Origin of the sequence: Nostoc sp. (assembly GCF_036917615.1) — a bacterium.
Lineage (GTDB): Bacteria > Cyanobacteriota > Cyanobacteriia > Cyanobacteriales > Nostocaceae > Nostoc.
The window spans coordinates 1-57,671 of the sequence record NZ_JBALCZ010000031.1; the positions used below are offsets into that span (position 1 = coordinate 1).

Sequence of the window (57,671 nt, forward strand, 5' to 3'; positions counted from 1 at the left end):
AATAGCGATCGCAGCAAAGCGTCCACTGCTCTTAAGGCATTAATGCCTGTAATCATTATGGAGTATAGGTTAGAGCTTTTCTTAGTGCCATTCGGCTATAATCATTGTGCAGTGAGGATTATAGCCTTCAGTATTCCGATGACATTAATTTGTTAAGACGATATTTAATTAGTTAACCGACATGTTGTGTTGAAGAAATAATTATTTGTCGTATTTAACACATTAGTGTCGTTATCAACGAATTATTTGTTGTATTAACAAATTAGTTCAGTGAATCATCTTTAGTCTACAAGGGGCGATGTCTAAGGGCGGGCTGTTCGGTGACACTTTTCTTACTTAGCGTTGTGTGAAATAAGTCTCAAGATAGTGTCTACCTCACCAAAGAAGAACTTAAGCTTCTTTTCTTACTTAGCGTTGTGTGAAATAAGTCTCAAGATAGTGTCTACCTCACCAAAGAAGAACTTAAGCTTGGTTTATAAGTTTGGGGAAATAGTGATGAATAAGGAAACAGTTCCTAGTCAAGCAGAAAAGTCGAATCCAGAAGGTGATCCATTGCAACTAAGTCCAGAGGTACTCGACAAAATCAAACACCCTGCGAGAATAGACGATGTTATCCGGGAGCAATCACCAGAAGAACGTAGGAGTAACCCAGCTTTAGTACCGGAAATGATTGATGACCCAAATGAGGAATTGAGCGGATTCACGAAAGAGTAATCGAAAGGTTGAGATTCCCGATTTTTCTAAAAAGTTGGGAATCTTGTTATTTATGAATCATTAAGTAGAGCGATCTAGATAGCTTGCTAATTGTAAAATATAAGTATCTAGGATAATTGTTATCTGCTCTAAAATGCATTTAGAATCTCCTCAGGCAAAGGTGCATCAAAATCATCAGGCAGTATGAATTCTCCAGCACATAAACAAAATGGGCGTTGCTGTTTGTTGATGGTTGAAATTGGTTTTAATTCAGCAATTGGCTTATCTGCCTGGACAATGAGAAAGCATTCACCTGCCTCAAGTTGATTAAGATACTTCAAAAAATCTCGTTGGATATCATCAACTGTGACTCTCTGCATTTGAGTGTTTCGGCATAGGGGTATGGTGATAGTAGATTACTTGACTCAATTGTAGTGCGATCGCCTCTCATCTAGGTTGGGTGAAGCTATTGCAGAACCAAACAATTGATTATATTGGTTTCGCTACTTTTCACCCAACCTACGAATCACTATTTAGTCTAGTTTGATCCAGCCTTTGATGATTGCTTTACCAATGTTGATATAGGAATTATCCAAAAACTCTTCAATTGCAGCTTCAGTAAGTCACTGGAATGCGCCAATAAGGTGACGCTTCCAGCTAGGAGTAGTTTCATCATTTACATAAGCAATCTTCTCAGTTTCATTAGCAGTAGGATTATTTTGCTCTAACTGTTTTATAAGCCGTTGTATTTCAGTTGATGCATCAACAAGAGTTTGTTTTTGTTCAGATGTGTAGATGTTTTGGTTTGCTTGTTGCCGTACATTATCTTTAATTTTGTTAGCAAAATTGCTAATCTTTGGTTTATGGAAATTATTGTTATATGTGTCTGACATAATCTTCTCCACATTAATAGGTCTTGTTGCTTACAGGTCAGTGCGATTGCATAGAATGCGCGATTTCCAATCTAAAATTACTGACTATCGTCATCTATAGCAATCCTAAATCATTCGTGAAAAGTTAGATCCCCGACTTCTTTGAAAAGTGGTTTGCCGCAAAGTTCTTGCGTAAGGCCTAATATTGTGAAACGATAGCTTGTAACTTGCTGATACAGCTGCGACTAGCCTGTCTCTAGGCTCACTCCAGAAAAAAGTACTGGTAACGATAACGATAATGACGCACTCTCCAAATTCAGAAAATAACCAGAAACCATCTAATCGTCGTTTATGGCTCCTTATCTTAGGACGTACCAGTTTGGCTCTCGGTGGGGTTTTGCTGGTTGGAATTGCAGTCGGTGCCTGGTGGGCTAGGAACTATGTATATAAAGATTTAGCGCCATTAGTGCAGCAAAATCTCCAGCAATTGCTTGGGCGTCCAGTAAAAGTAGGGAATGTTGAACGTTTTTCGCTTTCTAGTCTGAGATTTAGCTCTCTATCGATACCAGCAGCTCCCAATGATCAAGATCAGGTGGTAGCAAAAGCTTTGGAGGTGCAGTTCTCGCTGTTGCAACTTCTCCTCACGCGAAAACTGGTATTAAATGTCATATTAGTTCAGCCCAATGTCTACATTCAACAGGATCAGGATGGTCGTTGGGTGACAGCCCAAGTTAAGGCTGGGGAAGGACAAGGCTTTATTCAAACTGAGTTGCAGACACTTCAAATTCAAGATGGCGATGTAGAGTTGATGCCATTCGCCGCACCAACTAAACCGAAAGGCTCAGTAATATTAGATCAAGTTGGTGGTGTTGCCCGATTTTCAGATCGAAATCAAAGAATCGCTTATGACATCAATGCTCAACTCACTAGGGGAGGCGGTGTTAAAATCGTTGGCGAAACACAACTGAAAGCTCAACAAACTAACCTCAAGCTGCAAGCACAAAATTTACAAGTATCAGAGGTCAGTCGATTAATTCAGTTGCCAATTGCCTTGCAAGCAGGGTATTTAAATGCTGACTTAGAGGTTCAAATTCCACCCAAACTGTCAGAAATAGCGATTACCGGAACAGCTACAGCTAATCAAATCGCTGCTAAAATTCAAAATATTCCTCAGCAGGTTTCTAATTTGAATGGGAGATTTATATTTCAAGGTCAGACAGTTGCTTTAGAAAATCTGAATACGAACTTTGGCAAAGTTCCGATTCTGGCAAATGGAACAATTAATACTCAAACTGGTTTTAATGTCGCAGCTCAGATAAAACCAGTTAGTGCGAAAAATATCTTAGACACCCTGAAAGTAAAATCGTCAGTCCCAGCTGCTGGCGAAATTCAAGCAAATATTCAGGTACTAGGGTCACTTCAGGAGCCAATCCTTAGCGGTACAGTAAGCAATACTAAACCTATTCAAGTTGATCGTGTTCAATTCCAAACCGTCAATACTGACTTCCGCTTAAATGTATCTAAAACTGCATCTCAAATTGCCGTCTCTAATCTGAAAATAGTCCCCGCAGCAGGCGGTCAAATCACTGGAGGCGGTCAAGCTAAACTTGGCCTGAAAAGCTCGGCAAGATTTAATGCTCAAGTTGATGGTGTATCAGGGGATATACTAGCACGCGGCTATGGCGTGACTCTACCGATCGCAGTTGGAAATGTTTCAGCAAAAGCACAAATTTCTGGCTCACTTAGCAAACAACCCTTAAAACTTGATATTACTAATGTTCAGGTAACGCCGCCAGCCGGGGGAAAAATCACAGCCAATGGTCAAATTCAACTGGCTCCCCAAGGTCAAGTAGGCGTAAATATTCAAGCTCAAGGTATCCCAGGAAATGCGATCGCTCAAGGTTATGGTATTTCAACTCCGATTAAGGTTGGTGGTATATCTGCGAACGCCAAAGTTTCTGGTTCTCTAGGTAGACCGTTAAACGTCAACGTTACTCGCGTTCAGGCAAATCCAGAGGTAGGAGGGCAAGTCACAGCCAGTGGTCAACTTCAGCTTGCACCCCAGGGCAGGGTGGCGTTGAATGTACAAGCAAAAAATTTACCAGGGGATGCGATCGCCCGAGCATACAACTCCTCACCCTCCATTACCATTGGGAATGTATCGGCAAATGCCAATATTTCCGGCACTCTGAGCAACCTGCAAACAGTAGCACGGGTGCAAGCGCCTACAGCCACCTATCCGATTACGGGACGAGTTGTTGTTGCTAAACAAGGAGAGAATATTCTTTTTCCGGATGCAGTTTTGAACGTGGCAGGCGGGACAATCAGGGCTAGAGGTCAAGTTGTACAACAACGCTGGCAAGCTTTTGTGAATACCCAACAACTGCAATTGAGCCGTTTTGGACAGATACCACCCCAGTTCCAGGGAGTTTTAAACAATGTCGCCTTGAATTTGTCAGGAAGCACTGCTTCTTTCCAACCCTCAACCATTCAAGGCACAGGACAAGCAAGGCTGAATGTAGCAGGAGGTACGGTTAATCTCAGAAATGTTAGCTTTAATCGTGGTCGCTGGCAAGTGCTTGCCAACACTTCCCAAATTCAACTCAACCGTTTCTCACCACAATTGGGAGGACGGCTCAATAGTAATATCCAATTCGCAGGCACAGCAAAATCTTTCCAGCTTGCAGATATTCGAGCCGCCGGACAAATCCGCCTATCTCAAGGGTTAGCGCTGCTCGCACAACCGCTGACAGCGCAAGTGCAGTGGAATGGACAGCAGATTATAGTTGAAAACGCAACTACCTCAGGACTGAGTGCTAATGGTGCGATCGCTGTTCAAACTCCACCAACTGGCGCACCTCAAATTACGGGATTTAATTTAAATGTACTGGCGCAGAATTTCAACCTCAAAAATACAGGCTTTAAAGTTCCTGGTGACGTAGCACTAGCAGGGCTACTTGATTTTAAGGGAAAAGTTACAGGCACTCCACATGTACCTCAAGCTAATGGCAATATCCGGCTGCGGAATTTCCAGGTCAGTAACTTGGCGTTTGACCCAGTTTTAACTGGAAACGTGAATTTTCAAGGGGGACAGGGAGCAAGTCTGCAACTAGCCGGGAAGCAAGATAGGATAGCGCTTAACCTGGGTGCAGATTATCGCCCAACTTCATTTTTAGTCCAGCGCGATGAGGCAGTTACCACAGGTAGAACTGAAGGAGATAACTTGCTCATCAACGCCCAACAGTTTCCCATCGCTCTGATTGGCGGCTTTTTACCTAACAATCAGTTGAAACCTCTGGCGGGGCAATTATCGGTAAATTTAGTTGTCAATCTGAATAATTATGCAGTTGCGGGAGACGTGGCGATCGCTCGGCCTCGTGTTGCTAGAGTTGCAGCAGATGAATTTCGCGGAACTATAAATTATGCCGATGGTACTGCTAGCTTGGCTAATGGTCAATTGCGGATTGGAGATAGCAATATCGCCCTGAGTGGAAATGTGCAAACAGGGAATGACCCGCAATTTCAAGTTCAAGCTAATTTAAACCAAACCAGAATTGAGAAACTCTTACAAGCATTTAATATCTTTGACTTTAAAGACTTTGGTAGCGGGTTGCAACCTCCGAAATTAGCTGGAGCAGAGGTACTTAATACCAAGCCTGTCAGTTTGCCCAACGCAGATTTGAAAACACAGTTAGCATATTTCTCGAATATTGCAACATCGGTAGCAAAACAACAGCAGGTAGAAAGAAAAAAAGCCACGTCTTTGCCCACCCTTGCAGAATTAACGGGTGCTTTGAGCGGAGGAATTACAGCTAATGGCTCGTTGAAGTCTGGGTTAAATGTCGGCTTTAATTTTCAAGGTGCTAACTGGCAATGGGGTGAATACTCGATTAATCAAGTCGTTGCTCAAGGTACTTTTGCTGATGGGATCGTCACACTTTCGCCGTTGAGTGTTGGAATCAATCAAGGACTGGTGGCTTTTTCGGGACAGTTAGGAACTGAGCAACTATCTGGAAAGTTGAATGTCGCAAGTCTACCTCTATCACTTTTAGAGCCTTTTATCCAAAAATACCCCATAGATATTACTGGGAAAGTCAATGCTGATGCCACATTGGGAGGTAGTTTAAAAGACCCCAGAGTCCAAGGACAAGTGGCGCTGGCGAATGCAACTCTCAACAAGCAACCTGTGCAAACAGGACAGGTGAACTTTGACTACAACAAAGCTCGCTTGAATTTTGACAGTACTTTGCTAGTCACAGGAACACAGCCACTTGCAATTACAGGTAGTGTACCTGCTCCGTTACCTTCTGCCGCAGTGCAGCCAGATAGCAATCAAATTAGCATCAACGCCAATCTGCAAAATGAAGGATTGGCACTGTTAAACGTGTTTACCAATAATCAAGTCGCTTGGGTAGACGGTCAAGGAAAAGTAGATTTAAACGTTCAAGGGACTTTAAAGGAACCAATTATTAACGGCAATGCCACACTTAATAATGCAACTTTTCGCACTCAAGCCTTATCTGATCCCCTCACGAATGTCACAGGAACAGCGCGATTTAATGGTAATACGGTGAGTGTTGAAGGTATCCAAGGCACGTACAATAAAGGGCAAGTGACAGTATCAGGCATCCTGCCAATTTTTGATCCGCAGCAAGCCGCAGCGAATCCCCTAACAGTATCAATAGCAGATAAACTCAATTTTAAGCTTGCAGGACTGTATGAAGGCGGTGTTGGCGGCGATGTCGTAATTCGCGGAACAGCGTTAAAACCTGTAATTGGTGGAGAGATTAAACTGAGTAATGGTCAGGTGATTATTGGAAACTCGGCTGCTGCGAAGAAAAAATCAGCAGCGACAGCAGAGGCTAACGCTAACGTCATAAATAGAGAAGAGGTTAACGCTAACGTCACACCTACACCAGAGAATAGCACTAACCCAGTGATTACAGCAAAGAGTAGCACTAGCACAGTCACTCCACCCAATTTACCTATAGAGTTTGCAGATTTAAAGTTGACTTTAGACAAAGGTATTCGTGTTACCACTCAGTCTTTACTGAACTTTGTACCAGGAGGAGCCGCATTAAGTCAGCCCCTATTGAGCTTTGACGCCAAAGGCGACTTGACCATTAATGGTACATTCGCCAAGCCGCTTCCTGAAGGAGTCATTCGTTTGACAGGAGGACGACTGAGCGTATTTTCCACTCAGTTCACCTTGGCGCGGGGCTATGAACAAACTGCGAGCTTTACTGCTAGTCAAGGACTTGACCCGACCCTAGATGTGCGACTTACCGCAATTGTACCGGAAGCATCGACAAGGAACAGTCAAATTTTGGAATCACCATTGTCTTCTGAAGTCAGCGATGTTTCTGCAAACAATTTTGGGACTTTAAATAGCGTTACCGTTCAAGCCACCGTAAACGGGCCAGCTAGTGAATTGGGCGACAATCTAGAACTGACGAGTGAACCTAGCCGTAGTAAGGGAGAAATAGTTGCTCTGCTGGGTGGCTCGATTCTGAGTTCTTTCGGTCAAACAAATGCAGGACAAGGGCTGACTGGTTTCGCTAGTTCGACCATTTTAGGTGGTTTACAAGGAACTATCACTGCGATCGGACAGGCTATTGGTTTTAGTGAGTTTCGGGTATTTCCTACTCCATCTACTAATACTAATAAAGCAGCGAACGGTTCAGTTCTTAATTTATCAGCAGAAGGTGTGTTTGACATCAATAGAAACGCATCTGTTTCTTTATCACACGCTCTTTCTAACAATGATGAGTCTTTCCGTTACAATGTGCTCTATCGACTCAATGACGAAATTTTGATGCGAGGCTCAACTAATTTGGGGGATGAAAATCAATTCCAAGTTGAGTATGAAAGCCGATTTTAGATAAATACAGTTCAGTTAAGCATTTCTTCCTTCTCTTCCTTCTGTACGAGACGCTATGCGTAGCTTGCTTCTCCGTAGGAGTATGTGTCCTTAGAAGATGTCTGAGAAGTTAAAAATGTCATGCTGAATGAAGCGATAGCCAAGTGTTGCATCTCATCAACCCACGAAAAATTGCGATTCTTCTCTTCTCTACGAGAGGCTGCGCCAACGAGACGCTACGCGAACGCTCCACTTCGTTACGCTCAGAATGAAAAATTATACCTTTCGTACACTTTTCAGACATCCTCTTATACCATTTCTTTGTGAGGCTGCGCCAAACCCTTTTAACTTCTTTCTTTCTTTGTGTCCTTTGTGTCCTTTGCGGTTCGTTTTTCTTTCTTGCACTTAAATATGGTTTAGCGCATCTTCATACAGAATTGGTATTACTGGTAGCTTTCTTGAAAAGTGACGCTCTTACGATTAAGCCTTAACCCAAGCGTATCGCATTTTAGATTATTAGACATCTCCAGAAAAGAATGTAGAGACGCGAAATTTCGCGTCTCTACAAGGGTTTGAGTGAACGCATAATTATATTTATCACCAGATGTCTATTGCATTGCCATTGTCAGCCAATACAATGGCATTGTCAGCCAATACAATGGCATTGTCAGCCAATACAATGGCATTGTTAGTCAATACATTGGCATTGTCAGCTGATACAATGGCATTGCAGGTCAAGAGACTTGTGTGTACACCATAGCCCCGCAAGCGGGGAGGGTCCAAGCGCTTTATTACTGGTAAATACCCTAATTTTGCAACATCTTCAAAAGAACTTCTGGGCTGTCCATTTTGTCCATCACGACCTCAATGAAAGCAAGTTGGTCGCGGTTTTGCTCGGCTTTTTGCAATGCCGACTCTAACTCCGACTCGGTGCTTACTTTAATGCCCCAGCCATTACTAGCAAAAATTTCATGGAGCTTGTGATAATTCCACCGTTGAATGTCGTTATATGGCATGGTTGCACCGTGTATATCACGCTCTATGGTATATCCATCGTTGTTAATTAGAAAAATAATTGGCTTCAAGTCATTGCGTAATATTGTTGAGAGTTCTTGTGCTGTCATTTGAAAAGAACCGTCACCCACTAGTAGAATAGCTCGTCGTTGTGGCGCTGCGATGCAACAGCCAAGTAATGAGCCTACTGAATAGCCAATCGAACCCCAAAGGACTTGCCCAATGAAGGTGCTTCTCTTTGGCAAAGGAATTACTGAGGCTCCAAACAAACAAGTTCCAGTCTCGCTAACGATAATGTCATCTTCTTTGAGGAAATGAGCTAGCCTATACCAAAAACGCCGTTGTGTAATAACCCCATCCGTGTTGGGTTGGAAAGGAGTCGTGAAGCCAGCATCCAAATTCTCCATTGCAGACTTGAAGTCCAGCGTTTGAGCATCACGGCGCTGCAAGCGTTTGCTTAAAGCAGACAGCACATCCCGCATCGCCACATTATTGTACAGCGCACGTTTAATTTTTAGATACTGCCCATGCACTTCAATAGTTCGACCTGGGTCGAGTTTGGCAGAAAACTTTCCTGTGTTGAAATCAGTCATCAAAGCACCAATACTCAAGACACAATCTGCCTCTTCAATACGTTTTCGCACATAATCTTCACTGGCAGCACCATTATATATGCCGATAAATTGGGGGTGTGTTTCCTCCAGCAGTCCTTTTCCCATGTTCATGGTGGCATAAGGGTATCCGGTAGCTGCCAGCAACTCTCGCAATTCTTGATGTAGGCGATAGCGATCGACACCAACATCAGCAAGAATCACTGGTTTCTGGGCTTTCTCCAGTATAGTTACACAGGCATCAACTGCCTCAACTAAAGTAGCGATCGCGCTTTGGAATACACGAGGGGTCAAGAAATCAGACGGTATAGCCACTTCATGTTTAGCAACATCCATAGGTATGGAAATGTAAACAGGTAATTTATGCAGAAGACAAATACCTAAAACTCTGTCAATTTCTGCTGTTGCATTCTCTGTTGTCAAATATGCTTGAGTCACCGTTACCTTTTCATACATTCGGGCAAACATGGAGAAATCACCAGTACCAAGCGTATGATGGACAAGCGAACCAGATGCTTGAATGTTGGTGGCAGGAGATCCAGTAATCGTCACAACAGGAACGTGTTCGGCATAAGCGCCAGCAACACCATTAATAGCACTGAGTTCACCAACACCAAACGTAGTTACTAATGCTGCAACACCATTGATTCGACCATAGCCATCGGCAGCGTAGGATGCGTTAAGTTCGTTACAGGTTGTAATCAACTCAATTCCATCCTGGTTAACAATAGAGTCGAGAAACTCCATATTGTAGTCTCCAGCAACACCGAAGATCTGCTTGACGCCGATCTGCACCAGACGAAGCACTAGATAATCACCAACAGTAAAAGTTGTCATTGTTTTAGCCTTTTTTATCCGATCGCTACTTTTAACAGTAGTAGCAGTATTGTTGTAGGTAAAGCTTTTGAGGACTTGTCGGTAATTGGCAATGGTATCTGTGCCACTGAGGGTGAGAGTGGCTAGTGGTGGCGTTGTAGGTAGTGGTGATAGCGCTCATCTAGAGCCAATCCGTTAAAAGTCTTGTTATGGCTGGGCAGTGACAACCCGACTAAAGCAAAATCGCTATGAAATGCACAGCCACGCAAATAGCCAGCACAAAAAGCTAGTCGATCGCAATCCTCCACTGCCCAAACTTCGGCAACAGCTTCTTGATCACAATCTGCTTTCGCCGGATCATCCTCCCAGCATTCTACATTTTTACTTTGTTGCCGAGCCGCGATAAATTCGCTCCATTTGCTCTGGAGAAAGCACTGTCATTGGAAACCGTTGATGTGTAGGAATAGGGAGTTCCTCGGCCGATTGAAACGCGCGTTGTTGAATTTTAGTGAAATGTATTTCCCCATTGCTAGTTAAAGGTGCGCTAAGTAATGTCTCATCTACCTCCGATGGGAGAAGCTGATTTTGGGGTAAGACATAGGCGTGCTTTTGTGCATCGTATGCCAAAATTTCTCCTGTCTCGATTTGATAAATCCAAGCATAAATACTGATCTGCCCTTGGTGGAGCTTAGAGTGAATCACCGGATAAGTTCGTAAATTTTCGATTTGGGTGAGTACATTCTCAGCAATAATTATTTCTAAGAGTTCTTCCCCTTCGTAGTGGCTATAATTGTCTTTCACCAGTCGTCGGGTTGCCTCTGCATACTTGAGCCAGTCATGTACAAGCGGCATTTCTACCCGCAAGCTGTCTAACTTCATTAATCCTTTCATAGCACCACAATGCGAGTGACCACAGACAATAATTTGTTGAATATCTAATGCTTGAATAGCATATTCAATTGTTGCTCCTTCACCGCCATTAGTTGCACCATATGGTGGAATAATGTTGCCTGCATTGCGGATAACAAACAATTCGCCTAACCTAGCTTGTGTAATCAGGTTTGGATCGATACGCGAATCTGAACAAGTAATAAATAGGACTCTGGGCTTTTGACCATGAGAAAGTTGTTCAAACAGTTCTTCATTGGCGGAAAAATAACTACTTTGGAATTCGCGCAAACCTTTAATCAATCTTTTCATAGGAGTACCTAAATGAACAAGTAATACTTGTAATCTATCGTAAAAATTCTCAAATTAAGGAAGTAGGGACGCACAAAAGCAACAATTGGTTTATACCATTGAGCCTTGCTTATCACAAAGGTAAATCGAGGCAAAGCGGATGACCCCATTTAAGTAATTAAGTACTTCGCTGCCAAAGATAACCAAGATTTAAAATTTGTCAAAGCCCTGTAAAAACCAGTCTCCAAGCTGTTATATACCATTCACCGAAATTTTTGACTAAATGGATTAATAATATCTATAAACAGATTGACTCAATTGATCAACTTTTGCAATTGTACCATCGGCTTAGTCAAAGGCTGAAATTCGTTGTTGTATTGTTTAACCAGTCTTGCCAAACTACCCTCTCTAGTCGCAGTTTTAATGTTAAATAAATCTACAATTGGTGATAAATTTGGTATTTTTCTCCTTTTATTCATCTAATTTCCCATTCCCCATTCCCTATCTGCACAAGCAATCCCCGACTGCGGAAATTTTGCCAACAGCTTTTTAATGATCATCTGCTTTCGCCGGGTTATCCACCCAGCACGACAGCAAGTACTCGAAGCTTAGGTTTTCTCTCAAAATCTCAGCCATCTTGAGTTTTTCCAGTCTTCCAGTCCGCAATGCAGACCGGATAGCGATGCCTTCTCTGCGAGACGCTGCGCGAACGGCAGTAAACAACGCTTCACTTGACCATTTTTCCGGGTTTGGAACGGACGCGGCAGAACTTTTACCTTCATGATCCGCTTTCACTTCTTCTCTACGAAACGCTCCGCGAACACCCGAACTGAGTTTTCATTCCTTGGAGCTATTGACAAAAGGTACACACTTTTGATTTTTATAGTATTTATGTACTAATATGCATATCCAGCATTAGTTTCATTGAAAACTTACCTCACTTTACCTTCATCACTCTTATAAGTCATGGGTCTGGGTTTTCTTTTCTTGAGAGGAACTACTGATTTCTTAGGAGATTGAGGAGCGCGGCATCTCTCACAGTAGAGCGGTCGGGGTCCAAAGGTTTCTCTTTGGGTGGGTTGTTCACACTGCTTGCATACGAAATTGAAGACGCGCGTGTGAATTTCCCGCTTGTGCGCTCTGACTGTGTACTCTTTGACTTGAATAATTTTGCTCGGCATTGCTAATCTTTGTGGTTCTACTTCTTAAATATAAATTCTTTACTATCCATCAAAATCCATGATTAACTTGAATCTCTAATATTATTGAGAATTTACTAACATTAGGGTTAGCGATGAAAAAGAAGATTCTGCTGCATCTAACCCTACTGTTAGGGTTAAAGCTGAAAGATCCCAAAGGACTATTGCGATCGCCCTTTACACGAGTATTGCACCAAAGTCAAATCCAGTAAGCTTTTCGCGCCTTTTATCCCCAATTTGGTAGAGAATTTCAATTAGTTTGCGAATCAGGTCGGGAATTTTTCACATACTCCGCGACAAATTTTCATTTGGTCTGCGACATGACGAGCCAGAACCGAATGGCACTCTTGTAAAGCTGAAACACTTGTAGTTTAAGCAGTTTGCAATTGCTTTCGTAATTCATGCCGGAGTTTAGGTAATTGCTGATTTAGTTGCTACTCGCCAAATATTTACCAAATTTCACCTATGTCTGCGACATCCCGTCAATCCTCAACTAGGATTTGCAGAGTTAACTTGACTTGAATTTTGGGAATCATCATAGTAACTACGAAAATCTATTAGAAAACAATATTCAGCCAAGTAATAATGCTTAGATTCATTGCTCGCATCCCGGACTATAGTATTACAAGTTTAATTTATGAAGCTACTGCCACAGTACTTTGTCGAGCATACTCCAACGCTAATGGACACTCAGTTGTCATCAAACTGCTCAGAGCAGAGTATCCGACTGTCAAAGAGATTGCTCAGATAAAGCACGAATACGAAATTATCCAAAACTTGAACATTGCAGGTGTAATCAAACCTTATGAATTAATTAATTACGACAACGGCTATAGTAATGGTCTAGCACTGGTTTTAGAAGACTTTGGTGGAGAATCTTTAAAACATCAGATATCTACTACAGGGTTTGAAATTACAGAATTTCTCAACATTGCCCGTCAAATTGCTGAAACTTTGGGAGAGTTACATACCCAGCACATTATTCATAAGGATCTTCAGCCGGAAAACATTCTTTATAACCCCAATACCGAAAAAATAAAACTGATTGACTTCAGCATCGCTTCGCTGTTGTCAAAAGAAAGCCCAGAAATTAGTAGCCTCAACCTTCTAGAAGGAACGCTGGCTTATATGTCGCCAGAGCAAACTGGACGCATCAACCGAACCTTAGATTATCGTACAGATTTTTACTCATTAGGTGTCAGTTTCTACGAAATGCTGACAGGTCAGCTCCCCTTCCACAATGCTCAAGATTCAATGGAGTTGGTGCATTGTCACATTGCGAAAATCCCAATAGCTCCTCACGAGATTAATCAAAATGTACCACTAGCAATCTCTGCGATCGCTATGAAACTTCTGAGCAAAACTGCTGAAGACCGTTACCAAAGTGCTTACGGGTTAAAGGCTGACCTAGAGCAAGCAGCGATACAACTGCAAACAAAAGGAAGCATTGACCTTTTTAGCTTAGGTCAGCAAGATTTTTCGCATCAATTCCAAATAGCTCAAAAACTTTATGGTCGGGAAGTAGAAGTGGCGGCTCTTATGGCTGCCTTCGATAAAGTTAGCCTTGGTTCGAGTGAAGTTGTATTAGTAGGAGGATACTCAGGTATCGGCAAATCCTCACTGGTTAACGAAGTTCATAAACCGATTGTGCGGCAACGAGGTTACTTCATTGGTGGCAAATTTGACCAACTCAAGCGAGATATTCCTTATGCTTCTTTGATTCAGGCATTTCGAGAATTGATGCGGCAACTGTTAGCTGAAAGCCAAGCCAGAGTTGAGGTTTGGAAAAATAAATTGCTACAAGCATTGGGAGTTAACGGTCAGGTGATTATTGATGTTATCCCAGAAGTAGAACTGATTATCGGGCAGCAAGCGCCTGTACCGCAGTTGGGGGTTGCTGAGTCTCAAAACCGTTTTAATCGGGTGTTTAAGCAATTTATCCATGCCTTTACTGCTGCTGATCATCCCTTAGTACTGTTTTTAGATGACCTCCAATGGGCAGATGCTGCCTCTGTGAAGCTGGTCGAGAATTTAATGATTGACCTAGAAAGCCAGTATTTATTGCTGATTGGGGCTTATCGAGATAACGAAGTTAGTCCCACCCATCCACTGATATTAATGCTAGAGGCAATTCGAGCATCTGGGGCAACCGTTAAAGAGTTGCTCTTGAAGCCATTAGCAGCACATCATATTACTCAACTGCTTAGTGACACGTTCAATTGCGAATCATCTCAGGCAGAACCTTTAGCCGATTTGCTGTTTCAAAAAACCCAAGGTAATCCCTTTTTCTTGACTCAGTTACTAAAACTACTGCATCAAGATAATCTCTTGACGTTTGATTATCGTTCGGGTTTCTGGCAGTGGAATCTTAACAAAATTCAGGAACAAGCCATTACCGATAACGTAGTCGATTTAATGGTGAATAAAATTCAAAGACTCTCAGAACAAACGCAGCAAGTTTTACAATTAGCTGCTTGTGTTGGGAACCGTTTTAATTTAGAAATTCTAGCTGTAGTAAACGAAAAATCTGTATCGGCAACAGCAGTTGATTTATGGGAAGCTTTGCGGGCAGGATTAATTCTTCCTTTGAGCGATACTTACAAAATTCCTCAGTTGTTGAATCAGTCTGAATTGTCAATATACTGCAATACTGCTGTACAAGTTGACTATAAGTTTTTGCACGATCGCGTTCAGCAAGCTGCCTATTCTTTAATTCCAACCGACCAGCAACAACAAGTACATTTGAAGGTTGGAAAATTACTATTACATAATACTGCAAAAGCCCAGTTGGAAGAACATCTTTTTGATATTGTCAACCATCTCAATGCTGGTAGTTCATTGATTGTAGAACCAGCAGAAAGATATGAACTGGCAGAATTAAATCTGAAAGCAGGTCAACGGGCAAAATCATCTTCGGCGTTTGTAACTGCACTCAAGTTGCTAGAAACAGGAATGAGTTATCTACCTGAAAATAGCTGGCAAGATAATTATTTACTTACCTTAAATTTATATTTACAAGTCGGAGAGGCAGAGTTTTTAAATGGTAAATATGAAGAAGCTTTGCTGATTTTTGAGCAGACTTTCAGCCAGGTTAGAACTACTCTTGATATGTGTCGGGTGAATGAATATCGAATTATGTGTTATCGGATGGAGAATGATTTAAACTCCGCATATAAAATTGGGTTAAACACCTTGGAACTTTTAGGCTTGCAGTTTACAGCTTATCCTGATGATATATATCTGTTAGAAAAACTTAATCAAACCAAAAAAGTTATTGGGGATCGCTCAACCTTTAGTCTCGCAGAACTACCAAAAATGCAAGACGAAGAGAAGTTAATGGCTCAACGCATCTTAAAAGAAGTCTGGCCTATTGCCTACTTTTTAGGATCTAAAGCGTTGCATATCACATCGATGAATATAACTCAACTTTCAGTTCAGTATGGCAACTCACCAATTTCTGTATTTGGCTATATGCTTTATGCTTTTAATTTGGTGTTTCAATATGGTGAGGTAGATTCTGGTTATGAGTTTGGTGAGCTATCTTTGCGGTTGCATGAAGTTTTAAGAACGAAAGAATTAGAAGCAAATATTTTAAATATGTGGGGCGGTTTAGTTTGTCACTACAAAGACCATATTAGCGAGAGTAAACCTTATTTATTGAAGGGATTTAATAGTGGTTTAGAAACAGGTTCTTACCAGTGGTCTGGTTATTGTTCAGTTAATTTTTTGTGGCAATCATTATTTGGAAATGAATCTTTAGAAAAAACCGCAGAAATAGCCGAAGATTTTATTCCTAGCCTCCGCAAGATTGACAAAAATATGTTGAATTACCATCTGCTGGCTATGGAAGCGATCGCAAACCTGACTAAGCCAGCAGGTAAGATTGAAGAACTTGTTGGAACTTGGGCAGATGAACAGCAAGTGCTAGAGTTTGCGTTGGCATCTTCGGATATGTTGAGTGCATTTGTAGTTTACATCTATAAACTTGCGCTCTGTAACTGGTATGGAGAATTTATTAAAGCTGTTGAGTATGGAGAGAATGCCGAAAAATTTGTTGGGGGAGCGCGAGGGATTTTTATTAATCCTGTTTTCTATTTTCACCAAAGTATTGCCTTAGCAGGGGCTTATGCAAAGGTAGATACAGAAACTCAAGTGATTTATCTAAAAAAACTAAATGCCAACTTAGAAAAATTCCAGCAATGGGCAATACACTGCCCAACCAATTATCAACACAAGTTCCTGCTGATTCAAGCTGAAATTGCTCGGATTCACCAACAAGATTATCAGGCAATGGAACTGTATGATTTAGCGATCGCTTCTGCTGCCGAAAACGGTTATTTACAAAATGAAGCCTTAGCAAACGAAGTTGCATTTCGATTTTACTTAGCCAAGGATAGGAAAAACTTTGCCAAAATTTATTTAAAAGAAGCCCGGTATGGCTATTTAAAGTGGCAAGCTACGGGTAAAGTTCGGCAACTGGACGAACAATATTCGCAAATTTTTAGAGATACAGTCGAGCGGCGTACGGCTACAAGGCAGATTCAGGACATTTCTGAAGCTAAAACCCAAACTCTAGATATCAGCACAGCGATTAAAGCGTCCCAAGCACTTTCAAGTGAGATGGAGCTAAATCGGCTGCTGGAGAAGATGATGACGATCGCGATCGAGAATGCTGGGGCCCAAATGGGTTATCTACTTGTAAAACGGGAGAACCAGTGGGTAATTGAAGCCGAAGGAAACATTGATCGAGATCAAGTGATAGTGCGATCTTCCAGCTTAGTTCAAGTAAAGCATAAACTACCAGTTTTGCTGATTAACTATGTTCAAAGAACAAAAGAAAATTTGGTTTTAGACGATGCCAGCCATACAGAGCGTTTTGCGAGTGACAGCTATATTGTTGCCAATCAACCCAAATCAGTTTTGTGTTCGCCTTTCGCTCATCAGGGTAAGCTAACCGGAGTTCTTTACCTGGAAAATAACCTCACCACCGGAGCCTTTACCGCAGACAGACTAGAGGTACTTAATTTATTGACTTCGCAAGTTTCTATCTCTATAGAAAATGCTCGGCTCTATACAAATTTGCAAATATACTCCCACGAGTTAGAAATTTCGGAAACACAAGCGCGTGAAAAAGCAGAGCAGCTAGAGCAGACGCTCGATGAGTTAAAGCTAACCCAGTCCCAGATGGTACAAAGCGAAAAAATGTCTAGCTTGGGGCAATTGGTAGCAGGTGTTGCTCACGAAATCAATAACCCAGTCAGCTTTATCTACGGCAACCTTACTTACGTCAATAATTATTTCAAAGACTTGATGAGTGTAGTACAACTTTATCAGCAGCAAAACCAAAATTTAGCACCTACAGTTCAAAATCAGATAGATGCGATTGATTTAGATTTTTTGATGGAAGATTTACCTAAGCTCTTGGCTTCAATGAAAGTAGGAACAGATCGCATTCGCCAAATTGTATTATCTTTACGAAACTTTTCCCGCTTAGACGAAGCTGAAGTCAAAGCCGTTGATATCCATGAGGGCATTGATAGTACCCTGATGATTTTGCAAAATCGGCTCAAACCCCTACCAGATTCTCCGGGAATTCAGGTAATACAGGAGTACGGGAACCTGCCACTTGTAGAGTGCTACCCTGGGCAACTGAATCAGGTATTTATGAACCTGTTCGCAAATGCGATTGACTCTTTGGAAGAATTTAACCAACATCGGACTTATGCCGATATCGCACGTCAGCCAGCCATCATTACAATTCGGACTAATGTTGAAGGCGATTTTGCCGTCATCTGCATTGCTGACAACGGTTCTGGAATCTCCGAAAATGTGCGGCGGCAACTCTTCACACCCTTTTTTACCACCAAACCCGTTGGGAAAGGCACTGGTTTAGGGCTATCTATTAGTTACCACATTGTGACTAATAAGCATCGAGGACAGTTGGAGTGTGTATCAGTTTTAGGACAAGGGGCTGAATTTATTATCTCTATCCCGCTTCAGGCAAGGCTAGAAGCAAGAAGTGTCTAATCATTAGACCTATCCTTAATAGACATCTCCAAAATAGTAATATTCTCTGGTAAAAAAACATCAGCAGAAGTTTGATGACACAAAAACATGAGGGTTGCGATCGCTTAACGAAAGAATGAACATTACAGCCCCGGCAGCGGCAAGATTATGGTTTTATCTGAATAGTTAACTTGATTTATGTTCAGATATTATGTCTACTCTCAAAGATATTGAAGTTCAAAATATAGTTCAGCCGTAACCACATGCTACAGGTTAGGGTGGGGAATGTGGGTTATATCGCTTATTCCAAAGGAGCTTTCTTCAGAAACAATTATTGTTCAATAACTTTTTTTCTTCTCCTGCCTCAAGAGCCTCAAGAGCAATATCCTTCATTCTTGACAAATACTAATTAGACAGTCAGGGTGCTAAACAACTTTGCTCAGACGACTAACGCGATACTGCTTGACTGCCTCTAAGAGTTGGTTATCCCCTGAATTTCGAGATGTCATGACACAACCACTTACATCTACCCTAGCTTTGTAGGCGCTGTTTATACTGCCATCTATCGTACTGTAATCAATGCGAATATCAGCCCACTCCTGGTTCACTTCATCCATTGCTAGTACTTGACCAGCTTTGTGGTAGTTGAGCCAATCCCAACCTTCTTGTGTCCATATTTCCCGCTCTGCAATTTGCTCAAACTTTGATAAACCAGCCCAACCCCGGTAATATTGGTACAGTTCTGAGACAGAACCATGACGCTGGATTAGAGGAGCTAATATTTCTGGTTGCAAATGACCCCAATAATGTCCTGTGGGTAAATCAATTAAAGTGGGAGCAAACTGATGTCCTCCAAAGTGGCTGCATCGCCACACACGCAGTTTTCCACCTGAAGCAGGAGCAAATTCGGAACGTAACTGTTGATAGATGGGATACCCAAACCGACCACAGGCAACATCAACATTCCCATCGGTACAGATCATCAATTCACGAATATGATTGGATTCTTGTCGATACTGCTGCCAATTAGATAACTGCTCAGAAGATGGAAATAAAGTATTAAGTAATGCGATTACAAACGAACCAACCAAATGAGCGGGAATAATAAACTCCTGCTTTTCAAACTCTGCAAAAAGTTTTGCTGGACGGCGGTAATACAGTATGCGAGTATAACCTGGGTGGGAATATTCCTTATCTGGAACAATTAGCTGGGCTTGAATATTTACTCCATACTCTAGCATTAATTGATCAATGAGAGCGATCGCTGACTGTATTGTCGAATTTTCTAGAAAACGTTTTTCACTCCAAGGAAGTCCCATCTCCATTGCGAAAAAATGTTCGCAGGTCGCTGCTGAACCAATGGGGTCTTCGCCATTGGTTTGAGAAATTAGAGAACAAAAATGGCAATTCCTCAAGGAGTCTTGTGTGATCATATTAATTATTCTGTAAATTATTCCAACTACTTAATACTCGCATCATGGTCTGGCACAATGTCCTCTACATTACGCAACATAGGTAAGGTATAGACTGCATACCCAAGTAGTAATAAACATAACGCATTGATTTCGTACAAAAGTGCCATTCCTGCACCTTTACCGGTACCAAAGAAACCTCCAAAAATGGCTGCTAATTTACCTCCAGGTGCAAACGCTGGTTCAAAAATGTAATCAGCTAGTGGACCAGCTATCAAGTATGCTAATGCTGAAGTTGTTAAACCAAATACTCTTCGAGTGGCGAAAACTCGTCCCTGTAAGTTAGGAGCAACTTTCGTCAGCCATAAGGCTGTCTCAGAACTACCTAATAAAGGAAACGATAGAGATGAACAAAATTGAGCAATTACCCAAATCAACGGTATCTGACCTAGACCAAATACAGTTCTGCTCAAACTCACCCCTACAAGTCCGATTACAATTCCTTTAATTCGACGTTGAGGTCCGCCCCAAATACCGATAGCCACCGCACCAAAAACCCCACCGACGCCAGCAGCAGACGTTACATTACTAAATACAGCGCTATTACCACCTGTACGAGCTAAAATCATCGGTTCATATATGGCTGTTCCTAATTGATACATAAACCAAAATAAGGAAGTGGCAACTAATAATCCAGACAATCCTGGCTTTGTCAAGATGTAATTCAAACCAAAAATTACCTGTTGCCAAATTGTCTGATTGTGAGAGTTATCATCTGACTGGGATGGTTGAGGAATATTTACAAACAGTAGGGATGCGATCGCCACAGCAAAAGTCATCGTATCAATTGTGAGTATCCCTACTAAACCCGTGATCGGATAAAGTATTCCCACTAAGGCTGGTGAGAATACAAAGGGGCCGTACTCTACTAAAGAACCTATACTACTTGCACGAGCGTACTGGTGTTTAGGCACCATCATTGCGATCGAACTTGAGTAAGCTAACTCTTGAATTTGTACAAAGCCACCATTGATTAAACCAGTAAGATAAAGATGCCAGATTTGTAAATTCTCTGTGAGATACAGCAGTAAAAGCACAATAGTTAAGATAGCCGCAACACTATCACCTAGCATCATGAGGTACTTCCGGTTAAAGCGGTCTACAATTACTCCTGCAAATGGAGAAACTAGAATGCGAGATAATATGGTAAAGAAACCAACTAAGGCCAGTGCTGTTGCAGAGCCAGTGATTTGCCAAGCCCAGATGGTAATCGCCAAATAGGTCATATAGCTGCCAATATTGGAAACTATCTGACCCATCCAAACAATGATGAATTTACTCACTTATATGGTGGATGAAGGAATTTTGATTCAAAATTTATGGGTTGGATTTTCTAAGTTGATCTGAGTTACACAGAACTAAAAAACGCCAGAAGGCAGTGCAGGTAAATCTTTTAGGTGAATGTCAATCGAGGTTTTTTTGGGCAAATAGGTGTAAGCAGCCAAACCCACGAGCAGATTGACCAAAAAGTTAAACACACTACGACACGCTTGAGTGTTCTATTTGACAACTACCATGAAATGCTATGGATATTGTCATTACCTCTCTCTAATGCATCCTTGATTTACTGCGACGTTCTCCTGTTGTTGCTCTTAACTGTGGCACTTGTTGCCATAAGCTTTCCCATTGATTGCAGAAATCATCGACATCACAGAAGATTTGTGTGATGTCGAGCAAAGCCGGAGACGCTCCGCCTTCGGGCGAGATCCAATGGTAGACATAGCCGATAAGAAAGATTTTTCTGAGATATTTTTAGACTGGCGCGTTTTTTTGTAACTTTTTTACCGATTCTGAATCAATCTTTGCGTAGGCGTAGCCCGCACTTCGGCAAAGCTCAGTGACCACCGCAGGCATCGCAATACCTCCCCAGTTTCTCAAATTCATATCTAGCAAGCTTTTTGCCTTTTTATAACTGTCGAACTCCCGTTAAGTTAGCTGTGTTTATAGCTTACCGACGACTAGGAAATGATTAATTTATTTCCCAAAAACTAATGAACTGCCTGTCAAACTGATAATTCCTATTAACAGTCCTAATATCACACCAATGTCTTGATGTAATTTAATTGAAAGTTGGCGGAATTTCATAATTAATGCTCTCTTAACAGGAGACTTTTTCCAAGTATAAATAAAATATTCTCCTAAAAACTTAAGGGCAAATATTATTTTTTAAACTTGCAGTTTAGAGAAGACTAATACTTATTAAAATTCAACTGAAATTGTCCCTAATACAGTAAAAGGTAGACCGGGAATAACACGATTTCTCACCCCATTAGTGGATTCAATGTAATCGGTATCCAAGAGATTTTTGATGTTGATCCCAGCCCGCCAGTTGTCTCGACGATAAAAAACACTGGCATCTGTACGCACATAACTAGACACTTGAAAGGAGTTATCTAAATCTCCTTGGCGATCGCCAACAAAAAATAATCCTAATCCAAAACCTAATCCTTGTAAATTACCTCTTTGAATTTGATATGTCGTCCAAAAACTTGCTGCATTTCGTGGTGTGCCAAAGAGTTGATTTCCTTCTATTAGAGTGTTATCTTTAGTGACTTTGGCATCGGTGTAAGCATAGGAAGCAATCACATTCAAACCAGGAAGAATTTCTCCAGTTACATCTAATTCAATGCCCTGAGTTCTCTGTTCTCCAATGGCAATGCTAAAGTTGTCATTATCTGGGTCTAGTGTGGGAATATTACTTTTCGTCAAGTAATATGCAGCTAGGTTTGTAGAGAGTTTACTATCAAAAAATTCTCCTCGAATACCTACTTCGTATTGAGTCCCACGTTGTGGTTCTAAGAGGCTGCCACTAGAAGTGCTGCCAGAATTTGGTGCAAATGATTGGCTAAAACTGCCGTAGAGTGATAGGGGTTTGATGGGTTGATAAACAATACCGATACGTGGGGTAAATGCATCAACTTGTTGTCTGTTATCAAAATTGGAGTCTTCTACACCATTTACAATTTCATTACCAAAGTTTTTTTGATCAACAATGTCGTATCGTCCGCCTAATAGCAACTTTACATTATCAGCTAGGGTAATCTGATCTTGTAGGTACACACCCAAAATATCTGTTTTGTAGTTATCAAAAAATTTATCTCCTAGCTCATCCCGCCTCGGTCTGGAAACACCGTAATCAGGATTAAATATGTTAATACTAGGAGCAGAATCCTCGAAATTAGCGTTATCTTGAGTCTCACGGTTGAGATCAACCCCAACTAGAAGTGTGTGTTTGATAGAACCTGTACTAAATTTGCCAATTAAATTTGTTTGCAGACTATAGCTCTTGGTATTAACTCTGTTATCAGTCCATACTCTGCTCAGTTCACCAGTTGTTTCATCCAAGTCTCTAGGTGCTGCTGTAATAACAGCTTCATCCGTATTCGAGAATTGAAACGCACTTCGGAGTGTCAAGTTTTCGCTAAAACGATGTTCTAATTGGTAACTAGTGCTGAAGTCTTTGCTAGTATGTATATCGTCTGGCTGACCCAAAACTCGATCATAGGGAATGTTTGCAACCCCTCTACCGATCGCCACGATCCCCCGATCAAATGGTCGTGTATCATCTAAGTATTGTAAATCTAGGGTTAGGTCAGTGCGATCGCTAATTTTCCAAGACACTACAGGTGAGGTAAAGAAGCGATTAATGCCTTGGTCAAAGTTGCGAAATCCATCGGAGTTTTCATACGCTGCATTAAACCGATAGAGTAAGTTTTTCTCAGAATTTAACGGCCCAGTTAAGTCAATACTCGGTCGTACTAGACCAAAGCTTCCGGCTTCTAGTTCAGCTGAGTAAAGAGGCTCCGCTAGGGGGACCTTCGTTACTAAGTTTACCACTCCTCCAGGTTCCAGCGTGCCAAATAGTACTGAAGCAGGCCCTTTGAGGACTTCTATTCTTTCCAAATTGGCAGTATCTCTGATGATGCTGTTAGTATTACCTCTAAATCCATTGCGGAAAATATTACGCTGCTCAAAACCTCGAATATTAAAGGCATCTCTTGAACCCCCAAAAGTATTGCCTTCTGTAATACCGCTAACGTTACGCAGAGCATCTGTCAGGTTAGTGGATTTTTGGTCTTCTATGACCTGTCGTGGTACTACCTGAATTGATTGCGGAATATCTCGTAAGGGGGTATCGGTTTTAGTAGCAGTTGTAACATTAGTAGCATTGTATCCATCTTGCTCACCTGTCACTACTAGTTCAATTGGCTGATCAGTTGGGGCTGATGGTTGATCTGAAGGGGGTTTACTCGTTGGCGGATTTTCTTCTGGCTGTTGTTGAGTTTCTGGTTGCTGTGCAGAGACCGCAACTTTCGTAAAGGCAAATATTAAGCCTTGATCACTATCAAATAGCTCAACTGTTGGTAAACCTGTTTCACCCCTCACTGTGACTCGGATGGTATTAGCGTCAATATTGATGGCTGTAACTTCAGCAATCCCTTCTACTGGTTTTGGGGAGCTAAATGTATCGCCAGTTGATAGACGCAATTGAGCATTGGGAATATCAGCAATGTATGCATTACCTTCGTTCTTGGTTGAAATTTGCAACTTTTCGCCTTGAGTCGTTTCTAGAAGTACCTCCACACCTTTCTCTGTGGGATTAACTTTGATGCCTGTAACTTGTATGAGTCCTGATGAATCTGTATTGGCTGGTACTGGCGACTGCACTAACATTTGGGCATCGGTGATTAGACGCTTGACCTGACTCAGTTGCACAATTTCTTTGGTCAGTTCATCTGATTGCGTTGCAGTTAACAACCGTAACGCTTGATTAGAAACGGCCTTAGTGTCAGGGGATGGCAACGATTGTTGCACCTGTGTGGCAGTAACCTCTTGAGCATTTACAAGAATTATTGTCAACACAGCAGATGAGCCTGTGAGAAACAGGCTTAAAACTAATTTCTTGAATTTCACTATCTTAAGTTAGGCTCTATCTTACCTTTTTATGCGTGGTTAATCACACATTGGATTTAAAGTTATTGAAATTTATTTGCACTAATTTTGCAAGTTAAATATTAGTTTTCGTACAAAACTTTACAAACTTAATCTGGTGTACGCTCTGAAATATAAGTAATAATTGTTCTTTTTATATAATTAATTTAAGATTTACTATAAAAAATATGTTGCATAAGTCTTATATTTAAAAAAATAGTCAAAAAAGAGTACAATCAATACTTAGAATTTTTGCTAGCAATACCTATTATTACATCTACACGTAACAAATCTAGTGAAAATATATACAACATCACTAAATATTAAGCAAAATTTTGCTAGTGCTAACCATCTCAGAAAAGTAAATCTTCTTGAAATAACGAAAGTTAATGATAAAAAAAATACTGATAATTATTGTTTATAAAATAGCTATTGCAAAGAAGAATTATTCCTGTTAATCTAAGCTTACTGAATCAAAAATTACTTGTAATATAATAGTTAGTAAAATTTGTACTTTATGAGCAAGCTAATTGCTAACTATTCTCTCTAGTTTCTCTGGAGCTAGATTCAAGATTTTTCCCAGTTGAATGAGACTAAAGCGTCAGCAAGACAGTTTGACTCGGCAATAATTCAATGTGCCGGACGCAAAGTTCTATTCAACGCTTTTTGAGTGTGTGCATCCCTTGTCTGAGGCGTAAGATGACTCAACAAATTAACTACTTCAGAGAAGTTATTCAAGACTTTTCAACAGTTGTGGATATTCTGCGTTACAGAAGCTGGATACAGCCAGATACAAAGGCTTTTACATTTTTAGAAGATGGAGAAACTGAAGAACGAACGCTGACTTATCAACAACTAGATCAGCGCAGTAGAGCGATAGCATCACAACTACAAGCAATGGGTATGTCCGGGGAACGAGCCTTATTGGTTTATCCTCCAGGGCTAGATTATCTTACGGCTTTTTTCGGTTGTCTATACGCTGGAGTGGTAGCTGTTCCTGCTTACCCACCCCGCAACCAACGCAACACGCCCAGGATACAAGCTATTGTCTCAGATGCCCAAGCCCAAATTGCCTTAACCACAACAGCAATTTACTCTAAAACCAAATCTTTACTTGCAGAAAAACAAGATAATTTACAGTGGCTAGTTACAGACAACTTAGCCCCAGGTCTAGAAGATACTTGGTGTGAACCTTTGATCAATACAAAAAGCCTAGCCTTTTTGCAATATACATCAGGTTCTACAGGGATACCCAAGGGAGTGATGATCAGTCATGGCAACCTACTACACAATACGACCATGACTTATCAATTCATGAACCATTCACCCGCCAGCAAATTTATCTCGTGGCTACCTATTTACCATGATATGGGACTAATTGGCGGCGTACTACAACCTCTGTATGGTGGTTTTTCTTGCATCCTCATGTCGCCAGCTTCTTTCTTGCAGCGTCCGTACCGTTGGTTAAAAGCAATTTCCCACTATCAAGGCACTACAAGTGGCGCACCCAACTTTGCCTACGATCTGTGTATTCAAAAAATTACACCCGAACAACGCGCTACCCTCGATTTAACCACCTGGGATGTAGCTTTTAGTGGTGCTGAACCAGTCAGGCAAGAGACTTTAGAACGATTTGCAGCCACTTTTGCCGAGTGTGGCTTTCGTCAGGAAGCTTTTTATCCTTGTTATGGCATGGCAGAAGCAACCTTGATGGTTTCGGGTGGCTGCAAGACTGCTTCACCAGATGTTAAAACTATTTTGAAATCTGCACTCTCACAGAATCAGGTGCAGGAAACCACGAGCCAAGAAGATACTCAGACCTTTGTTAGTTGTGGTCAAACTCTGCCCCAACAGCAGATTTTGATTGTCAATCCTGAAACCTTAACCCCTTGTCCAGCAAATGAAGTTGGAGAAATTTGGGTATCTGGGCCGAGTGTAGGACATGGTTATTGGGATCGGGCCTCAGAAACTCAAGAAACTTTTCATGCTTACCTTAAAGATTCTCAGGTTGGACCGTTTTTACGGACTGGCGATTTAGGCTTTTTGGATGATGGACAGCTCTTTATTACTGGTCGGGCTAAAGATTTAATTATTATTCGAGGTCGTAATCTCTATCCACAAGATATAGAGTTAACAGTAGAATCTACTCATCAATCATTACGTTCTGTTAGTGGAGCAGCTTTTGCCGTTGAAGTAGATAATCAAGAACAACTTTGTGTTGTGCAAGAATTAGAATTTCGTGCTAAACCGCATCTAGATGAGGTGATTGCAGCAATTCGCCAAGCTGTAGCTGAGGAACATGAGATCCAAGTTTATGCAGTGGTTCTGATTCAACCGGGTACAATTCCTAAGACCTCTAGTGGTAAAATTCAACGTCGTGCGACAAAAGCAAATTTTCTGGTAGGCAATTTAGATGTAGTCGCTAGCAGTATAAATAAAAATGTTGAGATTGTGAGGCGGGAAACTAAATTGCAGCGCCAAACTCTTTTAACACTTACCCCACAGGAGTCACAACCACTTTTAGAATCATACATTCAGCAACAAGTAGCGCGGGTACTGGCAATAGCTAATGAAGTCAACCCTCAACAGCCATTAAGCGCCTTGGGACTGGATTCTTTAAAAGTTTTTGAGTTGAAAAACCAGATTGAGCTTGACTTGGAAGTAAGTCTATCTATAGTAGATTTCTTTGAAGGCTTGAGTGTGCGATCGCTGTGTGTGAAAATATTGGCTGAACTGACAGCAGAAAATTCTCTACCTTCTGTATCTCTTACCCAAGTCGAGGAAGCTGAAGTTCACCCTCTATCTTTTGCCCAGCAAAGGCTATGGTTTATTCATCAGCTAGCTCCTGAATCTTCTGCACATAACATACCTGTAGCTATTAAATTTCAAGGAAACCTCAACATAGAAGTACTAGCACAAAGCCTGAACGAAATTATCAAACGCCACGAAATATTACGGACAAACTTTTTATTGAGGGAAGGCGAACCCGTTCAGGTGATCCAAAAAGCCATAACATTAAGTTTACCAGTTGCGGATTTGCGGAAATTATCAGTAAGCGATCGCATTGCACATATGCAGTGCCTAAGTACAGAATTAACACAGCAACCCTTTGACTTATCTGGCCAACTACTCTTGCGAGCTAAAGTTGTGCAATTGACCGAACAAGAATATAGATTGCTGCTGATTGTACATCATATTATTGTTGATGGTTGGTCTATGGGAATTCTCATCCGAGAATTGGCTAGCCTGTACGAAGCCTTCTCCACAGGAAAACCGTCACCACTCCCAGAACTGCCTATTCAATATGTAGATTTTGCCTATTGGCAAAAACAGTGGTTACAAGGCAAGCGAATGGCAACCTTATTAACCTATTGGAAGCGGCAACTAGGTAGTCAAGTTCCGACATTAAATTTACCCATAGATCAACCGCGATCGGCTATTCAAACATTCCAAGGAGCTAGTGTTAACTTTGTATTGCCAAAGCAGGTGTCCAAGTCCATCAAAAACTTGAGCCGTGAAGAAGGAGTCACTGTATTCATGACTCTACTAGCAGCTTTACAGACGCTATTACACCGATACACAAATCAGGATGATATTGTAGTTGGCACTGATGTTGCTAACCGCAACCGTAGTGAAATTGAGCCACTAATTGGATTTTTCGTTAACATCCTTGTTTTACGCACCAATTTATCTGGTAATCCTAGCTTTCGGGAACTCTTGGGACGAGTGCGCGAAGTTGCTTTAGGAGCTTACACTCATCAAGATTTACCTTTTCCCGCATTAGTAAAAGCTCTATCTCCAGAACGAAATCTCAGTCAGACACCACTATTTCAAGTGTTGTTCGTTCTGCAAAATCTGCCCATGTTTTCTTTAGAACTTCCAGGGGTTACCTTAACACCTTTAAAAGTTGATATAGAAGGGGCAAAGTTTGATTTAGCCTTATTTATGGAAGAAACAGAACAAGGGCTAGTAGGGACTTGGAACTATAGCATTGATTTATTTAAACCTTCCACCATAACTCTGATGTCAGAACATTTTGAAACATTACTCAATAGTATTGTTACCGAACCTGATACCCAAATTAACTCTTTAGAAATACTTACAGAAACCGAAAAGCAAAATCGCGCTGTAGAACAAAAGCAACGCCAAGAGGCTAAATTTAAAAAATTCAAAACCATTAAACCTAAGACCATCAATTTGCCCACAGGCGAACTAATTAAAACAGGTTATCTCAACATTGAAGAAACCTTACCTTTAGTAGTAGAACCTACCACAAATGATTTAGAATTTCCAGAGTGGCTAAAAACCCATAGAGATTTTATCCAAAATCAATTACTCAAACATGGCGCGATTCTTTTCCGAAATTTTAATTATAATTCATCTGCTGAATTTGAAAAGGTTGCTCAAGCTATTTGGCCAAATTTATTCGGTGAATATGGCGATTTACCACGGGCTACAGTTAATGGTAAAGTTTACGGTTCCACTCCTTACCCAGCAGATAAAGCCATCCTGTTTCACAATGAAAGTTCTCATTTACAAAGTTGGCCGCTAAAAATTTGGTTCTTCTGCTTACAAGCTGCACAACAAGGAGGAGAAACACCAATTGTAGACTGTCGCAAAATTTACCAATTATTAAATCCTAAACTGCGAGAAAGATTTGAGCAAAAACAACTCATGTATGTTCGCAACTTTACTGAAGGTTTAGATGTCAGTTGGCAACAATTCTTTAGAACTACAGATAAAACAGTAGTTGAAAACTGTTGTCGTCAGGGTGGTATTAATTTTGAATGGCTATCAGATCATAGTTTAAGAACTCGCTCTTATCGACAAGCTATCACCCAACATCCACATAACGGTACAATGGTATTTTTCAATCAAATACAATTGCATCACATATCTTATCTAGAAGCAACAGTTCAAGAGTCCTTACTATCTTTATTTGGCGAAGAACAACTTCCACGTAATGTTTATTACGGTGATGGCTCCTCAATTGAAGTATCAGCGACTCAAGAAATTAGCGAACTTTATCAACAAGAAAAGGTGAGTTTTCCTTGGCAGCAAGGAGATATATTAATGTTAGATAATATGTTGATTGCACATGGACGTAATCCCTATATTGGCTCTCGGAAAATCTTAGTAGCAATGGGAGAAATGAATAGATTAACTAACAATTAATATTCCAGAAAATTCTCTTATAGCAATCCGATTTGATTTGTGAACTTACTCGAAAATAATGGATAGAGGTGTAGTGAGTTTTTCAAAAGTCAAATAGGAGTCCTATAGTAGATATACGGTGATAAATCACATCATAAGTATTCTCAATGAATGTGAAAGTTATCCGTGATTCTTACGATGATCACAAATATGTTGGAAATATCCATGTCAAACCCAATTAGTATTGAGGGATTTAAACTTTCTCCTCAACAAAAATATCTTTGGTCTTTACAAAAAGATTCCTGTACTTACTCATCTCAATGTGCCATACTTATTACAGGTGATTTTAATAATGATTTTTTGCAATTTGCTTTACAAAGCATTATTGATAAATATGAAATATTCAGAACAGTATTTCACCATAATCCAGGTTTAAAAGTTCCTATTCAAGTTGTTTTAGATAGTCAAAAATTGCTCTGGTATAAGATTGAATTGACTAATCTATCTAGGAGAGAGCAAGCAACAAAAATCAATGAGATTATTCAGGAAGAAAGATCTAAACTTTTGGAAGAGAAGCAAGCATTACCATTGCATCTGTGCTTCCTAAAATTAGCTTTAGAAAAGCATATTTTGATAATTACATTACCTGCAATTAATGCAGATCAAATAACAATTAATAATATATTTGCAGAAATTTGTTATTATTATAAAGCTTGTTCTCAAAATCAGATAAAGGCTAACTCTGAAGACGAAGTTACCCAATACATTCAATTTTCAGAATGGCAAAATCAATTGATTGAAGATGAAGATGAGTTAGATGGCAAAGAATACTGGCAAAACTTTGGTGTTTCTGCTAATACTACTTTGAAGCTTCCCTATGAGGTTAAGCAGAGTATTTTATCAACTAAATTTGAATTTAAATCTCTTGAATATATAATTAATTTTGATCAGGTTGCCGAAATTAAAGCATTAGTACAGAAATATAATACCTCTACATCTGTATTTTTCTTGGCTTGTTGGCAGATTTTGCTATGGCGGATTATTGGTCAAGCGAATATTATTGTTAGTACTGCTTTTGATGGTCGTCAATATGAGGAGTTAAGGCGCTCGTTCGGTTTATTTGCCAAATATTTACCAATAAAATTACATTTAGAGTCTCATTTAAAATTTTCTGAAATACTTCAGCAAGTTGATGCCGCAGTCATTGAGGCTGATGAATGGCAAGATTATTTTACTTATGAAACGCCATTTGTTCCAGTAGCTTTTGACTTTATAGAATTACCAACAAAATATTCTGTCAATGATGTTTCATTCCAAATTTCTCAGCAATACATCTGTATTGACAGATTTAAACTGAAACTTACTTATACTCATCAAGATGAATCTCTAACTTTAGGACTGCAATATGATGTTAACTGTTTTGTTGAAAGCAATATTAAACTAATTGCCGAACAGTTTTTAACATTATTAGAAAGTATTCTTCAGCATCCAGAAGCCGAAATAAACCAGTTAAATATCCTTAGTAAACGCCAGAGACAACAACTATTATTTGAGTTCAATCAAACTACTACTAACTATCCGCAAGACTTGTGCATACACAAGCTCTTTGAAGCACAGGTAGCGCAGAACCCAGACAAAATTGCAGTTGTATTTGAGGAAGAAGAATTAACTTATTGTGAACTTAATACCCGTGCAAATCAACTAGCTCATTACCTCCAGCGCTTGGGTGTTGAACCCGAAGTGTTAGTAGGGATTTGTGTAGAGCGATCGCTATTGGCAATTATCGGAATTTTAGGTATTCTCAAAGCTGGTGGCGCTTACCTGCCAATCGATCCGAACTTACCAACATCTGCGATCGCTTTTCGTTTAGAGGATGCTCAGATATCGATACTGTTGGCTCAACAACAACGCCATGATCTTTTTGAAGATACAGTACAGGTAGTCTGCCTAGATAGTGATTGGCAAAATATTGCTAACGAGGAAAAGGAAAATCCGACTAGTGCAGTTAAACCTGAGAATTTGGTTTACGCAATTTACACTTCTGGTTCCACAGGTAAGCCTAAAGGCGTTTTAATTGAGCATCAGCAACTCCTGAACTATCAATACAGCATCCAAGACATCTTAAATCTTCCCCCAGGTGCAAGTTTTGCCACTGTCTCTTCTTTATCTACAGACTTGGGTAACACTGCAATTTTCCCCTCTTTATCTAGTGGTGGATGTCTATATATCATCTCTCATGAACGATCTGCCGATCCCCAAGCCTTAGGAGATTACTTGCACCGCCACCCCGTTGATTGCTTAAAAATTGTTCCTTCTCACTTAAGGGCTTTAATGGCATCTGATTTCAGCAAGCAAATTTTACCTCAAAAACGATTGATACTTGGAGGTGAAGCTTCTAGTTGGAATTTGATTGAGCAAATCCAACAAATCAATCCAGAGTGCCAAATTCTCAATCATTACGGGCCTACAGAAGCTACTGTAGGTGTGTTGACTTATTTAGTCGAAAAAGTCCCCACAGTTCCAGAATCGCAAACAGTTCCCATTGGAAAAGCGATCGCTAATAACCGTATATACCTACTTGATGCTTTTGGTCAACCAGTTCCTATTGGTTTACCAGGCGAACTGCACATTGGCGGTGCAGGGTTGGCGCGGGGCTATCTCCATCGCCCAGAATTGACTGCTCAAAAGTTTATTGAACATCCCTTGATTCCTGGAGAACGCCTCTATAAAACGGGAGATTTAGCTCGTTATCTTCCAGACGGTAACATCGAATTTATTGGCAGAATTGACCAACAAGTAAAGATTCACGGTTTCCGCGTTGAATTAGGGGAAATAGAAGCGGCTTTAGCCAAACACCCCGCCATAAGTCAAAGTGTGGTCATCCTCCGGGAGGACGAACCAGGCAATAAACGTCTAGTAGCTTATCTAGTACCTCAATATAATTTAATTCTGACAAATAGCCAGTTACGCGGATTTTTACTGGAATTGCTACCTGAGTATATGGTGCCTTCCATCTTTGTACAATTAAAAGCTTTGCCATTGACAGCCAATGGCAAGGTGAATCGCCAAATGCTATTGACATTTGACACATCCAAACCCGATTTGGCAGCAGCTTATGTAGCACCACAAAATTCTATTGAGGAAATACTAGCGAAGATTTGGGCTACAGTCCTCAAAGTTGAACAGGTAGGCATTTACGATAACTTCTTTGAATTGGGGGGTGATTCTATCCTCTCCATTCAGATTATTGCTAAAGCCCATCAAGCAGGTGTACATCTTTCCCCTAAGCAGTTATTTGTAAATCAGACAATTGCTGAATTGGCAATGGTAGCCAGTACTGGTCAAGTTATTACAGCCGAACAAGGTACGATAGTTGGGCCGATGCCGCTCACACCTATCCAGCATTGGTTTTTTGAACAGCATTTACCATTACCACACCATTGGAACCAAGCTGTTTTACTAGAAACACGGCAGTCACTGAATCCAGTGCTATTGCAACAAGCATTGCAGAAATTATTAGTACACCACGATGCACTACGACTACGTTTTGTCAGAACAGAATCCGGTTGGCAACAAATTAATGGTGATTTTGAGCAGGTAGTGCCATTTACAAACCTAGATTTACAGCAATTATCAGAATTAGAGCAAACCATCGCGATGGCTGCAACAGCGACGCAATTGCAGCAAAGTCTGAATTTAGAGCAAGGAGATTTGCTGCGAGTGGCGCTGTTTGACACCGGGGTGACAAAACCAAACCGTTTATTGATAGTTATTCATCATTTAGCGGTAGATGGGGTTTCTTGGCGGATTTTGCTAGAAGATTTACAAACAGTCTACGAACAACTAACAAGAGGTGAAACTATCCAACTACCGCGTAAAACTACTTCTTTCAAAGATTGGGCTGAACGATTAGAAGAGTATGCCCACACAGCAGTAATTGAGCAAGAACTCGACTACTGGATGACTCAAATCAAAAAACCGTTTTCTCATCTACCAGTTGACTATGCTAATGGGGCCAACACCGTAGCATCAGAGTGTACCGTATCCGTGTATCTCAGCGCCGAAGAAACCCAAGCATTATTACAAGAAGTGCCAGCAACTTATCGGACACAAATTAATGATGTGTTGCTGACAGCATTAATCCAAAGTTTTACCCAGTGGATGACAGAATCAAAAGCGAATTTATCTGACAAGCCATCGCTGCTAGTAGAATTAGAAGGTCATGGAAGAGAAGAACTCTTTGCTGATGTAGATTTATCCCGCACCGTCGGCTGGTTTACTACCCATTTTCCGGTGTTACTAGAGTTGACAGCAGATGCTGCTGTTGAAGAGATATTAAAGGCAATCAAAGAACAGCTACGTTTAATTCCGCAACGGGGTATCGGCTATGGTGTATTGCGTTATCTAAGTAGTCATGGGGAAATACTAAATACTTTCTTTCAACCTGAGGTGAAATTCAACTATTTAGGTCAGTTTAACCAAGTGCTTTCGGAGTCTTCTGTGTGGAAATTGGCTGTAGAGTCTAGTGGCATAGCCCGTAGCCCACAAGGATTGAGGGGTAATTTGCTAGATATTAATGCAATGGTAGTTGCAGATAAACTGCGATTAGATTGGATGTACAGCCAGAATATTCACGATCGTACCACGGTTGAGAGATTAGCAGAGAATTTTATAGTAGCATTGCGATCGCTCATTACCCATTGTCAGTCTCAAGACGCAGGTGGATACACACCTTCTGACTTCCCACAAATGCAGCTCAGTTCACAAGAGCTAGATGAACTCTTAACAGAACTATAGTGAGTTTTAAGATGAATAAAACAAAAAATATTGAAGATATTTATCCTCTTTCGCCAACGCAGCAAGGCGTACTCTTTCATACTCTTTATGCATCCAATTCAGGAGTCTACGTTACCCAGATTCACTGCGCCTTAAGTGGTTCACTGAATGTCCCTGCATTCAAACAGGTTTGGCAGCAGGTAGTAAATCGACATCCAGTTTTACGTACTTCTTTTCATTGGGAACAGCGCAAAGACCCATTTCAGGTAGTTTATCGGCATACAGACTTGCCTTGGGAACAGCACGATTGGCGGGGAATAGAACTGACTCGACAGCAAATAATGCTGGAAACTTTTCTTCAAGAAGATTTTCAGCGAGGTTTAGATATTGCTAAACCACCACTAATGCGTCTGAGTCTGATTCAACTAGCTGAAAACTCTTACCAATTCGTTTGGAGTAAACACCATTTAATTCTAGATGGATGGTCTACAGCTTTAGTTTTTCAAGAAGTTTTTGATGCTTATGAAGCACTGCATCAAGGTAAAAATTTACCGTTATTAGCCAGCCGTGCTTATGGAAAGTACATCGCTTGGTTACAACAACGGGAGCTTTCGCAGGCAGAAACTTTCTGGAAACAAACACTGAAAAACTTTACAGCCCCGACTCCTTTAGTGGCAACCTGGAGTAGCGAGTGCTTGTCTGCACAATCTCAACAACAAGAAAGTTATGGTCATCAACAAACCCAGTTATCGATAGAGGTGACAACAGCATTACAGGCTTTTGCCAAGCAACATCGGCTCACCCTAAATACTCTGATGCAGGGGGCTTGGGCTATTTTGCTGAGTTATTACAGTGGTGAGCAAGATGTAATTTTTGGCTCAGTTGTCTCCGGTCGGCCGCCAGACTTGACAGGGGTAGAGTCTATGGTGGGGTTATTTATCAATACCCTGCCAATGCGAGTAGAGGTTGCAGCACAAGCCTCTCTGATATCTTGGTTAAAACAACTACAAACACAACAAATAGAACTCCGCCAGTATGAGTACAGTCCATTAGTACAAGTACAAAACTGGAGTGAAATTCCCAGAGGAATGTCTTTATTTGAGAGCATCATCATCTTTGAAAATTATCCGGTAGATTATTCTTTACAAACTTCAGATCGCAGTCTTAGAATCGGTCAGATTTGCCACTCATATCAGCCAGCATATCCGTTAGAAATTGAAGTAATAGTCAAGCCAAACCAAGGTCTATCAATAGCAATTGACTATGATTATCGCTGTTTTGCACAAAGCACTATCAATAAGATACTAGGACATTTGCAAAACTTGCTAGCAGAGATGATTATTCATTCTGATCAGAGTCTAGCAAAATTTAAAATTATTACAGCATCAGAACAACACCACTTATTGGTAGAATTTAATTATAAGATTAACGAACATCCGATAGAAAAGACAATTCATCAGTTGTTTACTGAGCAGGTAAATAAAACCCCAAAGAATATTGCTGTAGTTTGTGGCGACTCATATCTCACATATCAAGAATTAAACGAAAAATCCAATCAACTTGCTACTTTTTTGCGAGAGGAATTAGCAGTTAAATATGGAGAATTTATTGCTATTTACAAAGAGCGCGACACCAATTTTTTGATAGCAATCCTCGCTATCCTAAAAGCTGGAGGAGCTTATCTACCAATTGATAATAACTATCCACAAGAGCGGATTAGATATATGTTATCTAATAGTGAAGTACGGATTTTGCTAACAGAATCATCACTTGTGTCAAGCTGGCTTGATGTTAAAGAACATTGTACTTATTTGCAGAATATTATTTGTTTAGATGTTGTTGATAATATAAAATTAACTCAAGTAAATATCTATCATCAACAAGATTACTCTGAATTAACAACACAAAATTTAGATTTTATTAATCAAAGCACTTCTCCAGCTTACATGATCTATACCTCAGGCTCAACTGGATTACCCAAGGGTGCAATTGTCAGACATGATGGGGCAATTAATCATATTTATGCTCAATATGATGAGTTAGAATTAACTGAAGATTTTTGTTTTCTACAAAATGCTCCTTCTTCAACAGATATTTCTGTTTGGCAATTTTTAGCTCCACTTTTAATTGGGGGTAAAACTGTCATAGTAGATATTGAAGATGGCGCTGTGCCAAACAAATTATTTAAAGTTCTTAAAGAAAAAGCAATTACAGTTGTTGAATTAGTACCAACAATATTTGGTGGATTGCTAGATTATATTTCCCAACTATCGCCTGATAAGAGATTATTACCGGAATTGAAATGGATGATGGTTGTTGGAGAACCAGTATCAGTCAAACGAGTCAATCAGTGGCTAAAGTTATATCCAGAAATTAAAGTAGCTGATGCTTATGGCCCAACCGAAGCTGCCGATGATATCACCCAATTTATTATTGAGCAGCCCTTACCAGAAAATCAACAAACAGTACCAATAGGTAAACCTTTAGCGAACTTAAATATTTACATTCTTGACCGTCAAATGCGACTGTTACCAGTAGGAGTACCTGGAGAAATTTGTGTCTCAGGAATTGGTGTGGGTGCAGGCTATTGGAAAAATCCAGAGAAAACTAAGAATAGCTTTGTTCCCAACCCATTTACTAGTAATAAAAAACCTTTACCAGAAAATCGTCAAGATTTAATCTACAAAACCGGGGATTTAGGAAGATGGCTAGCAGACGGCAATATTGAATTTTTAGGACGTATTGACCATCAGGTGAAAATTCGTGGTTTTCGTGTGGAACTGGGTGAAATAGAGGCTTTATTAAGTCAGCATTCGGCTGTGCGAGAGACTGTAGTTGTGGTCAGGGAAGATAAGTTGAATTACAAGCGTTTAGTAGCTTATGTTGTGCCAATTACTAAACACCAGGATTTGACTGATAATCCCGACATACAATCTTCTGAATTAGGTTCACAATTGCGTGACTTTCTCAAACCAAAGCTACCAGACCATATGCTACCTTCGGCTGTTGTGGTTTTGGAGTCGCTACCTCTGACACCCAATGGTAAGGTAGATAGACCTGCGTTACCTGCTCCAGACCAAACACGACCGGAGTTAGAAGAAACGTTTGTGGCCCCGCGCACGGCAGTTGAGGATACCCTAGCGAAAGTCTGGGCTGAGGTTTTAGGTATAGAGCGGGTAGGTATTCATGACAATTTCTTTAAATTGGGTGGAGATTCTATTGTCAGTATTCAGATTATTGCCAAGGCTCACCAAGCTGGATTGAATCTGACTCCTAAGCAAATCTTTCAGCACCAAACAATTGCTGAATTGGCTATGGTAGCTGATACAAATCAGTCTATTCAGGCAGAGCAAGGACTAGTGACTGGTGTCGTATATCTAACACCAATTCAGCATGACTTCTTTGCACAGAATTTACTTGATAAACATCACTGGAACCAGTCGATTTTACTGGAAGTGCGACAAACACTAGACCCGAATCTACTAGAGCGGGCATTATTGCAATTGTTGGTACATCACGATGCTTTGCGCTTGCGGTTTGAGCAAACGGCATCTGGTTGGCAACAAATGATTGTTAAACCTGATGAGCAAGTACGTTTTTCGTACCTAGATTTGTCGAGAGTACCGCCACAGGAGCAAGAATCTGTCTTGGAGGCAACTGCTACCAAAATACAAGCCAGCTTAAACTTATCGCTAGGTTCTATGGTGCGAATGGCTTTGTTTAATTCAGGCAAAGATAAAACTAGCCGCTTGTTGATAGTGATTCATCACCTGGCAGTTGATGGCGTTTCCTGGCGAATTTTAGTTGAGGATTTACAAACAATTTATCAGCAGCTAGAGCGAAGGGAAGCGATCGCTTTACCAGCCAAAACAACTTCTTTCCAACAGTGGTCAAAATTGCTACAAGAATACGCCAATTCAGTACAAGTGCAGCAGGAGTTGGATTATTGGTTGATATTATCCCAGAGGCAACTGAAGAAATTGCCTGTAGATCAAGAGGGTTTGAACACTGAGGCTTCAGTTCGCACTGTGGTAGTCAGCTTGGGTACAGCAGAAACCAAAGTTTTACTCCAAGAAGTGCCAGCTGTGTATCACACCCAAATTAACGATGTTTTACTGACGGCATTAGTACAGGCGTTTGCCCAGTGGACAGGAGAGCGATCGCTTTTAATTAACTTGGAGGGTCACGGACGGGAGGAAATTTTTGCTGATGTTAATGTGTCGCGGACTGTGGGCTGGTTTACAACTATGTTTCCGGTGCTTTTAGATTTGAGAACTAGTGATAATCCTGGAGAAGCTTTAAAAGCCATCAAAGAGCAATTACGGTGTATTCCTGATCGCGGGATTGGCTATGGTATGCTGCGCTATCTCAGCACTAATGCCGAAAAAGTCGAGTTAATGCGATCGCTCCCGCAAGCTGAGGTGGTTTTTAATTATTTGGGTCAGTTTGACCAAGCATTTTCTGAATCATCTATTTTTAACTTGGCTTTTACCTCTAAGGGGCTAGAACGCAGCCAATGCAATACCCGTAGTGAGCTGCTAGTTATAGATGGTTTGGTCGTCAATGGGGAATTACAATTACATTGGAAATACAGTCAAGCAGTGCATCACCAAGGCACAATTGAGAAACTGGCTCAGATGTTTACTAGAGAGTTGCGATCGCTCATTGCCTATTGTCAATCTCCCGCAGCAGGCGGCTATACTCCTTCAGATTTTCCCTTGGCAAAGCTGGAACAGTCAACGTTAGACAAACTCCTTGGCAAACAGCGCTTAATCGAAGATGTCTATCCCCTCTCACCCATTCAACAGGGTATTTTGTTTCATACGCTTTATACTCCAGAATTGGCGATGTATTTTGAGCAGTTTTGTTGTATTTTACATGGTCAGCTAAATATCTCTGCGTTGAGGTCAGCTTGGCAACAAGTTATAGATCGGCATCCAGTATTACGTAGCGCTTTTTATTGGGAATTTCTTGACCACCCATTGCAAGTAGTGCATCAACAGGTAGAAATCCCTTGGTATCAAGAGGATTGGCAAAGCTTATCTCCAGATGAGCGTCAAGAATATCTTAAGGCATTTTTAGATAGCGATCGTCAATCCAACTTCATACTTTCCCAAGCCCCTCTGATGCGGATCACACTCATTCAAATGGGCGAAGAAGAGTATCAGTTTATTTGGAGTCATCATCATTTATTAATAGATGGATGGTCAATCCCTTTAATCTTGCAAGAAGTTTTTCAGATATATCAAAGATTAAAACAAGGACAAAAATTATCTCTAGAATTGCGCCGCACCTATTCTGAATATATCACTTGGTTACAACAGCAAGATATTACTCAAGCTGAAAAGTTTTGGCGGCATACGCTCCAGGGATTGACTGCTCCTACAACACTTTTAGGGGGAGAAATCAGCCAAAAGCAATCTTATCTTCAAGATAAAAAATATCAGCAGCAAGAAATCATCATTTCAGCAGCAATATTAACTGGAATTCAAACTATAGCTCGCCAAAATCAATTGACCCTCAACACTCTGCTCCAAGGAGCTTGGGCAATTTTGTTGAGCTATTACAGCAGCGAACAAGATGTTATTTTTGGAGCTACAGTATCGGGTCGTCCACCAACACTCGTTGGAGCCAATGCAATGATCGGGGTATTTATTAACACGTTACCAATGCGAGTGCTAGTACTACCAGATTCATCTATTTTGCCTTGGTTGAAAGATATCCAAGAGCAGCAAGTTACAGCACGTCAGTATGAACATAGTCCACTTGTAAAAGTACACCAATGGAGCGATATCTCATCAGATTTAGCTATGTTTGAAAGTATTCTTGTTTTTCAAAATTATCCAATAGATGATTCTTTACTTGAGGGGAGAGCTAACTTAAGAGCGAGTGATGTTTTAACAGTGAGCATGAACAATTATCCTCTGACATTAAGAGTTACACCTACTTTAGAATTGTCTTTAGAAGTTCTGTACAATTCTTACTATTTTGATTCTCTGATAATTACTCGTATACTCAAAGATTTGCAAGCCATTCTGTCTGCGGTAAGTAAACATCCTGATATCAAAATAAAGCATTTGATAGCAATCTTGGATGAGGTACAAAAACAACATAAAATGCTTAAAAATCAGGATTTTCAAGCATCACGTCGCCAAAAATTAGGTAAAGTTGGTCGTCAAACAATTACTGGTGTTAGTTAGTAATCATTATATTTAAAGAAAGTAGGAGATTTTTATGTCAGTAACTTATCCAATTCCCGATTATGATAAATATGCTCGGTTACAAAACAAGAGTAAAGATGAGAATTACATTAATTTAGTAATGGGGCATTTAGAAAAATTAATGCTACGTCATATTCCTGAAAAAGCACACATTTTTGACCTTTGTTGTGGTACCGGGCAGTTTTTACGAGAATTTGAAATTAGAGGGTATCAAACAACTGGACTTGATGGTTCTGAAGGATTATTACATTATGCTCGTGAAAATGCACCTAGCAGTAAATTAATTATTGGTGACGCACGCTACTTTGAATTGTCGCCTATCTTTCACGCGGTATTTTCGCAAATGTCCTTAAATATGATCATCACCTTAGAAGATTTGAGGAGAGTCTTCCACAACGTTTATATAGCAATGCTAGAGAATGGTATATTCTTATTTAACCTGATTGTTCAAGATTGGTCTCCAATAGAAAATAGAATCGGAGCGACAGAAATAGAATCTAACGAAGAGACTGTATCTGTTACTCAAAATTACAGTCACCCCGAAGAGAGAGTACGTGAAACCAAATGCACTACATTTGAGTTGATTGACGGAAAATTGCAGCGATCAGATAATAATTGGCTAGTTAAGCACTATCAGATCACAGAGATTACATCTGCTCTGGAAATGGCGGGATTTATAGAAATAAATTGTTACAATTCTCACAAAGACTTGGGAGTTGAACTAGGAGTTAGTGAATCCAGAACTCAGGCAATTTTTGTGTGCCGTAAGCCTGTTACTCCAAACTGAAATTAATCAGACAGAAATCAGACTTGATTTTTGAAAGCATGTTAAGAGTAAAGTCTTTATTTGACAAGGCTTTTATCTTAAAAACAACATTGACTAAACCTGAGTGATATATTATTTTATACTAAATAAAATATAGACTCAGTAATTATTTATTAAGACTCTTGTTTAACTCAGCATGATCTGGAAATAAGATGAACCAGGAGGTAAAAGAAAGTGGATTTAAGTACCTTCAAACGCAAAATAATTAATGTATCATCAACAGGTTTGATCAAAACAGAATTCCTTCAGTCAGAAAATACTTTACCTTTGGTAGTAAAACCGGCTATAGAAGGACTAAATTTAATACTTTGGGCTGCGAGTAATCGGGAATGGATGGAAACAAAATTATTGCATCATGGAGGTATTCTTTTCCGCGACTTCAATATTAAGGCAGTTAGTGAATTTGAGCAATTCATTCAAACAATTTCAGGGGAATTATTGGAATATTCTTATCGTTCAACACCACGTAGTCAAGTAAGTGGTAAAATCTACACTTCAACTGAATATCCAGCAAATCAATATATTCCTTTACATAATGAAATGGCCTACTCTCGTAATTGGCCGATGAAAATTTGGTTTTTCTGCTGTAAATCTGCTCAACAGGGAGGGGAAACACCAATTGCTGATAGTCGTAAAATTTTGTCTTGTCTTGACTCCAAAATTCACGAGAAATTTTTACAAAAACAAGTGATGTATGTACGCAATTACAGTGATATACTAGATTTGAAATGGCAAGATGTTTTTCAAACTACAAACAAATCTGACGTAGAAAAATATTGCAAAAATTCAGGAATCGAATTTGAGTGGAAAGACAGTAACCATCTCAGGACTCGTCAAGTCTGTCAAGCTATTGCCACACATCCTAAGACAAATGAAAAAGTGTGGTTCAACCAAGCTCATCTGTTTCATATATCCAGTTTAAAAACAGAGGTACAAGAAACTCTGCTTTCAACATTCAGTGAGGAAGATATTCCCCGTAATGCTTATTACGGTGATGCTTCTCCAATTGAAACATCGATATTAGATGAAATTCGTCAATTATATCAGCAAGAATCAGTAATATTTCCTTGGAAAGAAGGCGATATATTGATGCTAGATAATATGCTGACAGCCCACGGACGTACTCCATTTTTAGGCTATCGGAAGGTTGTGGTAGGAATGGCTGAATCTGCAAAGATTTAATGCTTTTATAAGAGAATAAAGATAACTTTTCCCAAATAATTTAGGACTGCTATCTGTGAATAAATTGGGATATATAAATATCTCTAATTTAACAATGAGGAGAATCAGAACATGGTAAATACAGAGAATCGGTACTCAGATTACGATGCATATGCTCGGATATATAATGCTAGAGCTAACAAAAAAAGTAACTGGGATGTTGCTGTACAAGTTTTAAATAAGTTACTATTACAGCATATTCCTCAAAGAGCGCATATTTTTGATCTTTGTTGCGGTTCAGGACAATTAGCCCAAAAACTTTTATTGCAAGGGTATGAAGTCACAGGTTTAGATGGATCGGAGCAGATGTTAAATTATGCTCGCGAAAATGCACCAAAGGGTAAATTTATTTTGGGTGATGCTCGTTCGTTTACATTTCCACCTACCTTTCATGCAGTTACTTCTACAAGTGTCTCACTCAATCATTTAATGAGTATTCAGGATCTAGAGCAAGTTTTCCAAAATGTGTATAATATACTATTAAATGATGGAATATTTCTTTTTGACTTACGTTTAGCAGAATGGGTTAAATCTTGGAATAATTCTGTTGATAGTGCAGCTATTGTTGATGGATATGTCAATGATAATGAAGTTTTCTGTGTGAGAGATATTTATGATGTGAGTAGTAGTATTGCTTTTAATAAAGTAACTATTTTTCAATATGTAAATAATCTATGGCAGCGTTCTGATATAAGTTTAGATTTGAGAATTTATTCCCCGGAAGAAGTCCAAACTTCCTTAGAGAAGGTTGGTTTTAAAGATATTAATATATATGATGAAGAACGTGATTTACAATTACGTGGAGAGGCAGGAAAAGCTTTATTCGTTTGTGGTAAGTTATTAAATTAATCTCCTCAAAATTAAATTTGATTTTTTAAATTACTACTGCTAGCATAAAAGCTTTAGCAGCTTCACAAGAATTTAGGAAGATCAAAGTTCTGCCTTGAATGTTGAGTTTTTTTATTGCTGACTAAAGAAAGTTATTAAATCTATGCATGAAGTTTCTATAGAAGGGTTCAGAATATCTCCGCAACAAAAGCATTTATGGATGTTGCAACCATCGAAATTTTCGCAACCTTTTCGAGCTAATGTTGCTATTTTAGTGGAAGGAAATATAAAAACTGAAGTTCTTAAAATAGCAGTACAAGATACTATTAGTAAACACGAAATTCTCCGGACTAATTTTCGGATTTTAGAGGGAATGATAATTCCGCTGCAAGTCATTTCTGAGAAAAATGTTCTCACAATTGTCGACTATGATTTTACGGGTTTAAGTCGAGAAAATCAAAATGCCAAAATCGAGTCTCTTTTTCAAGATTTTAGTCAGGAAATATTTGACTTTGAGTATGATTCTTTATTAAATATTTCCCTGCTAGCTCTTGCACCTGAAAAGTATATTATGCTTGTTAGGTTGCCAGCTATGATTGCAGATTCAGCAAGTATTCAAAATTTTCTGGGTGAAATTTGCCGTACATATGAAGCGTGTGTGAATAACCAAAACCTGTTGGGTCAGCCGTTACAGTATGCTGATTTTGCAGGTTGGCAGAATGAACTATTTGAAGGTGAAGACGCAGAGTTAGGCCAGGAGTATTGGAGTCAGAAGCAAAATATATTAGCCTTTACTGATTGGCAACTTCCTGGTGAGCATCAGACTGCTAAAGAATTAGAATTTAAGCCGGAATTTGTTACTATAAACTTTGATGCTGACATATTAAACAAATTGATAGCGATCGCTCAAGATTATCACACCTGTGTTGCTACCATTTTGCAAGCTTGTTGGCAAATTTTACTTTGGCGGCTCACTGGAGGGTCAAATATTACTATTGGCACTCTTTGTCAGAGTAGAAAATATGAAGAACTGGCATCAGCATTAGGATTATTTGCTCAATATTTACCTGTGAATTCTGCTTTAGAAGCAACATCTAAATTTAGTAAAATATTAAAACAAACTGATGCCGCGATCGCGGAAGTATTCCAATGGCAAGAGTCTTTTAATTGGGAGCAGGTTACAGATGAAAGCAACCAGCTTGTATCCTTCTTCCCCTTATGTTTTGAATTTCTGGAACAGCCTGCTAAGTATTCTACATCTGATATCTCATTTTCTATCTATAAACAGTATATCTGCATAGATCGGTTTAAAGTTAAACTATCTTGTATGCAATGGGATGAGTCTTTAACCGCAGAGTTACATTATGATACTAATTTATTTCTAGTAGAGGATATTCATCGCTGGGCGAGATACTTCCAGATTTTGTTGATGAATGTTGCGAACAACCCCGAAGCTGCTATTGGTGAATTCGAGATTCTTAGTAAGAGCGACCTTCAGCAACTACTGACTGAATTCAACAACACCCAAATTAATTATCCTCCCCAGCAGTGCATCCATCACCTGTTTGAGCAGCAAGTAGCACGCACTCCCGAACATATCGCCGTTGTTTTTGAACAGCAACAACTTACTTATACCCAACTAAATACCCGTGCGAATAAACTTGCCCATCACCTGCAAACCTTGGGTGTTGGGCCGGAAACCATCGTGGCGTTGTGTGTTGAGCGCTCTTTGGATATGCTCGTTGGTTTATGGGCTATTCTCAAAGCAGGTGGAGTCTACTTACCTTTAGATCCACTACTGCCAAGGGAGCGGATCACCTTCATGTTGCAGGATGCGGGAGCAGCCGTCATCTTGACCCAACAGCATTTAACTGAGCAATTCTCACAACAGCCACTACCTGTTTTTTGTTTAGATACTCACTGGGATGTAATTAGCAAGCAACAAGATACAAATCCCCTAAATCAAGCTACTCCAGAGAATTTAATCTATGTAATTTACACCTCCGGTTCTACCGGTCAACCCAAAGGGGTTGCTATTGAGCATCGACAACTTTTCAATTACCTATATGGGATTTTGGCAAAATTAGATTTACCGATCGCTAGCAGTTTTGCCACGGTTTCTACCTTCGCTGCTGACTTAGGTAATACTGCGATTTTCCCTGCCCTATGTACAGGCGGCTGTCTGCACCTAATTTCTCAAGAACGGGCGACTAATCCAGAAGCCTTTGCTGATTATTGCGATCGCTATTCCATCGACTGCTTAAAAATAGTTCCTTCTCACTTAAATGCATTGTTAAGCGCCTCCCAGCCGCATAAAATTCTGCCTCGCCAGCGCCTAATTTTAGGTGGTGAGGCGCTCAGTTGGAACTTAATCGAAAAACTCCAGCAGTACCAACCCAAGTGCGAAATTTTCAACCACTATGGCCCCACAGAAACGACTGTCGGTGTCGCTACCTACAAAATTACAGGTGAAGCTATCAGCAATAAATCGGAGACAGTACCCTTGGGTCGTCCGATCGCCAACACCCAAGTTTACATCCTCGATCATGATCTGCGACCTGTACCCATTGGTGTAGCTGGTGAATTGTACATTGGAGGGAATAATCTCGCTCGTGGCTATCTTAAACAATCAGACAACAACTTCATTCCCAACTGCTTTAGTGATGCGTCGGGATCAAAGTTATATAAAACAGGAGACTTAGCCCGTTATCTGCCTGACGGTAACATTGAATTTCTCGGACGTATTGACCAACAAGTCAAGATTCATGGCTTCCGGATTGAGATTTCTGAAATTGAGACAGCACTGGGACAATATCCTGCTATCCGAGAAACTGTTGTCTTAACTAGAGAAGATAAACCAGGTAACAAAAGGCTCGTAGCTTATATTGTGCCTCAGCCACACTCAGAAGTTTCAACCAGTGAACTACGGCACTTCCTCAAACAGAAACTACCAGAGTATATGATACCTGCTGCCTTTGTACGGTTAAAGGCATTACCTTTAACACCCAATGGCAAGGTTAACCGTTTAGCACTACCAGAACCTGATAGCATCAAACCTGAACTAGAAGGGAAATTTGTTGCACCTCGTACTGTTGTTGAGGAAAAAATTGCCAAAATTTGGTCGCAAGTATTAGAAGTCGAGCAGGTGGGCATTTATGACAACTTCTTTGAATTAGGCGGAGATTCGATCATTAGTATGCAGATCATTGCTAGACTCAACCAAGCTGGTTTGCAGCTAACTCCCAAGCAAGTATTTGAGTACCCTACCGTTGCTGGTTTAGCCGCAGTTGCCAGCACGGATGGAATTATTTCAGCTCAACAAGAAGTCGTCACAGGTACATTGCCTCTGACTCCCATTCAACACTGGTTTTTTGAGCAGAAACTACAAGATCCACACCACTGGAACCAATCTTTGTTATTGGAAGTCCCGCCAACAATTGAGCCAGACATACTCAGGCAAGCACTACAGCACTTGTTAGAGTATCATGATGCTCTACGTCTGCGATTTACGCCCCAAACATCGAGTTGGCAGCAAGTAAATACTGGGTTGGATGAGGTGCAAGCTGTGCCATTTTCCTACACAGATTTGTCTGAGTCACCAGCTTCAGTACAAAAAACCATTCAGGAAGCCACTGCTGCTCAACTCCAGACCAGTTTGAACCTGGAAACAGGCCCACTAATGCGGGTAGCTTTGTTCAAATTGAGCGAGAATCAACCGCAACGATTGTTATGGGTAATTCATCACTTGGCTGTCGATGGCGTTTCCTGGCGAATTTTACTTGCAGATATCCAGCAAGTTTACCAACAACTGAGTCAAGGTGAAACGCCAAAGTTATCTTTGAAAACAACTGCTTTCAAACAGTGGTCAGAGTTTTTACAAGAGTATGCTCAGTCAGCTAGTCTGCAAAAAGAGCGGGATTACTGGTTACAATCTTCTCGTCAATCCAGTTTTAGCCTGCCAGTAGATCATCCTAGTGGTGCTAACACAGTGGTCTTAGGTCACACTGTATCAATCTCTTTGAGTGCAACAGAGACTAGTGCTTTGTTACAAGAAGTACCAGCAGCCTATCAAACAGAAATTAACGATGTACTACTCACTGCCCTAGTACAGACATTTGCTCAATGGACAAAACAGCCTTCTTTGTTGGTGGATTTGGAAGGGCATGGACGCGAAGCGATCGCTAACAATATCGATTTATCACGGACGGTTGGTTGGTTTACAACTATCTTTCCAGTGCTATTAACTTTAGAGGGGATTTCTCACCCAGGAGAAGCCCTCAAAGCAGTTAAAGAACAGCTACGAAATGTGCCTAATCGAGGTATTGGTTACGGGGTACTACGCTATCTTTGTCAAGATGCAACTATCATTACCCAGATGCAAACTTTCCCACCAGCCCAGGTGAGATTTAATTATTTAGGTCAGTTTGACCAAGTAATGTCTGCATCATCTTTTTTTAAATTAATTAGCCAGAATTCCGGCACAAATCGCAGTGCACGGGCACAACGACCCTATTTATTAGATATTAACGGCTTTGTGCTTGAAGGCAAGTTGCAGTTGGAGTGGACTTATAGCGAAGAAATTTATCAAAAAGCCACTATTGAACAACTAGCTCAAGGGTGGGTTAAGGCATTGCGATCGCTTATAAACCATTGTCAATCTGCGGAAGCAGGTGGTTACACACCTTCGGATTTTGCCAAAGCGAAATTAAATCAAAAAGACCTTGATCAACTCTTAGCGAAAATCAACCGCAGTAACGATCAAACAAGCAAGTGAATTCAGCATGAAAACAGAAAATATTGAAGATATTTACGAACTTTCGCCAGTACAGCAAGGCATTCTCTTTCATAGTTTATTAACTCCTGAATTAGCACTTTATTTTATCCAGTTAAGCTATACCTTACGAGGTAATCTTAACATTCACGCTTTTGGGCTTGCTTGGCAACAAGTGGCTACTCGTCACCCAATTTTGCGTACTGGCTTTTATTGGGAGCAACTAGATAAACCACTACAAGTTGTACATAAAAAAATCACAATACCTTTAGAGCAGCAAGATTGGCGAGGAATTGATCCAGTTGAAGAAGAGGAGCAATTTCAATCTTTTTTAGCGAGCGATCGCCAGAAAAACTTTGATTTTTCCCAACCTCCTTTGATGCGTTTAACTTTGATCCGCTTGAGTGACGATTCTTATCAATTTGTCTTGAGCAAACACCACCTAATTTTAGATGGTTGGTCAAGTGCTTTAGTCATGAAAGATTTTATTCAGATTTATGAAACTTTGTGTCAAAGAAAAAATACATTTTTAGCACCGAGTAGTCCTTTTGGAGATTATATTGCTTGGTTACAAAAACAGGACTTATCGCAAGCTGAGAAATTCTGGCGACAGATGCTCGAAGGTGTGCGATCGCCTACTTCTTTAAATAATTTAAATACCGATAACTTATCGAATTCAGAACAAAGATACGATGAGCAACAAATCAAGTTATCAGCAGCAATTACGACATCTTTACAATCTCTAGCACGACAACATCAACTCACACTCAACACATTAATTCAAGGAGCCTGGGCTATACTTTTGAGCCGTTACAGTTGTCAAAAAAACGTTGTTTATGGATGTACTGTTTCTGCTCGTCCAGTAGATCTTGTGGGAGTCGAATCAATGGCGGGAACATTTGTCAATACTTTGCCTGTGCAAGTCAATGTTGATGGTGAACAATATCTACTACTTTGGCTCCAGCAGCTACAAAATCAACAAGTAGAAATGCGCCAATACGAATATACTCCCCTAGTAGATATTCAAGGATGGAGTGAAGTCCCACGAGGAATGCCCCTGTTTGAGAGCTTCGTAGTATTTGAAAACTACCCAATAGATCAAGTCTTACGGAAATGGGAGAGTGATCTAGAGATACAAAATATTAGTACTTTGTACAAAACCAACTATCCAATCAATATAGTTATCCAGCCTAGTTCTAAACTAGACATTGGGATTTCTTATGACTGTTGTCGCTTTGATGTCTCCACAATTAACAGTATTCTTAAGCATTTTGAAATTTTACTTCAAAGCATTGTCAACAATCCCACAGTCCGTTTAAAAAACTTAAAAGTATTGTCAGAAAAAGAACAGCAAATTTTTATAAATTTAGAAAAAGAAATAAAGTTTGATTTTAACTTTTTAAAAGTTTAGACAAGTTATCTCTTAAATTAACTTGGTCAAGTATAGGCTGATGAAGATTTTAGCAACCTAAAAAACTAGATAAAGTATGATAGTTACCTACTCCTCAATCGAACGACGCTATAGATTATCTGCTCAAGAATTTAAATCCATTTATGTTGATAAATCCCAGCCAGTAATCATCTCAGGGATTATTCAAGATTGGGATTGTTTTAAAAAGTGGTCATTAGAGTATTTTAAAAAACTTGCCCCGACAACTAGAATTTATGCTAAACAATTTAGTAGCAAAAACGAAATAGGATTAAATCATTTTTCTCTAGAAGAATACTCTGATATTTTAGAGAATTATGAAATAAACTATAGGCATAACAAAGAAATTGACAAACCACCATATTGTCACGATCTGCCAATGTTTAGCTTAGTCCCAAAGCTAATCAACGATGTGACATCATTTCCTTTAGATTATTTACCAAAATGGTATTGGTATGAATGGTGGCGTTACTGTCAGTTCTTTATAGGAGCATCCAATAGTTTGACACCATTACATTTTGATTGTCTGCTCACTAATAATATTTTCTTTCAAATTGTTGGGCAGAAACAATTTACAATCTTATTAGCGGATCATGCTAAATATTGTTATCGTTATAATTGGCGATGGTTTAAAGTTGATCCAGAAAATCCCGATCTAGATAAATATCCAGAATACAAAAATGCCCAAATAATTCAATTCATTCTAAATCCTGGAGATATTTTATATATGCCTCCTGGCACTCTACATCATGTTAGAAGTTTAGATACGTCCATTTCTTTTAACATTGATTGGCATACCCAAAAAAGTTGTTTAAATGGATTAGCAGCTAGTTTAAAAGGGATGCCAGCTAAAAATGTATACTACAATTTCTTATTAACTTTAGGACTGGTATTTAAACTACCACCTAAACTAATTTTTAGGTACTATAAAACATATCTAAATTATATATCTTGAAAAATCATAATAGGCAGTATTGTTATAATGATTTTTTTAATATATTCACCACAAATAACAATAGAGAAAGGATTCTATGAATATTTTTGAAAAGCGTGAGTCGAATGTTAGAAGCTATTGTCGAAATTTTCCTGCTCTGTTTCATAGAGCTAAAGGTTCTATCATTTACTCAGAATCAGGGGAAGAGTATATTGATTTTTTAGCTGGTGCAGGTGCTTTAAATTATGGACATAATAATGACTATATAAAACAAGAAGTAATTACTTATTTAAACGCTGATGCTATCACACATGGTTTAGATTTACATACCTCAGCTAAAGAAAAGTTTTTATCAAAGTTTTCTGAGGTAGTACTAGAGCCTAAAAACTTAGATTATCGAATTCAGTTTTGTGGGCCAACTGGCACCAATGCTGTAGAAGCTGCCTTAAAATTAGCCAAAAAAATCACAAAAAAATCAGGAATATTCTCCTTTATGGGAGCTTATCATGGAATGACACTAGGCAGCTTGTCTATTAGTGGCAATACTAAAGTTAAATCAGGCTTATTAGGTACATCAAATAATGTAACATTTATGCCATATCCCTATGGATTTATGGAAAGTTTTGACACAATAGAATACATAGATTCAGTAATCACTGATGTTAATTCTGGAATTGAAAAACCAGCAGCTATCATATTTGAAACAGTACAAGCAGAAGGCGGTGTAATTGTAGCGCCGCTTGAGTGGATGCAAAGACTCAGCGAACTGTGTAATAGGCATAAAATTTTATTAATTTGTGATGATATTCAAGTAGGCTGTGGTCGCACTGGGCCATTCTTTTCTTTTGAAAGAGCAAATATTGTTCCTGATATGGTGGTACTTTCAAAATCAATTAGTGGATACGGATTTCCGATGTCAATCTTATTAATTAAACCAGAGCTTGATATTTGGGAACCAGGAGAACATACGGGAACATTTAGAGGCAATCAACTAGCATTTGTTGGCGGTACAGCTGCTTTAAAATATAGAGAAATTTCTCGTCTTGAACAGGATGTTAAAGATAAAGAATCTTTCTTACATCAATTTTTGCATGAGCAAATTGCGTCAATCAATGACAAAATAGAAATACGTGGCATCGGCTTAATTTGGGGTATTGATATCGCTAACTTTGGTGGTAGTAATTTTGCTCAAAAGATAACTTCACGTTGTTTTGATCTGGGATTAATAGTTGAGCGAGTCGGCAGAAATGATACTGTCATTAAAATATTGCCACCATTGACAATCGAGATTCCTACCTTGGAACAAGGTTGTTTAATCATCAAACAAGCTTTTGAAGACTACCTAGCATAAAAATTTGACTGACAATTATTACTATCTCTACAAGCAAATTTTAGAAAGTAAGCATGATGATATCAACTAAAAATATTGTGACCCCTACTCCTGAGGAATTATTTTATCAAAAGATTTACTGGTTAAATCAATTATCCGGAGGAATTCCAGAAACAAATTTTATGACAGATTACGTCAGACCTGCTATCTATAAAGGCAGGAATAAAACACTGACTTTTGAAATACCAATATATTTATCTGAGTTTATTATCAACTTGGCGCAAAAGTCTGAACTATCAATATATTTATTCCTAATATCAACTATAGGAATCTTAATCCAAAAATATACTAATAAAAATGATATAATTATTGGTTCTCCTACTTATCAAAAGTTTCCTAACGAAGATTTCAGTAATTCGATTATTCCCTTGCGTTTTCGGATCAACAATGACATAAAATTTAAAGACTTTCTTATAGATGTTAAAGATACATTATTAAATGCATACGTCTACCAAAAATATCCTTTTAATGAATTAATTAATCTGTTAGAACTACCAGACTATCAAAATCGTTGCCCAATTTTTGACATAGTAGTTTTATTAGAAAATATTCACAAACAGTCTCTACAAGACATCAGACATGATTTAACTTTTGCTTTTATCCATCAAAACAACTTGATTGCAGTAAAAATCAATTACAATGAGGATTTATTTCAAGAAGAAACCATCAAATCAGTTTTTAAGTGTTATTTGAATTTAGTTAAATGTGTTATTAAAGATATCAAGGTATCGAATATTTCTTTATTAGACACAGATGACAAGCAAAAGTTATTGATAGAGTTTAATAAAAAAGTTGGAGACTACCCCATAAATGAAGCAATTCACACATTATTTCAAAAGCGGGTAGAGCAAACACCAAATGAAATTTCTGCTGTTTATAGAAGTAACTATCTAACATATCAAGAGCTAAATGACAAAGCAAATCGACTTGCTAAATTTTTACAGCACATAGGAGTTAAAGTCGGAGACTTCGTAGGAATTCTTAAAGACCGTGATCTCAATTTTATTATAGGTATCCTGGCGATATTTAAGGCTGGTGGAGCCTACATACCTATTGATATTAATTATCCTCAAGACCGAATTAAATACATGGTATCTAATGCGGAAGTGAGCATTATCTTAACAGATTATTCCTGCCTAAATATCTTAATAGAGCTATTAGAGAATAGTCAGAGCTTAAAAAATTTAATTTGTTTAGATACAAAATCCAATCACGGACATTTATCTGCAATAACCCAAGTTAATATATATGATCCTCTTGATTTTGAGAAATACTATCCAGAAAATTTAGCACAAAGTAGTCTCGGAAAAGATCCAGCATATATGCTCTACACCTCAGGCTCGACTGGATTACCCAAGGGTGCAATTGTGCGACATGATGGGGCAATTAATCATATTTATGCTCAATATGACGAGTTAGAATTAACTGAAGATTTTTGTTTTCTGCAAAATGCTCCTTCTTCAACAGATATTTCTGTTTGGCAATTTTTAGCTCCACTTTTAATTGGGGGTAAAACTGTCATAGTAGATATTGAAGATGGCGCTGTGCCTGCAAAATTATTTAAAGTTCTTAAAGAAAAAGCAATTACAGTTGTTGAATTAGTACCAGCAGTATTTGGGGAATTAATAGATTATATTTCTCAACTACCGCCTCACAAGAGATTATTACCTGACTTAAAATGGATGATGGTTGTTGGAGAACCAGTCTCAGTCAAACGAGTCAATCAGTGGCTACAGTTATATCCCAAAATTAAAGTAGCTGATGCTTATGGTCCAACCGAAGCTGCTGATGATATCACTCAATTTATTATTGATCAGCCTTTACCAGAAAACCAACGTACAGTTACTATTGGCAAGCCATTAGCAAATTTAAATATTTATATTCTTGACCAAAAAATGAATTTAGTACCAATTGGTGTTCCCGGAGAAATTTGTGTTTCAGGAATTGGTGTGGGTGCAGGCTACTGGAAAAATCCAGAAAAAACTAATCTCAGCTTTGTTCCTAACCCATTTACTAATAATAAAAATACTTTACCAGAAAAGCGTCAAGATTTAATTTACAAAACTGGGGATTTAGGAAGATGGCTACCGGATGGTAATATTGAATTTATAGGACGTATTGATCACCAAGTAAAAATTCGCGGTTTCCGTGTGGAAATAGGGGAAGTTTGGGCTTTACTAAATCAGCATCCAGCAGTACGAGAAAATATAATTGTAGCTCAAAAACAGGAAGATTTGGATACACAGTTATTATTAGCCTATGTGGTTGCAAAGACTCAAGTCGCTCTTAATATTAGTGAATTGCGTAGCTTTTTGAAAGAGAAGTTACCTGAATATATGTTGCCTTCTGCCTTTATATTTTTGGAAGCTTTACCAATAGGGCCTAGCGGCAAGGTAGATAGAAAGGCACTGCCTCAACCAGATAATCTTCGTCCTGAATTAGCCACTGCTTACGTTATACCACGCAATGAATTAGAACGAGTGATTGCTAACCTTTGGCATAAAGCATTGAATCTTGAGAAGGTAGGTATTGAAGATAACTTTTTTGAGCTAGGTGGACACTCATTGCTGATGCTTCAGGTTTATAGCAAACTGCGTGAAATAGTGACAACGCCACTATCCTTAGTTGATATGTTCAGGTATCCGACTATTAGTTCCTTGTCTAAATTTTTAAGTAAAACTAGCACCGAAGAAATAGATAATTTCCAGGAAGAAGTGGAAAGATTAGCAGCAGGTAAATCACGACTCAAACAGCGATTGCAGCAAAGAAAAAATCTATAAGAGTATAAATAAATCAAGTTTTTATGAAAAACCTTGCTAAGTACAAGTCACCGCAAAAAAGGGTCGAAAATAGAGGAATATCTTTTTTGTAGAGTGGCATACAAATCACATATGCTTTCTTCGTAGCTCAAATATACAGGGTTAAATGACTGATGAGCAACTGGTTTGACTTTAGCGATCGTGATGTGTGGACTCTCTTTAACTAAAATAATAGCACGGAGTTTTTATGAATAAGTTGAACAATTCAAATAATCAAAATAATGGTTTAGAAATAGCCATTATTGGCATGACTGGTCTTTTCTCAGGAGCTAAAAATATTGATGAGTTTTGGAAAAATATCCAAGATGGAGTAGAGTCAATTTCTTTTTTTAGTGAGCGTGAACTAGAAAAATTAGGTATAGAACCTACAATATTTCATGACCCAAATTATGTTAATGCAAATGGAGTTGTTGAAGACATAGAGTTGTTTGATGCATCTTTTTTTGGCTTTAGTCCCAGAGAAGCTGAAGTAATAGACCCTCAACAACGCTTTCTATTAGAGTATGCATGGGAAGCCCTTGAGAGTGCTGGCTATAGTTCAGAAGTTTGCAGAAATCAGATTGGTATTTTTGCTGGTGCTAGCATCAATACTTACATATCGAATATTTATTCAAATCCTGATGTTGTAGCCTCTGTAGGTGGGTTACAAATTTCAATTTCAAACGATCCAGATTTTCTCACCACTCGTGTATCTTACAAATTAAACTTGGAAGGGCCAAGTTATACAGTGCAAACTACTTGCTCAACTTCATTGGTTACCATTCACTTGGCTTGCCAAAGTTTGCTGAGTGGTGAATGTGATATTGCTTTAGCGGGTGGCGTTTCCATCTCAAAACAAGCGGGCTATTTTTATCAGGAGGGAGGAATTTACTCTCCTGACGGTCATTGTCGTGCATTTGATGCTAAGGCTCAAGGAACTGTTAAAGGTAAAGGTCTGGGTCTTGTGGTGTTGAAACGTTTAGAAGAGGCCATAGCAGATGGAGACTATATCCATGCGATTATTAAAGGTTCGGCTATTAATAACGACGGGTCTTCCAAAGTTAGCTACTCTGCTCCTAGCATAAATGGTCAAGCAAAGGTTATCAGAGCAGCGCAGACTATGGCCGAGGTGGAACCCGAAACGATCGCTTATATTGAAGCACATGGAACCGGAACACCATTGGGAGATCCCATTGAAATCACAGCGCTGACACAAGTCTTTAGCGCTAAAACTCAGAAAAAGAACTTCTGTGCCATCGGTTCAGTCAAAACCAATATTGGACATTTAGGACCAGCCGCTGGTGTTGCTGGTCTAATCAAAACAGTTCTAGCCCTCAAACACAAACAAATTCCACCCAGTTTGCACTTTGAAGAACCCAATTCCCAAATAGATTTTGCCAACAGTCCTTTTTACGTTAATACCAAACTGTCTGAGTGGAAAACCAACGGTACACCTCGGCGAGCCGGCGTCAGTTCCTTTGGTTTTGGGGGAACCAATGCCCATGTAATTCTCGAAGAAGCCCCAACGATTGAACCTTCTAACCCCTCTGGTCCCTACCAATTGTTGTTGCTCTCAGCTAAAACCATTACAGCCCTAGAAACTACCACAGCTAATCTGGTTGCTCATATGCAGCAACATTCAGATTTGCACTTGGCTGATATCGCTTATACCTTACAAGTGGGTCGTCGGTCGTTTGAGCACCGCCGAATGGTGGTCTGCCAAGACCTGGAAGATGCGGTGAAGTCACTGCATTCTCTAGATCAACAACGAGTATTTAGCCATTCCCAAGAACCCTGTAATCGTCCTGTGGTGTTTATGTTTTCGGGACAGGGTGCACAGTATGTAAATATGGGACAGGAATTATATGAAAGTGAGCTTACCTTCAGAGAGCAAGTGGATGACTGCTGTGAACTGCTCAAACCTCACCTGGGGCTGGATCTGCGGACTGTACTCTATCCCAGTGAAGAAACAGCCCAAAAAGCCGCACAGCAGTTGCTACAAACTGCTATTACTCAGCCAGCACTGTTTGTAATTGAGTACGCCCTTTCCAAGCTGTGGATGACTTGGGGCGTGCATCCAGAAGCAATGATTGGTCATAGCATTGGGGAATATGTGGCCGCGTGTCTGGCTGGGGTTTTCTCTTTGGAAGACGCCTTAGCGCTAGTAGCAATCAGAGGAAAACTGATGCAGCAACTGTCAAAAGGCGCGATGCTCTCCGTTCAAATGTCTGAACAACAAGTGCAACCTCTGCTGAATAAAGAATTATCTCTGGCAGGAAGCAATGGCCCTTTAACTTGCGTGGTTTCGGGTACGACAGAAGCGGTAGAAGAATTAGAACAGAAGCTACTAGATAAAGAAATTGGATGTCGGAGGCTGCATACTTCCCATGCCTTTCATTCCCAGATGATGGAGCCAATTATCAAGCCATTCACCCAGTTCTTAGAAAAAGTCAAACTCAATCCCCCTAAAATTCCCTTTGTTTCCAACGTTAGTGGAACTTGGATTGCTGTAACGCAAGCAACAGATCCCAACTATTGGGCGAGGCATTTGAGGCAACCAGTGCGTTTCAGTGAAGGGGTAACTGAATTGCTCAAACAGCCAGAGCGAATCTTGCTGGAGGTAGGTCCAGGAAGGACACTAAGTAGTTTGGCCAAACAACATCAAGTAG

The 57,671-nt window shown here is 39.7% G+C and carries 26 protein-coding genes and 2 pseudogenes (1 of these 28 running past the window's edge); 17 read left to right on the forward strand and 11 right to left on the reverse strand.

Features of this window, described 5'->3' with window-relative positions:
• Positions 1–495: 495 nt before the first annotated feature.
• Positions 496–714, forward strand: coding sequence for a hypothetical protein (locus V7K85_RS11390; protein ID WP_334813637.1), 219 nt, complete (start codon positions 496–498; stop codon positions 712–714).
• 128 nt (positions 715–842) lie between these two features.
• Here V7K85_RS11390 and V7K85_RS11395 read toward each other — a convergent pair whose 3' ends face one another.
• Positions 843–1,073, reverse strand: coding sequence for a type II toxin-antitoxin system Phd/YefM family antitoxin (locus V7K85_RS11395; RefSeq protein WP_334813639.1), 231 nt, complete (start codon positions 1,071–1,073; stop codon positions 843–845).
• Between the two features lie 243 nt (positions 1,074–1,316).
• Positions 1,317–1,586: a hypothetical protein gene (locus V7K85_RS11400; RefSeq protein WP_334813641.1), complete on the reverse strand. Its 270-nt coding sequence runs from the start codon at positions 1,584–1,586 to the stop codon at positions 1,317–1,319.
• 277 nt (positions 1,587–1,863) lie between these two features.
• Between V7K85_RS11400 and V7K85_RS11405 the strand changes: the two genes are divergently transcribed.
• Together V7K85_RS11405 and V7K85_RS11410 are read left to right on the forward strand one after the other, a co-directional pair.
• Complete coding sequence (locus V7K85_RS11405; protein ID WP_334813643.1) at positions 1,864–7,446, forward strand: translocation/assembly module TamB domain-containing protein; 5,583 nt, start codon at positions 1,864–1,866, stop codon at positions 7,444–7,446.
• A gap of 583 nt (positions 7,447–8,029) precedes the next feature.
• Entirely contained in the window at positions 8,030–8,185 is a 156-nt protein-coding gene (locus V7K85_RS11410; RefSeq protein ID WP_334813645.1) for a hypothetical protein, read from the forward strand.
• 46 nt (positions 8,186–8,231) lie between these two features.
• Here the strand turns inward: V7K85_RS11410 and V7K85_RS11415 are convergent, their stop codons facing one another.
• Both V7K85_RS11415 and V7K85_RS11420 read right to left on the reverse strand, forming a co-directional pair.
• Complete coding sequence (locus tag V7K85_RS11415; RefSeq protein WP_334813647.1) at positions 8,232–9,887, reverse strand: alpha-keto acid decarboxylase family protein; 1,656 nt, start codon at positions 9,885–9,887, stop codon at positions 8,232–8,234.
• Between the two features lie 122 nt (positions 9,888–10,009).
• Complete coding sequence (locus tag V7K85_RS11420) at positions 10,010–10,135, reverse strand: hypothetical protein (RefSeq protein WP_334814013.1); 126 nt, start codon at positions 10,133–10,135, stop codon at positions 10,010–10,012.
• Here V7K85_RS11420 and V7K85_RS11425 point away from each other — a divergent pair.
• A complete protein-coding gene (locus V7K85_RS11425) occupies positions 10,087–10,272 on the forward strand; it encodes a hypothetical protein (RefSeq protein WP_334814021.1) in 186 nt (61 codons plus the stop codon). The genes V7K85_RS11420 and V7K85_RS11425 overlap by 49 nt on opposite strands.
• Here V7K85_RS11425 and V7K85_RS11430 read toward each other — a convergent pair.
• The 3 genes from V7K85_RS11430 to V7K85_RS11440 all read right to left on the reverse strand — a co-directional run bounded on the left by V7K85_RS11430 (position 10,248) and on the right by V7K85_RS11440 (position 12,226).
• Entirely contained in the window at positions 10,248–11,066 is an 819-nt protein-coding gene (locus V7K85_RS11430; protein ID WP_334813649.1) for a carbonic anhydrase, read from the reverse strand. The two genes, V7K85_RS11425 and V7K85_RS11430, sit on opposite strands and share 25 nt — an antisense overlap.
• A gap of 528 nt (positions 11,067–11,594) precedes the next feature.
• Entirely contained in the window at positions 11,595–11,768 is a 174-nt protein-coding gene (locus V7K85_RS11435) for a hypothetical protein (protein ID WP_334813651.1), read from the reverse strand.
• Positions 11,769–11,977: 209 nt separating this feature from the next.
• Complete coding sequence (locus V7K85_RS11440) at positions 11,978–12,226, reverse strand: hypothetical protein (protein ID WP_334813653.1); 249 nt, start codon at positions 12,224–12,226, stop codon at positions 11,978–11,980.
• Between the two features lie 603 nt (positions 12,227–12,829).
• On the opposite strand from V7K85_RS11440, the gene V7K85_RS11445 reads away from it, so the two are divergent.
• Positions 12,830–18,271: a trifunctional serine/threonine-protein kinase/ATP-binding protein/sensor histidine kinase gene (locus tag V7K85_RS11445; RefSeq protein WP_334813655.1), complete on the forward strand. Its 5,442-nt coding sequence runs from the start codon at positions 12,830–12,832 to the stop codon at positions 18,269–18,271.
• Positions 18,272–18,675: 404 nt separating this feature from the next.
• On the opposite strand, the gene V7K85_RS11450 is transcribed toward V7K85_RS11445, so the two are convergent.
• The 4 genes and pseudogenes from V7K85_RS11450 to V7K85_RS11460 all read right to left on the reverse strand — a co-directional run bounded on the left by V7K85_RS11450 (position 18,676) and on the right by V7K85_RS11460 (position 24,636).
• A complete protein-coding gene (locus V7K85_RS11450; RefSeq protein WP_334813656.1) occupies positions 18,676–19,683 on the reverse strand; it encodes a sucrase ferredoxin in 1,008 nt (335 codons plus the stop codon).
• 26 nt (positions 19,684–19,709) lie between these two features.
• A complete protein-coding gene (locus tag V7K85_RS11455; protein ID WP_334813658.1) occupies positions 19,710–21,005 on the reverse strand; it encodes an MFS transporter in 1,296 nt (431 codons plus the stop codon).
• A gap of 268 nt (positions 21,006–21,273) precedes the next feature.
• A pseudogene (locus V7K85_RS36475) lies at positions 21,274–21,399 on the reverse strand (IS982 family transposase); the annotation flags it as partial.
• Positions 21,400–21,921: 522 nt separating this feature from the next.
• Positions 21,922–24,636, reverse strand: a complete 2,715-nt coding sequence (locus V7K85_RS11460; protein WP_334813660.1) for a TonB-dependent siderophore receptor — start codon at positions 24,634–24,636, stop codon at positions 21,922–21,924.
• 717 nt (positions 24,637–25,353) lie between these two features.
• Between V7K85_RS11460 and V7K85_RS11465 the strand changes: the two genes are divergently transcribed.
• The 12 genes and pseudogenes from V7K85_RS11465 to V7K85_RS36480 form a co-directional block, all read left to right on the forward strand.
• The gene (locus tag V7K85_RS11465; protein ID WP_334813662.1) at positions 25,354–29,829 is read left to right on the forward strand and encodes a condensation domain-containing protein; all 4,476 of its coding nucleotides are present in this window, start codon (positions 25,354–25,356) and stop codon (positions 29,827–29,829) included.
• 204 nt (positions 29,830–30,033) lie between these two features.
• Entirely contained in the window at positions 30,034–34,605 is a 4,572-nt protein-coding gene (locus tag V7K85_RS11470) for an amino acid adenylation domain-containing protein (RefSeq protein ID WP_334813664.1), read from the forward strand.
• Positions 34,606–34,616: 11 nt separating this feature from the next.
• Entirely contained in the window at positions 34,617–40,784 is a 6,168-nt protein-coding gene (locus V7K85_RS11475; RefSeq protein WP_334813666.1) for an amino acid adenylation domain-containing protein, read from the forward strand.
• A 34-nt stretch (positions 40,785–40,818) separates the two neighbouring features.
• The gene (locus tag V7K85_RS11480; RefSeq protein ID WP_334813668.1) at positions 40,819–41,592 is read left to right on the forward strand and encodes a class I SAM-dependent DNA methyltransferase; all 774 of its coding nucleotides are present in this window, start codon (positions 40,819–40,821) and stop codon (positions 41,590–41,592) included.
• Positions 41,593–41,805: 213 nt separating this feature from the next.
• On the forward strand, positions 41,806–42,813 hold the full coding sequence (locus V7K85_RS11485) for a TauD/TfdA family dioxygenase (RefSeq protein WP_334813670.1): 1,008 nt from the start codon (positions 41,806–41,808) through the stop codon (positions 42,811–42,813).
• A gap of 111 nt (positions 42,814–42,924) precedes the next feature.
• Positions 42,925–43,701, forward strand: coding sequence for a class I SAM-dependent DNA methyltransferase (locus tag V7K85_RS11490; RefSeq protein WP_334813672.1), 777 nt, complete (start codon positions 42,925–42,927; stop codon positions 43,699–43,701).
• A gap of 142 nt (positions 43,702–43,843) precedes the next feature.
• On the forward strand, positions 43,844–48,454 hold the full coding sequence (locus V7K85_RS11495) for an amino acid adenylation domain-containing protein (RefSeq protein ID WP_334813674.1): 4,611 nt from the start codon (positions 43,844–43,846) through the stop codon (positions 48,452–48,454).
• Positions 48,455–48,461: 7 nt separating this feature from the next.
• Positions 48,462–49,862 (forward strand): condensation domain-containing protein, encoded by a 1,401-nt coding sequence (locus tag V7K85_RS11500; protein WP_334813676.1) that lies wholly within the window; start codon positions 48,462–48,464, stop codon positions 49,860–49,862.
• Positions 49,863–49,938: 76 nt separating this feature from the next.
• Positions 49,939–50,835 (forward strand): cupin-like domain-containing protein, encoded by an 897-nt coding sequence (locus V7K85_RS11505; RefSeq protein WP_334813678.1) that lies wholly within the window; start codon positions 49,939–49,941, stop codon positions 50,833–50,835.
• A gap of 76 nt (positions 50,836–50,911) precedes the next feature.
• Positions 50,912–52,165 (forward strand): diaminobutyrate--2-oxoglutarate transaminase, encoded by a 1,254-nt coding sequence (gene ectB / locus V7K85_RS11510; RefSeq protein WP_334813680.1) that lies wholly within the window; start codon positions 50,912–50,914, stop codon positions 52,163–52,165.
• 53 nt (positions 52,166–52,218) lie between these two features.
• Positions 52,219–54,984, forward strand: coding sequence for a non-ribosomal peptide synthetase (locus V7K85_RS11515; RefSeq protein WP_334813682.1), 2,766 nt, complete (start codon positions 52,219–52,221; stop codon positions 54,982–54,984).
• Between the two features lie 226 nt (positions 54,985–55,210).
• Positions 55,211–57,671 (forward strand): annotated as a pseudogene (locus V7K85_RS36480) (type I polyketide synthase); its annotated part runs 230 nt beyond the window's last position; the annotation flags it as partial.

Coding starts and splice junctions, on each gene's coding strand:
- V7K85_RS11495 (WP_334813674.1), top strand. CDS start 43,844: ATGCATGAAGTTTCTATAGAAGGGTTCAGAATATCTCCGCAACAAAAG.
- V7K85_RS11490 (WP_334813672.1), top strand. CDS start 42,925: ATGGTAAATACAGAGAATCGGTACTCAGATTACGATGCATATGCTCGG.
- V7K85_RS11415 (WP_334813647.1), bottom strand. CDS start 9,887: ATGACAACTTTTACTGTTGGTGATTATCTAGTGCTTCGTCTGGTGCAG.
- V7K85_RS11395 (WP_334813639.1), bottom strand. CDS start 1,073: ATGCAGAGAGTCACAGTTGATGATATCCAACGAGATTTTTTGAAGTAT.
- V7K85_RS11470 (WP_334813664.1), top strand. CDS start 30,034: ATGTCAAACCCAATTAGTATTGAGGGATTTAAACTTTCTCCTCAACAA.
- ectB (WP_334813680.1), top strand. CDS start 50,912: ATGAATATTTTTGAAAAGCGTGAGTCGAATGTTAGAAGCTATTGTCGA.
- V7K85_RS11410 (WP_334813645.1), top strand. CDS start 8,030: ATGTCTATTGCATTGCCATTGTCAGCCAATACAATGGCATTGTCAGCC.
- V7K85_RS11480 (WP_334813668.1), top strand. CDS start 40,819: ATGTCAGTAACTTATCCAATTCCCGATTATGATAAATATGCTCGGTTA.
- V7K85_RS11475 (WP_334813666.1), top strand. CDS start 34,617: ATGAATAAAACAAAAAATATTGAAGATATTTATCCTCTTTCGCCAACG.
- V7K85_RS11405 (WP_334813643.1), top strand. CDS start 1,864: ATGACGCACTCTCCAAATTCAGAAAATAACCAGAAACCATCTAATCGT.
- V7K85_RS11450 (WP_334813656.1), bottom strand. CDS start 19,683: ATGATCACACAAGACTCCTTGAGGAATTGCCATTTTTGTTCTCTAATT.
- V7K85_RS11465 (WP_334813662.1), top strand. CDS start 25,354: ATGACTCAACAAATTAACTACTTCAGAGAAGTTATTCAAGACTTTTCA.
- V7K85_RS11400 (WP_334813641.1), bottom strand. CDS start 1,586: ATGTCAGACACATATAACAATAATTTCCATAAACCAAAGATTAGCAAT.
- V7K85_RS11440 (WP_334813653.1), bottom strand. CDS start 12,226: ATGCCGAGCAAAATTATTCAAGTCAAAGAGTACACAGTCAGAGCGCAC.
- V7K85_RS11515 (WP_334813682.1), top strand. CDS start 52,219: ATGATGATATCAACTAAAAATATTGTGACCCCTACTCCTGAGGAATTA.
- V7K85_RS11390 (WP_334813637.1), top strand. CDS start 496: ATGAATAAGGAAACAGTTCCTAGTCAAGCAGAAAAGTCGAATCCAGAA.
- V7K85_RS11445 (WP_334813655.1), top strand. CDS start 12,830: ATGCTTAGATTCATTGCTCGCATCCCGGACTATAGTATTACAAGTTTA.
- V7K85_RS11500 (WP_334813676.1), top strand. CDS start 48,462: ATGAAAACAGAAAATATTGAAGATATTTACGAACTTTCGCCAGTACAG.
- V7K85_RS11430 (WP_334813649.1), bottom strand. CDS start 11,066: ATGAAAAGATTGATTAAAGGTTTGCGCGAATTCCAAAGTAGTTATTTT.
- V7K85_RS11505 (WP_334813678.1), top strand. CDS start 49,939: ATGATAGTTACCTACTCCTCAATCGAACGACGCTATAGATTATCTGCT.